Genomic DNA, 57,671 nt, shown 5'->3' on the forward strand with positions numbered 1-57,671 from the left:
AGTTACCTGTCTGATCTGCGCCTGGGCAACGGCAATCTGGGCCTTAACCTGGTGCTGCCAGTGATTACCCGGATGAAGGTCGACGACGGCCTGGACAATCTGGCGCTCAAGGGCCAGAGCGGGGTAGGTGACCTGCTGGTCGGGCCGTTCATTCAGTTCGATCCGATCATGGGCGACAACGGTCCGCGCTTCGTGCACCGCATCGAACTGCAGGTCAACCTGCCCACCGGCGAGTACGACCGCGACCGCGACATCAACCCCGGCAACAATGCCTGGTCGTTCAACCCCTACTGGGCCGCCACTTATTGGTTCACCCCCAAGTGGACCGCCTCGTTGCGGGCGCACTACCTGTACAACGGCAAGAACAGCGACCCGCTGCGTTCGCTGGGGGATATCGACGATGTCCAGGCCGGCCAGGCGCTGCACGCCAACTTCACTACCGAGTATGCGGTCACCGAGCACCTGCGCCTGGGCATCAACGGCTATTGGCTCAAGCAGATCAGCGACAGTCGTTTAGACGGCCACGACGTCTCCGGTCGGCGGGAGAAAGTCTGGGCCATCGGGCCGGGTGTGATGTACAGCTTTTCGCCCCATGACCATTTGTTCGCCAACGCCTATTTCGAGCAGGACGTGGAAAACCGCCCCGAGGGCAGCCGTCTGCAAGTGCGTTACGTGCACCACTTCTGACCGATCGGTCGTTATACCGCTCCCTTGGTTTGCCCGCCTTCGTGGCGGGCTTTTTTGTTCAGGCGAAGTACTGTGAGGAGCACCGTGATGAATACCGAACCCGCAGCAACGGCGCTGATCTGCCGCGTTGATCTTGCCGGCAATATCGTCCAGTGCAGCGATGACTTTGCCCAGGCCCATGGCCGCACGGCGGCGGACTTGCAGGGCCAGCCCTTGAGCCGGCTGCAGCATGCCGACATGCCCGCGCAGGTTGTCGCCAGCTTGTGGACGACGCTACGCCAGACGCGCCCGTGGATGGGCCTGGTGTGTAATCACGATGCGCGAGGTAAAGCGCTGTGGTTCAACCTGTATGTAAAACCGGTTTATGGTGCTGAGGCGGTACAGGCCTATGGCGCGGTATTCCTGCCGGCAACCGCCGCCCAGGCCGAACGTGCCGCCCGGCTCTATGGCCGCTGGCAGGTGGCGGGCAGACCGTTGGGCCTGTGCAGTCGGTTGCTGCGGTTTGCCAGGGCGCAGTGGCCGTTATTGTGTCTCGGCGCCGGGCTGGCACTGGCATTGCCTTGGGTCAACGCAGGCGGGTGGCAGGCGGCGCTGGTGCTGGGCGGCGTGCTCGGCGCGACCGTGATTGATCGCTGGCGCCAGCGGCAGGCGGTCGATGCACTGCTGGCCGCGCACCCCAAGACCTTCGCCCGGCTTGACCTGGCGCACGCCTATGCCGGTGCCGAGCACCTTGATCCGCGGCTGAACATGGCGCTGATCAGCAGTGAGGCAAGGCTGCAGACCGCGCTGTCGCGCATTGGCAGTGGCAGCCACAGCATCGAAGGGCATATGGCTGATCTGGTGGCCTTGATCGCCACCGAAGCCGGGCGTCTGGAGCGTCAGCGCAGTGAGTCGGACCAGTCGGTGGTGGCCCTTACCGAGATGGCCGCGACTATTCAGGAGGTGTCACGCAACCTGCATGACAGTGCCGCCGCGACGGCTGCGGCGGCAACGCTCTCTGCCCAGGGCCAGCAATTGTCGGCTCAGAGCCTGCAGTCGATGCAACACTTGGGCAGCTCAGTGGCGGATATCAGCGCGGCCGCCGGGCAGATGGCTGCGGCCACCGAGGCCATCGGGGCGATGACCGGGATCATCAGTTCGATCGCCGCGCAGACTAACCTGCTGGCGCTCAATGCTGCCATTGAGGCGGCAAGGGCCGGTGACGCCGGGCGCGGTTTCAGTGTGGTCGCCGATGAGGTCCGGCAACTGGCCAGTCGCACCCAGCGGGCCACTGAAGATATCCAGCCGCTGCTGCACAGCTTTCGGCAGAGCACCGAACTCAGCGTCCGTCTGACCCATGAGGGGCAACGGCTGGCCGGGCAGAGCACCGCTGCGGTGGGTTCGGTGAACGACAGCTTCAGCGGTGTCAACCACGCGCTGGAGCAGATCGCGGCGATGAGCGCGCAGATCGCCAGTGCCATAGAGCAGCAGGGCCAGGTGGCCGATGCTCTCAACCAACAGGTGATGAACGTGGCCGAACTGTCACGCCACAGCGCCGCCAAGGCCGTCGACGGTCAGCGGATCAGCCAACAGATCGGCCAACAGCTGCTGGCCCTGCGCAGTCTGGCCGAGCGCTTCGATCGCTGACCGGCTACTGACCCAGGCTGCAGGCGCCAGGGCCGGATTGGTGTCGTTGCGCCTGCCTAGCGAAACTTGCCCGGCGTCAGGCCGACAACCTTGCGAAAGGCCCGATTCATGTGGCTCTGGTCGCAGAACCCGCAGGCCGCTGAGGCCTGCGCCAGACTCAGGCCGGCCCGTAGCAGCGTCTGGACCCGGCCCACGCGCTTCTGGATCTGGTAACTGTGCGGCGATACGCCGGTGTGTTTTTTGAATACCCGAATCAGGTAGAGCGGATCGAGCCCGACCAGCGCAGCCAGATCCGCCAGGCTGATGTCCTGGGCAAAGTCGGCGTCAAGCTTGTGCCGGACCTGGCTGACCGCCCAGGGCTCGGCAGCGTTGGCGGCTGCTTGAACAGGCTGGACGCCGTTGCGTTCGAACAGCTGGCTGAGCAGGTCGAGCAGGGCTGTTTCGCGCTCCAGCGGGTTGTCTGACTGCTCCAGCAGGCGGTGCTGCTGGACGAAATGCCGGGCCAGTGCGGGCGCGTGTTGCATGGCGCTGGTGAACAGGTGAATGGCTTGGCCGGATCCGGCGTCATTCAACAGGTGCCGACTGACCCAGGCGGGGTCCAGATACAGCATCCGGTAGGCCCAGCCGCTATCGTGGCCCGGCAGCCCATCATGGATCTCGCCGGGGCTCAGGGTTACCACGCTACCGGGCCCGCCCAGTGCATAAGCGCCCCGGTAAAACAGCTTTTCCGCACCGCTGCTGATCACCCCGAATGCGTAATAGTCGTGTGAGTGCCGGCCAAAGGCCTGGCGGCTGAAACGGGCCGACAGCAATTCGCAGCCACCCTCGGGGAGGCGTTGGAAATGCATGAAATCCTTCGCGGCGCTCGGTTGCGCCTGAGCGCAGAGGTCATCCATCAACAGTCCAGTTTTGTCCAATACGCCTCAAGGCCAGCGCGATACGCTGGCCCGGCATTGATACGGACTTTTCGGCTTTTGATCAACATGAGGTTTCACATGTCCAGCACCCGCAACCGGGCCATTATCGAACTTGCCCTTGGCGGGCTGATGCTCAGCCTCTCGGCCCTGGCCGTCGCATTCGCCAATATCGGCGCCGGCGGGGCGGGCTTCTACCGCATGCTGATTGCCTCGGTACTGTTTTACATCCTGCTCAAATGGCGGCGCATGCCGGCCCGCCTGGCCAACCCCAGAGCGCGTCTGTATACCGCGCTGGCCGGGGTCTTTCTGGCCATCGACCTGGCCCTGTGGCACGAAAGTATCTACATCGTCGGCCCGGGCATTGGCTCGATCCTGACCAACTGCCAGGTATTTTTCATGACCCTGTTGGGGTTCTTGCTGTTGCGTGAAAAACCGTCGGGGTTGTTTGTGCTGTCGATGCTGCTGGCCTTCACTGGACTGTACCTGTTGTTGCTGCCGGAAATGGCCAGCGCTGCCGGTGTCAAAGGCGTGGTGTACGGCGTGCTCTCGGGCCTTGCCTATGCCGTATGCGTGTATTTCCTGAAAGTCAGCCGGGAGCTGGCCGACGGCGGCGGTGATTCAATCGCGCAGGTGCTCAATCTCAGTCTCTGGGCGGCCCTGGTGCTGTTGGCCTATGCGCTGGTCAACGGTGAAAGCCTGGCAATCGTCGATACCCAGACTCTGGTGATGCTGATCATCTATGGCGTGCTGGTGCAGTTCATCGGTTGGCTGCTGGTCAACCGCTCGATCGGTGCGCTGAGCCTGGGGCTGGCCGGGTTGATCCTGCTGCTGGAACCGGTGATCACCTACTTCATCGACATTACCCTGCTGGGCAAGGCAAGCACGCTGTTGCAGATCAGCGGCGCGCTGCTGACGGTGCTGGCGGTGTACATCGGCTCACTCAAGGCCCCGCAAACCAAACCAGCAGTGCCGGGCGATAACCACCGTGTTGCACCTTCAGGACCTGCGTTGTGACCGCATCGCGCTGAGCGGACGCTGCTGGTCGCGGCCAGGTCGCTGGCGATCAAGCCGATCTGGCCCGTCTTGTGCACTATCTTCGCTATTGAGTGTCTTAATGACACGTTTTGCCGTCTATATCGGCGGTGAGGGCGGGTACGTGCCACGAGGGGGGAGTTCACCATGCTGCGTCTGTGTGCAGTAATGCTGCTGTGTCTGCTCGATGGCCTCGTTGCGGTGCAGGTCAGGGCTGACAGCGACTGGAGTGTGGGCTTTCACGTGCTGACCATCGCTGACCCGCTCGACGAGCAGGCGATGCAGGCCATCGCGTTTTACCCCTCCAGTGCGGACGACCAGGTCAGCCCGGTGCGTGGCTACCAACTTCAGGCCAGCAAGGATGCGCCGGTCGCCATGGGGCGGTTTCCGCTGCTGATGCTGTCGCATGGCAATACCGGCACGCCACTGGCGATGCATGACCTGGCCACAGCGCTGGCGCGCCAGGGCTTTGTGGTGGTCGCGGTGGTGCACCCTGGCGACAACGACCGCGACCATAGCCGCCTGGGCAGCCTGAGCAATCTGTACGGTCGCCCGTTGCAGATTTCTGCGGCGATTACCGCCACCCTCGACGACCCGTTGCTGTCGCCTTATCTGAGCGCCGAGCAGGTTGGGGTGATTGGCTATTCTGCCGGTGGTGAAACCGCGCTGATTCTGGCCGGTGCCCGCCCGGACCCGCAACGCTTGCGCACCTATTGCCTCGAACGCCCGGATGATCAGGATGCCTGCCGCACCCAGGGCTGGCTGGTGGCGGACCGTGACGACCTGCAAGCCGAGGCCGATCCGCGGGTCGGTGCGTTGATGCTGATGGCGCCGTTGAGCCTGATGTTCGGCCGCCAGACCCTCAGCGACGTCCATGTGCCGGTGTTGATGTATGCCGGCGAAGAGGACCGCCTGTTGCCGCTGGACAAGAACGCTGAAGCGCTGGCGCGCAAGCTGCCCACTGCGCCGGATTACAAGCGCCTGGCCGGTGCCGGGCATTTCGTGTTCATGGCGCCGTGCACCGATGAGCAACGCGCGACCACGCCGGTGCTGTGCAACGACCCCGACGGGGTCGATCGCGAGGGTATCCATCGCACCCTGAGTGCCGAGGCCGGGAAGTTCTTCAGCGATGTACTGGGCGCGGCAAACAGTGACAGCTCCGGAATGCAGACCGCACGGCACCAATAATCATCAAATGCCCGTAGGAGCAGCTTTAGCTGCGAATTCGCCGCTTCGCAGCTGAAGCTGCTCCTACGCGGATGTTTCCAATGACCGCAGATAGTCGCCGAACCCGCCTTGGGCACGGGGATCGAGGCGGGCGCTGGTGGTCACTCTGGGGCGGCAGCTCCAGGCGATCCGGGCGCCGCTGAGCTCCAGTTCGCGGACCAGATGCACATCTTCATGGCAGGCCAGCGCGGGAAAGCCACCGGCCCGCTGATAGGCCTGCGCGCTGACTCCCAGATTGGCGCCGTGTACATGACGGTGACCTTCACGGTGCTGATAGCGGCGGTGGTACTCGATCCTGGCGGCTTCACAATAGCCTTCAGACCACTGACCCAGCGTCACCGTGCCGCAGACCGCATCGGCCTGTAACGCCAGTTGCTGGTAAAGCCAGTCCTCGGCGACATTGCTGTCGCCGTCGGTGCAGGCCAGCCAGCGCGAGCCCAGGCCGATCAGTTGCCGCGCACCGGCAGCGCGGGCCTGGCCGACATTACGGGCTTGCAATTCAAGGATCATCACCCCGCGGTCACGGGCGATCTGTGCCGAGCCATCGGTGCAGCTGTCGAGCACCACAATGATGCTCACCGGCTCATGTTCAAGCCCCGGATGGCGAGCCGCTTGCTGGATCGTTGCCAGGCACTGGTCCAGATGCTGCTCTTCATTGTGGACGGGAATCAGCACGCCGATCATGGTCAAACTCCTGTTGGGCAATTGAATCCTGCCGGCGAGCGAACACTTCCAGCACAAAATCCGTTTCGCGGTGCAGGCAAACGCGCTGCAACGGCAGTTGCTCAGCTACCAGGCGGTGGACTTGCTCAGCATCCAGCGGGCAGCCATCGATAACCGGGCGCCAGTGGCAGGCGAGCAAGTGGCCGTTGTCACTGAGCGAGTCGTCCATGCGCTTTATGCAGGTGCGCAAGTCGGCTTCATCAAGGTAGTAACCCACCTCGCTGAACACGATCAGATCGAATTTTTCTGATGGCCAGTCTTGCGGCAGGCGACCGTGCATGACAGTCGCATGCGGGCTGTCCTGCAGGCGCTGACGAGCCAGGGTTACCGCACGGGCCGACGTGTCGCAGGCCAGCAAGCGGTCACAGCGGGTCGCGAGCAGGGCGCTCAACTCGCCATTGGCGCAGCCGGGCTCGAAGATCGACCGGTAGTGCTGGAGCGGCAATGCGGCGAGAGTCAGGGCGCGCTTGCGTTGTTCGTACCAGCGTTGGCGAAATGCCCAAGGGTCGTCATTGCCTTCAAACAGGTGCTCAAAGTAGTCGTCGGTCACGCTCATATGAACACCAGTTCGAAAGGTTGCAGCAGCCGCTGCAAGGCCCAGTCCGGCAGGATGGGCGCAAGTCCCACGGCCGGATCGCCCTGCAGTTGACTGACGAACGCGCCGACAGCATCGCGTTTGCGTTGCAGGGTGGCCGGGTCGAGTAATACCTTGCGGGCCCGCTCCCAGGGCAGGCGCTGATCGTCCGGTTCAGCCCAGTGCCAGGCCCAGATCGGCACTTCAACCAAGCGGGCGCCACTTTGCAGGCAGGCGGCTGCGCAGGCGCGACCCACTGCCTCATGGTCGCCGTGACCGTCGCCACGCCAGGTGCTGAACACCACATCGGTGGTATGCAACCGATCGGTCAAAAACCTCGTCAGGTCGGCTTCTTGCTCGGCCACAGCGGTGTCGCTGATGCCCAGCCGCTGCCAGTCCAGATCGGCGGGCAAGTCCAGGCGAGCCAGGGCCTGGACGCTTTCCTGAGGGCGTTCAACGGCCAGGCGCTGGGCCGACCAGTTGGAGGAGCCGGGATGGCTGGCGGTGCCGTCGGTAACCGAGACCAGCAAAAGGTCACGCTGCAATTGATGCAACTGGCTCAACAGCCCGCCGCAGCCCAGCACCTCGTCATCCGGGTGGGGCGCGACGATCACGGCGCGATGGGCGAAGGGCACCAGCAGGTCGGCACTGATCGCCGCCACGGCGGCCAGTTTCTCCGAGGCTTGCCAGGCGTGCAGCGCAGTGCCACGGCCCTGGGCGTCATCGCTGACCACAAATCCGTCATTCATATCCGCCACCCGCGGTGCGCTCTGGTCTGTACAACCTGTTCACCCAGTGTTGCCAGATCACGTTCAGCATGGCTTTGGCGGATGAATACCGGCAAATCGGCGGCCATCCGGGCAAACCCGGCGTCCTTGCAGTAAGGGCCGGCACCCAGCGCCCGGCCCACATGCTGGATCACGGTCTCGACCGTGTTTTCCACACTGGCCCGGCTACGGCGGGCCAGCAGTTCGTAATTATTGACCGTTCGGTCGTCAAGCTGTTTGGCGGCGTCTTGCAGAACTAGGCTGGCACTGGACAATGCGGCATCTACCGCGCCCAGATGTGCCAACCCGTGGGGCTCGGGGCGCTTGCTCAACTGCGCTGGCAGCGACAACGCCAGCGCACTGGCCGCGCCATACCAACACGCGGCGATGCCAATCGCACCCTGCCAGAAACCGGGGCGTTGCAGATAATCACCCGGCCCGCCAACCGCCCAGCCGCTGGCCTGGTCGAAGCGCACCTCGACACTTGCTGTTGCCGCCATGCCGACCGCATGCCAGCCATCGTCAGTGACCTGCACGCCAGTTTGCGCCAGCGGCACGGCCACCAGTTGCTGGCGACCTTGTTCATCCCAGGCGGTCACCAGTGCATGGCTGAGCACCGCAGCGCCGCTGCACCAGGCTTTCAGGCCGTCGACCCGCAACCCGGCGCCGGCAGCGCTGACCCGCAAGCGGGCCTGCGGTGGTTCGGCCGCCCACATGCCCCAGGTGCTGCCGTTAGGCACCGCAGGGGCATCCAGCTCCTGGATGATTGCAAGCGCGTCGGTATGCCCTTCATACAGCTTGCACAGACCCAGGCTATGGCCCGCCACCTCGGCCAGTGCCTGCCAGCGAGCCAGCGTCTGGCCGCTGGCAGGCAAGGGCAGTTGATCCAGCCCTTGGCTGACCATCGCTCGCAGGCACTCGCCCAGCCCGGCACTGCCGGCTCGGGCGAGTGCCTGCTGGCTGAGCAAACGCTCCAGCGTGTCGATCATTCCTGATCTTCACGCTGCAGGCCGAACAGCAACAGCGACCGCGCGGCGACGCCATACTGCGTACCGAACTCCAGACGTTGTTTGCGCGGTGCATCGTCCTGGCGGGTATCGATCAGGCAGGTGTAGTGGGTGCCTTGCGGGACCTCGGGCAGGGTAAAGTCCACATCTTCGTGATGGGCGTTGACCACCAGCAGCAGGGTGTCGTCGGCGCCAGGGCGGCGGATACCGGTCTCTTGGGCACGACCGTCCATAAGCATGCCCAGGCAGCGACCATGGCGGTCATGCCACTGCTCGATGCTCATCTCACTGCCATCCGGTGCCAGCCAAGTGACGTCCTTGACCCCGATCTCCTCGTTGTAATCACCAACCAGGAACCGGCTACGACGCAGGATCGGATAGCTCTGGCGCAATTTGATCAGGCGCTTGACGAACTTGAGCAAGGCCTCGCCATCACTGTCGAGGTTCCAGTTTACCCAGCCGATTTCGCTGTCCTGGCAATAGGCATTGTTGTTGCCGTGCTGGGTACGGGCGAACTCGTCACCGGCGACCATCATCGGCGTGCCCTGGGCCAGCAGCAGGGTGGCAAAGAAGTTGCGCATCTGGCGCAGACGCAGGGTGTTGATGTCCTGATCGTCAGTCGGGCCTTCCACGCCATGGTTCCAGGACAGGTTGTTGTTGCTGCCGTCCTGATTGTTTTCGTCGTTGGCTTCGTTGTGTTTGTCGTTGTACGACACCAGGTCGTGCAAAGTGAAACCATCGTGGGCAGTGATAAAGTTTACCGACGCCTGTGGCCGCCGACCGCGCTGGTTGAACATGTTGCCCGATGCGGTCAGGCGTGCGGCGAAGTCTGCCAACTGGCCTTCATCGCCTTTCCAGAAGGCCCGTACCGTGTCGCGGAACTTGTCGTTCCATTCCATCCAGCCCGGCGGGAAACCACCGACCTGATAGCCGCCCGGCCCGCAGTCCCAAGGCTCGGCGATCAGTTTGACCTGGCGCAGCACCGGGTCCTGGCGGCAGGCGACCAGGAAGCTGTGACGCTCGTCGAAACCGTCGTGGTAACGGCCCAGAATGGTTGCCAGATCGAAGCGGAAGCCGTCGACATGCATGTCCGACGCCCAATAGCGCAGCGAGTCGGTAACCATTTGCAGCACGCAAGGGTGGCTGAGATCCAGGGTGTTACCGGTGCCGGAGTCGTTGATGTAGAAGCGCTTGTCGTCCGGCATCAGACGGTAGTACGAAGCGTTGTCGATGCCGCGCATCGACAGGGTCGGGCCAAGTTCGTTGCCTTCGGCGGTGTGGTTGTAGACCACGTCAAGAATCACTTCCAGGCCGGCTTTGTGATAGTGGGCGACCATTTCCTTGAACTCGGCAATCTTGCCGTGGGCCAGGTAGCGCGGGTCCGGGGCGAAAAAGGCGATGCTGTTGTAGCCCCAGTAGTTGGTCATGCCTTTTTGCAGCAGGTGCTGGTCGTTGACGAACGCATGGATGGGCAGCAACTCCACGGAGGTCACGCCCAGCTTGCGCACGTGATCGATGACCTCCGGGACCTTGAGGCCCAGGAAGGTGCCCTTGAGGTCGTCCGGGACCGCCGGGTGCAGTTTGGTGTAGCCGCGCACGTGGGTCTCATAGAGGATGGTCTTGTCCCACGGGGTGCTGACCCGCTGGTCGCGGCCCCAGGTGTAGGCCGGGTCGATGACCTTGCTCTTGGGCACGAACGGCGCGCTGTCGCGCTCGTCGAAGCTCAGGTCGCCATCGGGATGGCCGATGGTGTAGCCAAACAGTGATTCAGACCATTTCAGTTCGCCGACCAATTGCTTGGCGTAGGGGTCGATCAGCAGCTTGTTGTGGTTGAAACGATGACCGTTGCCTGGGTCATAAGGACCGTAGACCCGATAGCCATAGACCAGCCCGGGGTGCGCGTCGGGCAGGTAGCCGTGGTAGATCTCGTCGGTGTACTCGGGCAGTTCGATGCGTTCGAGTTCGACCTCGCCGCTGGAGTCGAACAGGCACAGCTCGACCTTGGTGGCGTTGGCCGAGAACAGGGCAAAGTTGACCCCCAGGCCGTCCCAGTTGGCGCCCAGAGGGAAGGGCAGGCCTTCGCGGATGCGTGGGCCCAGTGGTTTGTACTCGCTGCTGTCAGGGGCGGATTTATTCGACGACGTGCTCATGGTTGTTTCCTGAAAACGTTGATTTGCGGGCGATCAGTGCCGCTACCGCAACCAGAAGCTGCGATACGCGTGAAAATGTCGGGGTTATCGGGTGTAGCCGAGGCTGCGCAGGCGTCGAGCAACCGTGGTGGTGCTCGACGCTGCGCGCCATGGGCTTATGAAGCGGCCGGCTTGCGCGGCTTTTTCACGGCGGCGGGCTTGCTGGCAGGCTCGCTTTGCGGCGTCGCCGTAGTAGCGGCGGGTGCTGGCTTGGGTGCTGGTTTGGCTGCGGGCTTGGCAGCAGCGGGTTTGCCAGCCTTGGGCGCAGGTTTAGCAGCCGGCTTGCTCGCTGGCGTTGCTTTGCCCGACGCTTTGCCGGCCGGCTTGGCATCTGCCTTGGCATCCAGAGCACCGTCGATTTTGGGCAACCTCGGTTTGCTGGCACTGCGTGCAGCGGTTTTGTCAGGCGCCAAGGCTTCGGCTTCGGCCAGCTTGCGAGCCATTTCCCAATGGCGCTGGTCATTGCCGTTGGGCCGGCCCTCGGACTCCCAGATCTGATAGGCAAACTCGCGGATTCTTTTTTCGTCGGCACTCATTCTTCGACACTCCCGGCTTTTACTAATTTTGAACAAACAAATTTACGGAAAATTCCTTGAGCGCTGTACTGACTGGCAGTTGCTTGCCATCCAGTGTCAGGCTTTCGCCAAACAGGCCTTGCCAGGTCTGACCGGGCTCGGCAAACGGCAGGGTGATCCGCGTGTCGCTCCAATCACCGGCTTGTATGAATGGAGTTGGTGCGGTCCCCAATAGTTCAGAGAAGATGCGCGGCACGACGACAATCGCACGCACCCCGTCCAGTTCGCGAACAAAAGCCACCACCCGATCCGCCTGCTGGCCACTGACCGGCAAGGCTTGATAAGTCCCTCTGGCAAACAGTGCCGAGTGCTGGCGGCGAACCTCCAGCACCCTGGCGATCAGTGCCTGTTTGAGGCGACCGTCACGCCAGTTGAGCAGCAAATCACTGATGCCAGGCTGCTGCGTCAATGCCCGGCTTCGTGCAGCGTAGTCCACCGGACGACGGTTGTCGGGGTCGACCAGGCTGAAGTCCCAGAACTCGGCGCCCTGATACAAATCAGGCACACCTGGAACGCTCAGGCGCAGCAGCACTTGGGCAAGGCTGTTCAGCGCGCCGGCGGGGGCGATGCGCAGGGCAGTGGCACCCAGCGACTGGCGCAGCGGCTGCGCCTCGTCAGCCAGTAGCAGGCGTTCGAGGAAGCTCCGGCAGGCACTCTCATACGCCTGGTTGGGCGCGGCCCAGCTGCTTTGCAGTTTGGCTTCGCGCAGGGCTTTTTCCTGCCAGCGTTTCAGCCGTTCAAGGTACTGAGCGGTTGCCTCTTCGCCTTCCAGATCCAGCGGCCAACTGCCGAGCAGTGCCTGATAGAGCATCAACTCGTCGCCGCCACTGATCACGCTCTCGCCGTCCTTGAGCGGCTGCGCCAGTTGCCGCCAGCGCTCTACCTGTTCGGCGTACCAGCCGGAACACTCGCTCAGGACCGCCAGACGGGTCCGGCTGTCTTCACCGCGTTTGTGGTCGTGGGTGGCCGTGGCCAGCAGGTTGTCGGGGAAGAATTGGTGACGTTGCTGGCAGGCCTGGTGGAAGTCTTGCGGCGGCGCGCTGAAATGGCCCGGATGAAAGCCCACATCATTGCGCGACAGCAGCACTGCCGAGCGATAGAACGAGGTGTCCTCGACAGACTTGGCGGCCACCGGTGAGGTCAACTGCTGAAAGCGTACACAGGCATTGCGGTACAGCTTGCGCAGCTTGCCACGCGGTAGTGAACGCCACGCGGTGCCGCCCAGCCAGCGTTGCAGCCAGTCAAGCACCGGCCAGTCAGCTTCGTTCAGGCTGCTGCGTGCGCCTTGCATCGCTTGCTCGAAGAAGCGCTCGTCTTCAGCACTGCGCCCGCAAACGCTGATGTAGGTGCGGTACACCGGAAAGTGGCAGATGAGCGCCAGCAGCGCGCGGCGGATCGCGCCCAGGGTCAGGTCACGGCTCATCAGGTCGCTGCGGGCCAGTTGCAGCAGGCCTTGGGCGAGATTTTCAAAGTCGCCGGCCAGGCTGCCGTGCAGCACCAGGTCACGGGCTTGGCGCTCTTCGTCGGCAAATACCGCGCTACGTTCGCTGATCCGGCTCCAGAGCTCGGCCAGCGGCTGCGCGCCGGCAGGATCATGTTGCAGCAGTGACACCTGGTTCATGAACTCATAGCCGGTGGTGCCGTCGACGCTCCAGTCATGGCGCAGTTGCTCATCGGCCCCCAGGATCTTCTCGACAAAGATCGGCAGGTGTTCAAGGGGCGCATGGGCGGGCCGCTGCGCCAACAAGCCCTGTACCCGGCGGTGCAGCTTGCGGCAGTAGCCGCGTGGGTCGGCCAGGCCGTCGACGTGGTCGATACGCAGGCCGTCTACCAGCCCCTCGGCAATCAACTGGAAAATCTTGCCATGGGTGGCTTCGAACACCGCCGGGCGCTCAACACGCAGGCCGCCCAGTTCATTGATGTCGAAGAAGCGCCGCCAGTTGATGTCGTCACCGGCGGTGCGCCAACTGGCCAACCGGTAGTGCTGGTCTTCAAGCAGCGCGTGCAAACGCGCAAAACCATCAGGCTGAGTCGAGTCGAAGGCTTTCAGCGCCTTGTGGATGGTTTTGAGCAGGGACTGATCAGCCACCAGCTCAACCAGTTGCGCACGCAGTTGCCGGGCACGCTCGTAAGCCTGAGGGTACTGCGCAAGTTTGGCGAAGCGCTCGCTGAGTTCTTCCAGGCGCGGATCCTGGGCATGCTGCAAAATCGCGTCATAGCTGGTCGGGCAGATCGGGAAGTGGTGCTGGTAATGCTCGATATAGAAGCGCCCATCAGTTTCATCGAAGCGCAGTGGAATTTCCCCACCTTGCAGCGCTGGGCCGTAGTCATTGCCCAGAAATGGCAGCAACAGCTGGCCCTTGAGCAGCGGATCTGGCGAATGCCACTGGATATCGAAAAAAATCGCGTACGGGCTGCCGCGCCCCCATTCCAGCAGGTCCAGCCACCAGGGATTGTCGGCGCCGCCGACAGCCATGTGGTTGGAAACGATGTCGAGGATCAGGCCCATCTGGTGTTCACGTAACGTGGCAACCAGTCGCCGCAAGGCCGGTTCACCGCCCAGCTCGGGGTTGATGACAGTCGGGTCGACCACATCGTAACCGTGCATCGAGCCTGCCCGGGCCTTGAGCAGCGGTGATGCGTAGATATGGCTGATGCCCAGGCGGGCGAAATAGGGCACCAGGGCAATCGCGTCATCAAGGGTGAAATCTTTGTGGAACTGCAAGCGTTGGGTAGCACGCAGGGGAATCGGGTGGTTCATCGGTCACGCTCCGCAGCTTGCTGACGCGCCTGGGATAACAGTTCAAGGCGGCGTGCAGCGTCTTGCTGGTCCAGCAATTGATTACTGAGCGGCTCCAGCCGACGTCGCCAGTTGGGGTGGCTGTCGATGGTGCCAGGCAGGTTGGCCTGTTCGAGCACGCCCAGCGCGTCTTCCACAGGAAGCAGTACCAGTGGTGCGCGGGTATGGCCCAGGTAACGGATACTGGCGTCGATAATCAGGCCGCTGTCGTCAGTGTCTGGCGCAAAATTGTGATTGTTCTGGCTCAAGGCTTGGCGCAGACCGTCGTATTCGCGGCCACGCTCCTCGCGCCAGTGATGTTCTGCCTGCTCATCGACATGGCCCACGCGGCTGTGCCATTCGATATCCAGCTCGTTGATCCAGCCGGCCAGGGTCGGCAGGTCATGAGTGCTGGTGGTGGCCAGCGCGTCTGGCGACCAATCGAGAATTGGCTTGAATTGGCCGTTGTGCTGTTCGAACAACAGCACCCGCATGCCCAGAATGGCCCGCGCTGACAGCTTGTCGGACAGCCCCTCAGGGACAGTACCCAAGTCTTCACCGAGCACGATTGCCTGGTGCCGTACCGACTCCAGGCACAGCAGGCGCAGCAGGTCGTCTAGCGGGAAGTTGAGGTACGCACCTTCTTTGGGCGAGGCGCCGAGCGGGATGACCCACAGGCGTTGCAAGCCCATCACGTGGTCGATGCGCAGGCCGCCTGCGTGGGCAAAGTTGGCACGCAGCATTTCGATAAAGGCCCGAAAACCGTTGCGCTTGAGGCCCTCCGGCGAGAAGGCAGAAATGCCCCAGCTCTGGCCGGCACGGTTGAGAATGTCGGGTGGTGCGCCCACGGTCAGCGCCGACAGCAGTTCATCCTGACGGCTCCAGGCCTGGCTGCCCGCGCCATCGGCGCCGACCGCCAGGTCGGCAATCAGGCCGATGCGCATGCCTGCGCTTTTGGCCGCGACCTGGGCACGCTCCAGACCCCTTGCCACCAGCCACTGGGTGAACGCATGAAAGCTGATGTCATGGGCGTGGGCCGCGGCAAACAAGGCCACTGCCTGGCTGCGCGGCTGCTTGAAATCTTCTGGCCACTCGTGCCAGTTGGCGCTGATGCCCAGTTGCGCGGATGCTTCGCGGATCGCCTCGAAGCGGCAGTGATTCTCCAGCGCTTCACCGCCGGCATGGCGAAAACTGTTGAAGTCTTCCTGCAGCGGATGATCACCGGCACTGAAGCCTTCAAAGAGCTTGCGCAGCACCTGCCACTTGGCCTTCGCCGCCGCTGGCCAGTCGATCAGCGTGAGTTGCTCAAGCTGCTCCAGGGTTTCACGCTGGCCGCTGTCTTCAATGGCTTGGCGCCAGGCGCGCTCGCCCAACAGCAAGGCGGGAGAGGCATACAGGCTGTTGAAAAACAGCCGGCTGGACGGCGAGTAGGGGCTATAACGCTGCGGGTCATCGGCAAACATGGCGTGCAGCGGGCTGATCGCCAGCGCATCGGCGCCACGTTCGCCGGCGGTGCGGGCCAGGCCTTCCAGTGCCTGGGTGTCACCAAAACCGCCATCACCCTCGCGGCGCAGGCTGTACACCTGAGTGGTCAGCCCCCAAGCGCGCGGCACCTCATTCTGGCAGGCCATGGCCATGCTGTAGCAGGTCAACGGCGCAACCGCGATCGTCAGCTGTTGGCCGACGATATCGAGCTGCTGATAGCCCACCGGGGTAATGGCCGGCAGGTTGGCATCCGCATCCAGGCAGGACTGGATCGAGGTACCATCTTCCAGATGCAGGGTAAAAGGGGTCTCGGGCTCGAACCAGGCCGAGAGGTCCAGCGGCCTGTCGACATCAACCGTCAATAACGGCGGTGCCTGACGACCATGGTGTTCGGTCTGCACCCGCAGCAGGCTGGCATCAATGGCCTCGCGGCTATGCGCCGGGTAACCAAGGGCGTCGAGTACCTTGCGCAACACCTCGGGGCTGACGGTCTGTGGCCTGGCATTGGCGTCGACCCAATGCACCGACAGGCCGACTTCGGTTGCCAATTTTTCCAGTTGCTCATTGCTCATCCTGAATCTCCGCAACGTCATGGGCTGACAGGCTGACAATGGCTGTCCAGGGTTCGAGGCTGCCGTTATGCCAAGGTTCGATCGACGTTGGGGTGCTGGCGAAAATCAGCTCGGCAGGGCTGGCCGGTGGCAGCTCGACCGGCTGTTCAGCAAGGTTCAGGTCGATGCGCAGGATCTGACCGTCTGCCATTTTCCAGCGTGCACTGACCACCCCGTCGGCCAGCACTTCAGCGCCCAGAGCAAAGGCACCGGGCAGACGTGGCACGATCTCGCGGTGGCGGGTTTCCAGCAGTTGTTGATAGAAAGCCAGCCATTGGCGGTGTTCCAGCCCTTGCTCGGTGTCCAGCTCCAGGGCCGCCAGAGCCGGTCTGGAGGCCTCGAAGGTCTGCGCGTCGTTCGGGTCCGGAATCCGTTCGCGATGATGCGGGTCGGCAAACGCGGCAAAGTCAGCAAACTCGTTGCGTCGGCCTTCACGCACCGCATCGGCCAGCTCGCCATGATGGCTGGTGAAAAACAGGAACGGCTCGCGCGCGGCCCACTCATCCCCCATGAACAGCAGCGGAATCATCGGCGACAGCAACAACAGCACGGTGGCGGCGCGCAGCGCCGGGGCAGGGGCCAGGCGTGGCAGGCGCTCACCCAGGGCGCGGTTGCCGATCTGATCGTGGTTCTGCAAGAACAGCACGAAGGCGCTGGGCGGCAGGTGCGCGCTGGCTTCGCCGCGCGCGGCACCGTGCCGGTTGGTCTGGCCCTGATAGACAAAGCCCTCACTGAGCAGGCGTGCCAGTTTGTGGGTCGGCTGTTCGGCGAAATCCTGATAGTAGGCATCGGTCTCGCCGGTCAGCAGCACATGCAGGGTATTGTGCCCGTCGTCGTTCCATTGTGCATCAAAGCCCTGTTCAAGCAGGCTGGCCTGGTTGAACTCGTTTTCCAGATTCAGCCAGACATGCCGGCCCGGTTCGATACCGGCGCGCACCTGGCGAGCGAAGTCTTGAAGAAAGTCCGGGTCGTTGATGGCATGCACTGCATCCATGCGCAGGCCGTCGAAGCGGTACTCGTTAAGCCACATCAGTGCATTGTCGATGAAAAAGCTGCGCACCTCGGGACGACGAAAATCGATGGCCGCGCCCCACGGTGTGTGCACGTCCTCGCGGAAGAATGCTTTGGCGTATTGCCCCAGGTAATTACCGTCCGGGCCAAAGTGGTTGTACACCACGTCAAGGATGACCATCAGGCCGTAGCCGTGGGCGGCATCGATCAGCCGTTTGAGCTGTTCGGGCGTGCCGTAGGAGGCCTGCGGGGCATACGGCAGCACGCCGTCGTAGCCCCAGTTGCGATCACCGGGGAACTGCGCCAGCGGCATCAGTTCAATGGCGGTCACTCCCAGCTCTACCAGGCGTGGCAGGTGTTTTTCGACGCCGGCATAGCCACCGAGTGCACCCACGTGCAGTTCATAGATGACCGCCTCGTGCCACGGGCGGCCTTGCCAGCCGGCGTGTTGCCAATGATAGGCAGCCGGGTCGACGACCCGGCTGGAGGTGTGCACGTCACCGTTCTGGGCGCGCGATGCCGGGTCGGGCACCTGCAGTTGATTGTCGATCAGGTAGTGGTAACCGGTGCCGGCAGGACAGGCCGTCTCCAGTACGAACCAGCCATCGCCCTGCGCCGGCATTGCCAGCGCCTGAGCGTTGTCCAGCAGCAGGGAAACGTTTTGTGCATCCGGTGCCCAGAGGGCGAATCGTGTGTGTTGCCGGTCCTGCATAACGGCGCCGTGGCGCCAGGCAGGTTCTGTACGCAAAGGCATCCGCGACCTCATTTCTCAGTAGTGCAGGGCAACGCCCAGATTTTTCTTCAACAGGTCCTGATAAAGCTCAGCATAGGGTTCGACCGCCTGCTGCCAGTTGAACGGCGCGGCCATGGCGCGGCAGCGCATCGCGTTGAGCAGGGTGGTGTTTTCAAAGACTTTGAAGGCCCGGGTCAGGGCTTCGGTGTAGCTTTCAACCGTGGATTCGTTGAACAGAAAACCCGTTACGCCGTCTTCGATGGTGTCAGCCAGGCCGCCGGTGTTGCGCGCCACCGGCAGCGAACCGAAGCGTTGCGCGTACATCTGGCTCAGGCCGCAAGGTTCGTACCGCGACGGCATCAGCAAGAAATCGCTGCCGGCAAACATGCGCCGGGCATCGGTCTCGTTAAAGCCCACCCGGACACTGACCCGGCCGGGGAAGCGTGCCGCCAGATCACGCATGGCCTGTTCTTCTTCCGGCTCGCCACGGCCGATGATTGCGATCTGCCCGCCGTTGGCGACGATGTGTTCGGCCACACCAATGGTCAGGTCCAGACCCTTCTGGTAAACCAGCCGGGAGACCACGGCAAACAGCGGGCCTTTGGAGGGTTCCAGCTCAAACAGCTCGCGCACGTAGTCGGCGTTGATTTCCTTGCGCAGCCATTCATTGGGTGCGAAGTGGCAGATCAGGTGTTTGTCGGTGGCGGCATCCCAGCTCGAATCGATCCCGTTCGGGATGCCGCTGAGCTTGCCCTGTTCAGCCTTGCTCTGCAGGAAACCTTCCAGCCCGCAACCGAAGTCGGCCGTGGTGATCTCTTTGGCATAGGTGGCGCTGACCGTGGTGATGTGGCTGGCATAAGCCATACCGGCCTTGATGAACGACAGCTTCCCGTAGAACTCCATGCCTTCGGGGGTCAGTGCCTGTTCGGGCAAACCCAGCTCGCGTGCCGTGGTCGGGCTGACCGTGCCCTGGTAGGCCAGATTATGGATGGTGAAAATGCTTGGCGTGGTTTGTCCGCGCCAGCGCATGTAGGCCGGCGCCAGGCCTGCCGGCCAGTCGTGGGCATGCACCAGTTCCGGGCACCATTGGGTCTTGACCGAGCCGGCCGCAAAATCGGCGGCTGCCAGGCCCAGGCGGGCAAAGCGGATGTGGTTATCGGACCAGTCGCGGCCGTTGACGTCGCCGTAGGGCGTGCCTTCGCGCTCGTACAGTTCGGGGCAGATCAACACATAGATGACCAAGCCATCTTTCATGTCCATGCGCCCGACCTTGCAAGGCGGCAGTGCCGCATAGCCGCCCAGTTCACTGATGATATGGATCGGGTTGCCGCTATTGATCACTTGCGGATAGCCGGGAATCAGCACACGGACATCGTGCAGGTGACGCATGGCCCTCGGCAGTGCCGCTGAAACATCGCCCAGGCCGCCGGTCTTGACCAGATCAGCCAGTTCCGAGGTGACAAACAGCACCTTGCGGCGGTTGACCTGGGAAATGGTGTGCTGAGGCAATGCTGGCGTGGTCGGCAAATGCAGTACCGGCATCTGCGACCGGCTCAGAACCGGATGATTCAGCTCGCTGGCCGGCTGACCAAAACTCTCTCCCTGCTGGGTTTTTACAGCGGCGCTTATCATCGTGTTCTCCCAATTAATACAGTATCGGTGCAGTTCTGAAGTTGCTCCGGACCATGTCCTGCGGCCGGACGCACAAGTTCACGCAAGATCAGTACCCATTTACTGTCTGACGCAGCTTCAAGGACAGGGTGATGACGCCGTTTATGAGGTCATTGCTCAGCATAGGCGGGTCTTATCAGATGACCCGGCCGTTTTTCAGAAGTTTCGACTTTTTTACCGGGAAATGTCTGGACCGAGGCTGCGGCGCATTCAGATTGACGACATCTTTGGCATTGAGAGGGGAAAAACTGATTGGCCAGACGCCCGGATGTTGAGAAACAGAGGCTTGTTACCGGTCGTCGGATAGTTGCTGGCGCACCGCGCGCTGCCTGCTAACAGGGCGTTTTCGGACCCTGTTTGCACCGTCAGGAACCCGAATGCCAAATGAGGGTGCGCTGTTTAATTCACTTTGGTGCAGTTGAACAGGCGTGCTGTTGAAGTCCTGTTGCTGGAGGCACATCTGGCGCCGAAATCGGCCTGCGAGAACATTGTCTGAAAATTCCTGCATACCGATTGAACGACTTTCATCTACGAAGCGGTAGAATCCCCGGCTACGTCTGTCAGACGCGAACGATTGTTTTAACGAGGATGCCAATGCAAACCCCAGAGGTCCTGGTCCTGCAAGCAAGCTATACCAATCCGGTTCATGCCGAAGCGCTCGGCACGCTGCTTAATCACTACGCCGAAGATGTCATGGGCGGTGGTGAATCCTTGTCTCTCGACACCCGTCAGCAACTGGCCAGTGAACTGGCCAAGCGTCCCCATGCCTTCAGTGTGTTGGCGTTCATTGCCGGTGAGCCGGTAGGGCTGGTCAATTGCTTCGAGGGTTTCTCCACCTTCGTCTGCCGCCCGCTGGTGAACATTCATGATGTGGTGGTGCTGTCTTCACATCGTGGCCTGGGCATCAGCCAGAAAATGCTTGCCAAGGTCGAGGAGATTGCCCGGCAGCGCGGCTGCTGCAAGCTGACGCTCGAAGTGCTGGAAGGCAATGAGGTGGCGAAGGCCGCTTACCAGAAGCAGGGTTTTGACGGGTATCAGCTCGATCCGCAGATGGGGCGTGCGATGTTCTGGCAAAAGGTGCTGTAACGGATGTCTTTCGGGTTGCCAGGCTGTCTGCAAACCCGGAGACTTGCGCGCCTTGCTGGCAGGGCTGGGTGAGGCAGAGGCGGGCAGTGCTTCAGTGGCAGATCAACGCAGGGGATCTGCCACCGCGACAGCGGGTCAGCGATCAGGCGATCTGCTTGCCCTGGCCGCCAAACTGGGCCTGCTCCAGCAAACGGGTCATTTGCGCCAGCTTGTGCTGCAATTGGGCGCGTTCTTCTTTCAGGGCGCGAAGCTCGTCGCGACGGATAGTGACGTACAGGGTTTGTGGTGCAAGTGTTTGAAGTACAGTGCCCATTGCTCACCTCGCAAATGGCGGATTCAACGTCAGAAAGGCTTGTGGCAATGACTGTCGAACTCCCTGATCCGCCCTTGCCTGACACCTTTGTCGGCCGGGATTCTGATTTCTTTTGCGTGTGATTGGAACTTTTTTATTTTTGATTGTCGCGTGACTTTTACCGCTATTGGCACCAACCCCAATGACTACGCCGCTAAGCCCGGCTTTTTGATTGGCGGGAACCGATACATCAGCCTGTAACACTAAGTTGCATGCCTCGAAGCTTCGTATAACGTGAAGCATTCTTACTTTGAATTTGTATCAGGAGCAGCACCTCATGCAACTCGGGATCGTGGGTTTGGGCCGCATGGGCGGCAATATCGCCAGACGTTTGATGAAAAATGGCCACAGCACCGTGGTCTACGACCGTGACGAGGCCTCGCGCGTGACCCTGGCCGCCGAAGGCGCCAGCGCAGCGGCCGACCTGGCCGGCCTGGTGGCGGGCTTGCAGGCACCACGTGCGGTCTGGGTCATGCTGCCAGCCGGTGACGCTACGGAGCAGACCATTGAAGCCCTGAGCCAGTTGCTCGAACCCGATGATGTGATCATTGATGGCGGCAACACGTTCTATAAAGACGACATTCGTCGCGCCGCCAGCCTGGCCCTCAAGGACCTGCACTACGTGGACGTCGGTACCTCCGGCGGCGTATGGGGGCTGGAGCGTGGTTACTGCATGATGATCGGCGGCGAGAAAGCCATCGTCGACCGGCTCGACCCGCTGTTCGCCACCCTGGCACCGGGTATTGGCGATATCCCGCGCACCCGCGACCGCAAGGCTGAGGACCATCGCGCCGAGCAAGGCTATATCCATGCCGGGCCGGCCGGTTCCGGGCACTTTGTGAAGATGATTCACAACGGTATCGAATACGGAATGATGCAGGCCTTTGCCGAAGGCTTCGATATCCTCAAGCAGAAGAACTCCGAGCAACTGCCTGAAGAGCAGCGCTTTGACCTTAACGTGGCTGACATTGCCGAAGTCTGGCGGCGCGGCAGCGTGGTTTCGTCCTGGCTGCTGGACCTGACGGCCGACGCATTGGCCAGTGATCCGAACCTGGACGCCTACTCAGGCTCGGTCGCTGACAGCGGTGAAGGGCGCTGGACCATTGAGGCCGCCATTGAGCAGGCGGTACCGGCCCCGGTACTGACCAGCGCCTTGTTCGCGCGCTTCCGTTCGCGTCAGCAAGCCACTTATGGCGACAAGATGCTGTCTGCCATGCGCTTTGGTTTTGGTGGTCACAAGGAGGTCAAGTAAATGGGTTTGACGCAGCGTTCCGAGGCCGAGAAGACTCCGCAAGTCGCACCGCCAACCACGCTGTTTCTGTTTGGTGCCCATGGTGACCTGGTCAAGCGCCTGCTGATGCCGGCGCTGTATAACCTGACCCGTGACGGGCTGGTGGATGACAACCTGCACATCGTCGGCGTTGACCACAACGCCGCGACCGATCAGCAGTACACCGCCAAGCTCGAAGCCTTCATCCGTGAAGAAGGCGCGAAAAAAAATGCCGAGGGCGGCGAGGTCCTTGACCCGCAACTGTGGGGGCGGCTTGCCGGGCGCATCAGTTACATTCAGGGTGACTTCCTGGACGACGCCACCTACCGCGATATCGCCAGCAAGATCGAGAGTACCGGGACCGGCAACGCGGCGTTCTACCTGGCGACGGCGCCGCGCTTTTTCAGCGAGGTGGCGCAGCGCCTTGGCGCAGCCGGGCTGCTTGACGAGCGTGAAGGCGCGTTTCGCCGGGTGGTGATCGAAAAGCCCTTTGGCTCGGATCTGGCCAGCGCCGTGGCGCTGAACGAATGCCTGCTCAAGGTCATGGGCGAAAAGCAGATCTACCGCATCGACCATTACCTGGGCAAGGAAACCGTCCAGAACATCCTGGTCAGTCGGTTTTCCAACGGCCTGTTCGAATCGTTCTGGAACAACCATTACATCGACCACGTGCAGATCACCGCCGCTGAAACGGTCGGGGTCGGCACCCGGGCCGGCTTCTACGAGAACACCGGCGCACTGCGCGACATGGTGCCCAATCACCTGTTTCAGCTACTGGCGATGGTGGCCATGGAGCCGCCGGCCGCGTTCGGCGCCGATGCGGTGCGTGGTGAAAAGGCCAAAGTGGTCGGCGCTATCCGGCCCTGGAGCGAGATGGAGGCATTGGCCAACTCGGTGCGCGGTCAGTACACCGCCAACAAGAGTGCTGACCTGGTCGGTTACCGCGAAGAAGAGCGTATCGAGCCGGACAGCAACACCGAAACCTACGTTGCCCTCAAGGTGATGATCGACAACTGGCGCTGGGTGGGCGTGCCGTTTTACCTGCGTACCGGCAAGCGTTTGAGCACCCGCAGCACCGAGATCGCGATCTGCTTCAAGCCGGCGCCTTACGCGCAGTTCCGCGACACCGACGTCGACCGCCTGCGGCCCAATTTCCTGCGGATTCAGATCCAGCCCAACGAGGGCATGTGGTTTGACCTGTTCGCCAAGCGTCCCGGGCCGACGCTGGACATGGAAGACATCGCGTTGGGCTTTGCCTACAAGGATTTCTTCGAGATGCACCCGTCCACTGGCTACGAGACGCTGATCTACGACTGCCTGACCGGTGACCAGACCCTGTTCCAGCGTGCTGACAACATTGAAAACGGCTGGCGTGCGGTGCAGCCGTTCCTTGATGCCTGGAACAAGCACCCGGAAGTGCAGCCTTACATTGCCGGCGGCAGCGGGCCTGAAGCGGCGGATGAGCTGCTGCGCAACGATGGTCGTGAATGGCGGCAGATCGATGGCTGAAGACCTTCAGCCAGCAATCCGCCTGCTGCTCAGTGACCTGGATGGCACCTTGTTGCAGCCTGACCACCGCCCGAGTGCCGCGACCATCGCGGCGATCGTACGTCTGCGCCAGGCTGAGATTGCCTTTAGTGTGGCCAGCAGCCGTCCGCCACGGGCCATGCGCGAGATCGTCGAGATGCTCGGCATCGACGTGCCTTATGCCGGCTTCAATGGCGGCACCCTGATCGATACGGACGGTCGCGTGCTTGCCGCGCATCATATTGACCCTGATGCGGTACGCACTTGCTTGCAGGTATTTGCCGGGGCCTGCGTGGATGTCTGGGTGTTTGCTGACGACCAATGGCTGCTGCGCGACCTCAACGGCAGCTATGTCGGGCACGAGCGCAGCGCATTGGGCTATGACCCGGTCCCGGTCGACAGCTTCGAGCCCTTCCTGCCTCGCATCGACAAAATGGTCGCTTCAAGCGCTGATTTCGAGCTGCTCAAGGCTCTTGAACACCAGCTTGGCGAATTGTTGCAAGGCCAGGCGTTGGCCGCGCGGTCACAGGACTACTACCTCGATATCACGGCCATACAGGCCAATAAGGGTCAGGCCTTGCAGAGCCTGGCTGCGCACATTGGGGTGAACATCGAGCAAACCGCAGCGATTGGCGATGGTCATAACGATGTGGCCATGTTTCGTGTGGCCGGTTTGTCGATTGCGATGGGCCAGGCGCGAGAGGATGTCCGTATTCAGGCTGACCGGGTCACCGGCAGTAATACAGAAGAGGGCGTGGTGCAGGCGATTGATCGCTATCTGCTGCCAGGCCGCTGACAGGAGTGCTCCGGCTGTGGAGCCTCCGGTCAGCAAGACGGGGGAAAACCATGGCTGCGCTGATCGAAGACTACGCCTTGTTGGGCAACTGCAAGACGGCGGCATTGGTGTCGCGGGATGGTTCACTGGACTGGTTGTGTTTTCCGCGTTTCGACGCCGGTGCCTGCTTCGCCGCGTTGCTGGGCGACAGCGACAACGGTTGCTGGAAAATTGCGCCGGTTGAAGCGGTGTCAGGCGTCGAGCGGCGTTACCAGGACGGTACTTTGATCCTGGAGACCGAGTTCCGCACCGCCAGCGGCCGCGCCAAGCTGGTCGATTTCATGCCTATGGACACCACCGGCCATGTGGTGCGCAGTGTGGTGGGGCTCGAAGGAACGCTGGAGTTTGTCATGGATCTGGCGATCCGCTTCGACTATGGCAGTACCGTGCCGTGGGTTGAAAAGCGTGAGCCGCATACGCTGACCGCGGTTGCCGGCCCGGAAATGCTGGTGCTGCGCAGCCCGGTCGATCTGCACCCCAGGGATCATCACACCGGCAGCCGGTTTGCCGTCACTGAGGGAGAGGTCCTGACCTTTTGCCTGGGCTGGCAGCCCTCTAACGAAAGCCTGTACCCGGCGCTCGATACCCAGCAGGCTCTGGAGGCCACCACACGCTTCTGGCGTGATTTTTCCGGGCACTGCCCTGACGTTGGTCCATGGAGTGAACAGGTCAAGCGCTCGCTGATCACTCTTAAAGCCATGACTTACGCACCTACCGGCGGCATCGTTGCGGCGGTTACCACCTCGCTGCCCGAAGAACTGGGCGGTGAACGTAACTGGGACTACCGCTACTGCTGGTTGCGTGATGCGACCATGACCCTGCTGGCCTTTATCAACCTCGGTTACCTTGAAGAAGCCACCGCCTGGCGTGACTGGCTATTGCGCTCGATTGCCGGTAACCCGGAGCAGATCCAGATCATGTACGGTCTGGGCGGTGAGCGGCGTCTTCAGGAGTATGAGTTGCCCTGGCTGGCAGGTTATGAAGGTTCGCGGCCGGTGCGGGTCGGAAATGGTGCGGCCACTCAAATGCAGCTCGACGTCTACGGCGAGGTGGCCGACGCCATGACCCAGGCGGCGGCCAGCGGCATGGCGCAACACCCGCGTGGTGTCGGTATTTCCAGGCTGGTGATGCCGTACCTGGAAAAGATCTGGCGCCAGCCTGATGCCGGTATTTGGGAAATCCGTTGCGAGCCACGCCACTTCACCCATTCCAAAGTCATGGCCTGGGTGGCGTTCGACCGTAACGCCCGGCAATTGGCCGACACCGCGACCAGCGAACGCGACCGCCGGCTGGCGACCCGCTGCCGGGAAGTCGCTGATCAAATCCATGCCGATGTCTGCAGCAATGGCTTTGATAAGCAACTCAACAGCTTTGTGCAGTCATACGGTGCCAAGGAGGTCGACGCCAGCTTGTTGCAGATCGCCCTGACCGGCTTTTTGCCTGCTGACGACCCGCGCGTTATAGGCACCGTGCGCGAGATCGAGAACAAGCTGCTGCAAGACGGCTTATTGTTGCGCTACGACAGTGAGCGGGCGGCCGATGGGGTCAAGGGCGGCGAGGGCACCTTCCTGGTCTGCTCGTTCTGGCTGGCCGATGTGTATGTGTTGCAAGGCCGGGTTGATGAGGCCAGGGTATTGTTCGAGCGGCTGTGTGGGTTGTGCAATGACGTCGGCCTGCTGGCTGAGCAATACGACGTCAAAGACCGGCGCATGCTGGGTAATTTCCCGCAGGCGTTCAGCCATATCGGCATCATCAACACCGCATTGAATTTGCACCGTGCTGCCAGCCGTTGCCCGATCAAGGCGCGTAGCTGTGCGCAGGTGGTGTAGCTGTAAAGCTGGCTCCCACCGGTCCAACTGAACAGTCTTGGTGTCAGCCCGCCTTGCGAAACGTCAGGTTTATCCGCTGCGCGCCCAGCAGCGGATGTTCGCCCTCGGCAATCGGCAGGATGCCATGAAAGCGCAGGCGGTCTGCACCGCCCCAGACCAGCACGTCGCCATGAAAGAGCGGCACGCGCAGGGGCTTGTCACTGCGCTTCAGGCCACCGAACTGGAACACTGCGGGTAACCCCAGCGAGACCGAAACCACCGGCCAGCGGTGGTCGCGCTCATCTTTGTCCTGATGCAGCGACATTTTCGCCCCGGGCACATAGCGATTGATCAGGCAGGCATCCGGCTCGAAACCGGCAAAGCCTGCCTGTGCGGCGGCTTCACGGGCCAGAATGCGCCAGGCGTCGGGCATCGTCGGCCAGGCTTGACCGGTCAACGGGTCGACCGCGGTGTAGCGATAGCCATGCTGATCGGTCACCCAGCCCAGTGTACCGCAGCAAGTCATCGCCGCTGACATCCGGTAGCCGCCAGGGGTGGACATGTGCCGAAGCGGGGCGGCAGCCTGAAGTTGCTTCAGCAGTGCCAGGCAGCTCTGCACTTCAGGCAAAGCGAAGCCGCGCAACACCACGGCGGACGGGCCGATGGTTTCGCGGCCCTTGGGTGTGTCGTCGGCAAACAGATCGAAATTCATCGCAGGATCCTGGCGCCAGCGCCGGGCGGCATGGCCGCTGATCTTTGCAGGTTCGCGGCCGGTCTGGCATCCGCCAGACTGACCTGGTGCACGCTGGCTTTGATGCCGGTCAGAGCGCCTTGCTGACCTTGACGTCGCTGATTACGTCGCCGCTCTGGTCGTGCATTTTTTCCAGTGCCGCACGGGCTTCGTCCACGCAGGCAGACTGTAGATAGGCGAATTCAAAGCGGCGCTCGCCATTGAGTTTGTAGCTGATGGCGAACTTGATGGTCGGGGCAGGGCTGGTCACGGTGACTCCTGGGCGGATCTGGGTTCAGCGCAGCTGTGAAGGCGAGCGGCGCACAATCTTGATCGAGTGGCTAAATGTCGGCTTGTGGCCCGGGTCTTTGTCGGGTTTGCGCCCGACGGTGTCGATGGTGATGTTCCAGAAGCCGCTGCTCGGTACGGTAATCTTGGCCGGGAACCGGTCGAAGGCGCCGCCATGATAGGTGTGCCGACCGCCATTCTTGAAGCTGCGAAAGTTCGCATCGTTCATCAGGCGGATGTTGCAGGTACGCGAACATTCAATGACGACCAGATCGTCTTCATTGAGGTGTTCACGCTGGTGTACGAACTTCATGGGTGTCTCCGGAACAGGCGGCATCGCAAAAGCGAGACGATAACACGACCCGGCAAAGGTTTTGAGCAGTGGCGCACAGTTATTTGCCTATGATGGCAAAAAGTTTTCGTGCTCGGGATCTTATTCGCTCCGTGCTGGTCATAGCGGCTTTATTTTGGAGAAAAAAGCATGAAACTGGCCGTGGTAATCCTGGCCCTGGCGACATTGGCCGGGTGCGCAACAGTCGAGGATATCGAGCATTCACCCGCGACCCTGAGCGTTATTTCCGGCAAAAAGCCTGACCAATACGCCGATTGCTTTATCGACAAGCTGGGTGACAGCCGTCAGCCGCCGATGAAAGAAGCCCGTAACGACGGTGTGCGCCTGATCGTTGCACAAAAGCTCAGCGATGCGCCGGCGGCGATTGTCGACATTGACGAACGTTCCAGCGGCAGCTCGATCAAGGTTCATGAACACCTCAACAACCTGCCGATCCGTGGCGGTGTCGTGCAAAAGGCCGCTGAGGCGTGCATCTCCGGTTAAGGCAATACTTGTATCTCTGTGGGAGCGAGCTCTGCTCGCGAAGAGGCCAATAAATACGCTACATCTGCTGCGGATGTACCGCCCTCTTCGCGACCAAGGTCGCTCCTACTTGCAGACCACCAGCACGCTGCGGTGCTTGAAGTTACCCACGTCCATGCCCAAGGTCTTTTCTTCAGCGTCAAGCTGTGGAGTGCCGTCGGTGCCGACGATTTCGTAACCGGTGCCAGCGCAAGAGTCCTCGGCTTTTTCATAGCACTTGGCCCACGACATCGCTTCGCCGGAACAGTCGATGCTTAGCCCCTGTTGGCCGTTTTTCATGTAGGTCGGGGAGGCAGTGGCGCACGCGGTAAGGCCCAGTACAGCGATAAGGGGCAGCAGTCTGATCATGATGGTCGCTTCGGCTATTGGCTCTGGAAGGAGTGGTTTCAGTTGCGGCGCCTTGCCTCGAATGCGCAGTGCTTGAGGTCTGGGGCGCGCTAAAAACCGGATAATGCACTTGGACTGAGGTGCGGTGCCATCGTTCCGCCATAAATTACCGGGTTGTCGGCGGTCACAGGGCTGTCTTGTGCCCGTCACGATGCTGCAACCGGCTGACGGTGCAATTGTCGCAAATCTTGTCAGGAGACACGACTATGCGACTCTGCATCATCGGTGCCGGCTATGTCGGGCTGGTCAGCGCGGCCTGTTTTGCCGAAATGGGCAACCATGTGATCTGCGTCGAGCATCAGCCGGCTCGTTTGGCGGCCTTGCAACGCGGAGAATGCCCGATTCACGAGCCAGGCCTGCAAGTGATGCTCAAAGAGCACGCTGGCAGTGGTCAGTTGAGTTTCACTGGCAGTCTCGTCGAGGGCGTGCGCCAGGCAGACATCGTGTTCATTGCCGTCGGTACGCCCAGCCAGGAAGATGGTTCGGCCGATCTGCGCCATGTGCTGGCAGTGGCCGATCAGTTGGGGCAGTGCCTTGCTCGTCCATGCCTGGTGGTCAACAAGTCCACGGTGCCGGTGGGCACCTGTGAAAAAATTGCCCAGCGTATCAATCAGCGCTTGGTCCGGCGCGGCATGAAGCTGCGCATCCCGGTGGCGAGCAACCCGGAGTTTCTCAAGGAGGGGGCGGCCATCGACGACTTCATGAGACCGGACAGAGTGATCGTTGGTGCAGCCGAGATGCAGTCGGCCGAGTTGTTGCAACGGCTGTACAGCCCGTTCTTGCGCAACCGCGAGCGTGTCCTGGTGATGGGCTTGCGCGCCGCAGAGTTCAGCAAGTACGCGGCCAACGCCTTCCTGGCCACCAAGATTTCGTTCATCAACGAAATGGCCGGGCTGTGCGCCGCGCTGGACGTGGATATCGAGCAGGTTCGACGCGCGATTGGCAGTGATCAGCGGATCGGTACGCATTTTATTTATGCCGGTTGCGGCTACGGTGGCTCCTGTTTCCCCAAGGATGTGCGGGCGTTGATCAAGACCGCCGAGCAGCAAGGCTTCGAGGCGCAGATTCTCAAAGCCGTGCAGGCGCGCAATGCGACCCAGAAAACCCTGTTGTTCAGCGCCTTGCGTCAGCATTTCGGTGGCTACCTGCAAGGCCGGGTGGTCGGCGTCTGGGGGCTGGCCTTCAAACCGGGCACCGACGATATTCGCGAGGCCCCCAGCCTGGTGTTGATCGACGCGCTGTTGGCTGCCGGTGTCCAGGTCCAGGCCACTGATCCTGCCGCGATGGTTGCGGTGGCCGAGCGTTATGTCGATGCAATCGGCCGCGGTCAGCTACGCTTGTGCGAGTCGCTTTACGGCTGTGCGCAGGGCGCCGATGCGGTGGTGCTGGTCACCGAATGGAAGCAGTTTCGCCAGCCCGATTTCCTGCGAATTCGCGCATCGATGCGCATGCCGGTGTTGTTCGATGGTCGCAATATCTACGACAGCGCGGAACTATCTGCCCAAGGATTCCTCTACCATGGCATCGGAAGGCCAGTGGTGGGGCATTGTAAGGTGACCGCCGCCTGATTAGACTGCGCCGACAATGCCCCAGCCCTTAACTAAGGACTTATATGATCAAGAAATGCTTGTTCCCTGCAGCCGGTTACGGCACTCGCTTTTTGCCAGCGACCAAAGCCATGCCCAAAGAGATGCTGCCAGTGGTCAACAAGCCACTGATTCAATACGGTGTGGAAGAAGCACTTGAAGCGGGCTTGAACCAGATCTCCATCGTCACCGGTCGCGGCAAGCGCGCGCTGGAAGATCACTTCGACATCAGCTACGAGCTGGAGCACCAGATCAAAGGCACCGACAAGGAAAAATACCTGGTCGGCATCCGCCGCCTGATCGACGAGTGCAGCTTCTCGTACACCCGTCAGACTGAAATGAAAGGCCTGGGCCACGCAATCCTCAGCGGTCGCCCGTTGATCGGCAACGAGCCGTTCGCCGTGGTGCTGGCCGACGACCTGTGCGTCAACCTCGAAGGCGACGGCGTGCTGCAACAGATGGTCAAGCTGTTCAAACTGTATCGCTGCTCGATCGTTGCCATTCAGGAAGTCGATCCGCAGGAAACCAACAAGTACGGTGTGATTGCCGGTGAGGAAATCAAGCCGGGTCTGTTCCGTGTCAACGACATGGTCGAGAAGCCGAAGCCTGAAGACGCACCGTCGAACCTGGCCATCATCGGTCGTTACATCCTGACGCCGGACATTTTCGAGCTGATCGAACAGACCGAGCCAGGCAAAGGCGGCGAGATCCAGATCACTGACGCATTGATGAAGCAGGCTGCCCAAGGCAACGTGCTGGCTTACAAGTTCAAAGGCCAGCGTTTCGACTGCGGCGGCGCCGAGGGTTACATCGACGCGACCAACTTCTGCTTCGAAAACTTCTACAAGACCGGCAAAGCGTTCTGACTTCACCTGCCTGTCCACCCAAAGCCATCCCGGTGTTCGCACCGGGGTGGCTTTTTCATTTCTGCGGGGTTCGCATAGCCGTTATGCTGAGCACCTATTCATGGAGGCAGTAATGGCTTACGACTTCGATCTTTTTGTCATCGGCGCCGGTTCCGGTGGTGTACGGGCAGCGCGCTTTGCTGCGGGTTTCGGGGCGCGGGTTGCGGTTGTGGAAAGCCGTTATCTGGGCGGTACGTGTGTCAACGTGGGCTGTGTGCCGAAAAAACTGCTGGTGTACGGTGCGCACTTTGCCGATGACTTCGACAATGCCAAAGGCTTTGGCTGGAATGTAGGGCAGCCCGAGTTCAACTGGGCCACCCTGATCGGCAACAAAGACAAGGAGATCCAGCGTCTTAACGGTATTTACCGCAAGCTGCTGGTCGACAGTGGCGTGACCCTGCTCGAAGGGCATGGGCGGATCACCGGCCCGCATACTGTGCAGGTCGATGGCACGTCATACACCGCCGAACGCATCCTGATCGCCACCGGTGGCTGGCCACAAGTGCCCGATGTACCGGGGCGTGAGAATGCGATCACCTCTAACGAGGCTTTCCATCTGGCCGAGTTGCCCAAACGCATCATCGTGGTGGGCGGCGGCTACATTGCGGTCGAGTTCGCTTCGATCTTCAACGGCCTGGGTGCGCAGACCACCCTGGCGTACCGTGGCGAGCTGTTCCTGCGCGGCTTTGACGGCGGGGTGCGCAAGCACTTGCATGAAGAATTGCTCAAGCATGGCATGGATGTGCGTTTCAATTGCGATATCTCAAGGATCGACAAGCAGCCAGACGGTAGTCTGAAGGTCAGTCTCAAGGATGGCGGCACGCTGGACACCGATTGCGTGTTCTATGCCACTGGCCGGCGACCGATGCTCGACAATTTGGGGCTGGAGACTGTCGACGTCAAACTCGACAAGCAGGGCTATATCCAGGTCGATGAGCATTATCAGAGCAGCGAGCCGTCGATTCTTGCGTTGGGCGATGTCATTGGTGGTGTTCAACTGACGCCTGTGGCGCTGGCAGAAGGCATGGCGGTGGCCCGTCGTCTGTTCAAGCCCGAGCAGTTTCGCCCGGTAGACTACAATCACATCCCGACAGCCGTTTTCAGTCTGCCGAACATTGGCACCGTGGGCCTTACCGAAGAGCAAGCCATTGAAGAGGGCTACTCGGTACAGGTGTTCGAAAGCCGTTTCAGGCCAATGAAACTGACCCTGACCGATGATCAGGAGCGGACTTTCATGAAGCTGATCGTCGACAGCGCCAGTGACCGGGTGCTCGGTTGCCATATGGTCGGCCCGGATGCCGGTGAGATCGTGCAAAGCCTGGCGGTCGCGCTCAAGGCCGGTGCGACCAAGCAGGTGTTCGACGATACCCTGGGCGTGCATCCGACGGCGGCGGAGGAGTTCGTCACCATGCGCAGTCCGGTGGCGCGCTAACGGTTGTTACCATGCCCGGTATTCAGGATGAGAACCGGGCAAAATCCGCATTCAAGGATGGAGTCCTGTGTTGAGCAAGCAGACCCCGACGCCGGTCATGCCACTGAGTTGCATGCCGCCCGACAATAACGCCCTGCGGCAGATCGATGCGCTGCGTGAAAGCGAGCGACAGTTTCGCACGCTGGCCGACAACATGAGTCAGCTGGCCTGGACGGCTGACCCCGAGGGCTGTATCCGCTGGTACAACGAGCGCTGGTATGACTATACCGGCGCGTCGCTGGAGTCGATGCAGGCGTTGGGTTGGCGAGCGGTGCATCATCAGGATCATTATCAGCGGGTCACTGCGCGACTCAAACATTGCTTCTCCACGGGCTCGGTCTGGGAAGACACCTTTCCGCTGCGCAGCAAGGACGGCACATTCAATTGGTTTTTGTGTCGGGCATTGCCGATTCGTGATGATCAGGGCCATATCACCCACTGGCTTGGTACTCACACCGACATCACCGCACAGGTCAATGCCGAAGAGGCGTTGCGCGAACTCAATGACAGTCTGGAGTTGCGGGTGGCCGAGCGTACCCGCGAGCTGGCCGAAGCCAATCAGCGCCTGCAGGTGGAGATCGCCGAGCGCGCCCAGGCCGAAGAAGCACTGCGCCACGCGCAGAAGATGGACGCCATTGGCCAATTGACCGGAGGCATTGCCCACGACTTCAACAACATGCTGACCGGTGTGCTCGGGGCGCTGGACCTTACGCGGCGGCGGATTGCCGCCGGGCGTGTGGCTGAGGTTGACAAGTACATTGATGCAGCCACGACCGCAGCCAATCGCGCTGCGGCCCTGACTCAGCGCTTATTGACGTTTGCCCGGCGTCAGTCGTTGAGCAACAGCATCATGCCCGTCAATCCGATGGTGCTGTCCATGGAGGAGCTGTTGCGTCGCACGATTGGCGAGAGCATTCAGTTGCAGATCGAGCTTGAAGAGCATGACAGGGTCATTTGTACGGATGAGCACCAGTTGGAAAATGCGTTACTCAATCTGGTGATCAATGCGCGGGACGCCATGCCTGAAGGGGGGCGTTTGCGGGTGCGCAGCCAGGTCACGACCATCGACACCCTGCATCAGGACCTGGCGCCAGGCGAGTATGTGCAGTTGAGCGTCGAGGACAGTGGTTGCGGTATTCCTGCCCATGTCATTGAAAAGGTCTTCGACCCATTTTTCACCACCAAACCAGTAGGTCAGGGTACGGGTTTGGGATTGTCGATGGTCTACGGCTTCATGAAGCAGACCGGCGGCCATGTGCGGGTCGATAGTCGTGAGGGCGAGGGCACCTGCATCCGGCTGTATCTGCCTTGTGTGGCTCAGGTCAGCCAGCGGGTGGCCGATGTCAGTGATGCCCGGCAGGCGCCTCGCGCTGTTGCGGGGGAGTGCGTGCTGGTGGTTGAGGATGAAAGCGCGGTGCGGATGCTGGTGGTCGATGCGTTGCGCGATCTTGGTTACTCAACCCTGGAGTCCGGCGATGCTGCAGGCGCTATCAAACGTCTGCAGGGCTCGGCTCGTATCGACTTGCTGATTACCGATGTCGGCCTGCCGGGCCTCAATGGTCGTCAGCTGGCCGGGATTGCCCGTCAGTTCCGGCCGGCGCTCAACGTGCTGTTCATGACGGGCTATGCCGGCAGTCCTCAGATCGACGAGGTGTCACAGGCGGTCGAAAAAGACGTGCTGACCAAGCCGTTCAATGTCGATGAGCTGGCGGCGCGGGTGCGCTGGATGCTTGAAAGGGCCGCTTGAATACTGTTGTTGTGTAGGGCTGATACAGATCAGTCAGGTCGGTTAGGTGAGAGCTGGCTTGCCAGCGAAGACGGCGGCACATTCGCAGCAGATGCAGTGACTTTGCCGGCCTCTTCGCGACCAAGGTCGCTCCCACCGAGGGCATACAGTACCTAAATGAACAGTATTGCGGCTAAAGCCGCTCCTGCGGGGTGGGCGAGTCGTGTTCGGCAATTTGCGCCTGCAGGGTTTCCAGGGCGGCTTCCTTTCTGCTCAGCAGTAATTCGAGCATGCGGTTTTGTTGCGTGGCTTCGCTCAGGCTGTGCTTGAGTGCAGCGCTTTGCTGCTGGGTGGTTTGCAGGCGTACTTCCAGTTGGGCGCTGCGATTGATGGCTTTGTGTTGTTCGGCGCTGGCTTTTTCAGCCTGCTTGGTGGTTTTGTCCAGTTGCGTCTGGCAAGCATGCAGTTCTCGGGCGGTGCCGCGTTGCTCAGCCAGCAAGCGCTCGTTATCGCGGTTGAGCAGGGTGATCGATTCCTGGTGCAAGGCCAGGGTTTGCCGCGACTGCCGCAGCTCCATTTGCAACTGTTGGAGTTGCCCCTCGTAGCGCTGCTGGTCCTGGTCGCGCTGTTCTTTCACCGAGTTGCGGTAGTGCTCCAGGGCGTCGCGGGCGTGGCGATGCTTTTCTTCCAGCGATTCGAGATGCCGGTCGCGATCTTGCAGGCGTGATTGCAGGTCTTGGTTGGCCTGATTCAGCCGAGTGTTCTCGGTTTTGGCCTGCTGCAGAGCGTCTTTGGTTTGCTCCAGCGCCTGGGTTTCTTTGCTCAACACTTCTTTTTGCAAATCAAAGCGGGTTTGCCATTGCTCCAGTTGCTGCTGCACGCCTGCGAGTTCTGCGCGCATAGCCTGGCACTGCTGACTTGCGTGTTGCTCGGCTTCATCAATGCGCTCCTGAGCCTGGCCTTGCAGTCGCTCAGCCAACACCGCGACCAGTTCGGCCAGCTCTTCATTAAGGCTTGGGGCAGGGCTGTCGTGCCCCTCCAGCTCTTTGAGATAGCGATGAATGGTGGTTTTAGAGCCGGTATTGCCCATTTCAACGCGTACTGCGTCGATGCTCGGGTTGTCGCCGCGCGCCAGCAGCGCCTGTCTGGCTTTGTGCACCAGGGCCTTATTGATTCCGCCGCGCGCCATGGCTGCTCCTACGATTTCGTACTGTGGTATGTATCCTGTAATTACATACTAAATAGTACGATCTTCATAGGGTAAATATCATCTTATTTAACACGGGATATTGGCGTATTATCCCGTGTCAGTCGTTGTCAGGCGGCTTTTTACGGTTCAGTACGGTATGAAACCCTCATGAGCGAGATTGATCGTTACATCGCTGCCGCCACGCGCTACAACACACGGCGCAGCTACCGGGCGGCCATCGAACATTTCGAAGTGACGTTTGGCGGTTTTCTGCCGGCCACCAGCGACAGCGTGGCGCGCTACCTGGCCAGTTACGCTGGCGTGCTGTCGATCAATACGCTGAAGCTGCGCCTTTCGGCATTAGCGCAGTGGCACACCAGCCAGGGCTTCGTCGATCCGACCAAGGCGCCGGTGGTGCGTCAGGTGCTCAAGGGCATTCGCGCTGTGCACCCGGCCCAGGAAAAGCAGGCCGAGCCTTTGCAGCTGGGAGACTTGCAACAGGTGGTCGACAGCCTCGACCAGCAGGCGCGTCAGGCCGCCCAGGTGCAGGATCATGGGCAGGTGATGCGTTGTCGGCGTGACGCGGCGTTGATCCTGCTGGGTTTCTGGCGCGGCTTTCGCAGTGACGAGCTGTGCCGCCTGCAGGTTGAGCATGTCAAGGCCGTGAGCGGAGTCGGGATTACCCTGTACCTGCCGCGCAGCAAAAGTGATCGGGATTTCACCGGGCGCAGTTTCCAGACGCCGGCGCTGCTGCGTTTGTGCCCAGTGCAGGCGTACCTTGACTGGATTGACTGCGCCGCACTGGAGCACGGGCCGGTGTTTCGCAGTATTGACCGCTGGGGCAATCTGGGCGAGGAGGGGTTGCACGCCAACAGCATCATCACCTTGCTACGCCAGGCGTTCGAGCGCGCCGCAATCAAGGCGGATGCCTACAGCAGCCACTCGCTGCGGCGCGGCTTCGCCACCTGGGCGCAGCACAATGGCTGGGATCTGAAGTCGCTGATGAGTTATGTCGGCTGGAAGGACATGAAGTCAGCCATGCGCTACATTGAAACCTCACCGTTCGGCAAGGCAGCAGTGCCTGTCACCGAATTGAAGATTTCTTCTATTAATAATGATCCGCCATAGTCAAAAGCAATCAGCAGCATCGACTTTACCAATGAGCCTGGTGCGCCGATTGTGGGTAAGCTTCTTTCCATCGAATCCAAACTCATTCGATTCACTCACCATGGAGATTCATCGATGCCTATCATCAACAGCCAAGTCAAACCGTTCAAAGCGACTGCCTACAAAGAAGGCAAATTCGTTGACGTCTCGGACGCCGACCTGAAAGGCAAGTGGTCTGTGGTGTTCTTCTACCCAGCCGACTTCACCTTCGTCTGCCCGACCGAACTGGAAGACCTGGCTGACAACTACGCAGAATTCCAGAAGCTGGGCGTAGAAATCTACAGCGTTTCGACCGACACCCATTTCGCCCACGCTGCCTGGCACAACACCTCGCCAGCCATCGGCAAGATCAAATACACCATGATCGGCGACCCAACCCTGACCATCTCGCGCAACTTCGACGTGCTGATCGAAGAAGCCGGTCTGGCTGACCGTGGCACTTTCGTAATCAACCCGGAAGGCCAGATCAAGATCGTTGAGCTCAACGACGGCGGCGTAGGCCGTGACGCCTCCGAGCTGCTGCGCAAGATCAAGGCCGCTCAGTACGTTGCTGCTCACCCAGGCGAAGTCTGCCCAGCCAAATGGCAGGAAGGCGAGGCCACTCTGGCTCCGTCCCTGGACCTGGTCGGCAAGATCTGATCCGCATGCCGCAAACGATCGGGGCGCCGCACGCGTAAGTCTGTAAACCGCATCGCCCCATCAAACGCCCGGGCGGTCATCGCCTGGGCGTTTTTATTTCAAGGTTTTGTACGAAAGGTGGCCCAGGTTGCCGACTTTTCATACAAATCCTGTTACCTGAAAAAAGGAAAGCCAAACCATGTTGGACGCCAATCTTAAAGCCCAGTTGAAATCCTATCTGGAGCGGGCCACTCGCCCCATCGAGATCCAGGCCTCCCTCGACGACGGCGCCAAGTCTCAGGAAATGCTCGCGCTGCTGCAAGATGTAGTCAGCGTCGGCAAAGACATTACCCTGGCCACTGACGGTAACGATGCGCGCAGGCCGTCGTTCACCCTCAATAGCCCAGGCCAGGACATCAGCTTGCGGTTTGCCGGTATCCCGATGGGGCACGAATTCACCTCGCTGGTTCTGGCGCTGCTGCAAGCAGGCGGCTACCCGCCCAAAGTCAGTGATGAGGTCATCGAACAAGTGCGCGCCCTGCAAGGCGAGTTCAGTTTCGAAACCTATTTTTCCCAGTCCTGCCAGAACTGCCCGGACGTGGTCCAGGCACTGAACCTGATGGCTGTGCTCAACCCGAACATCAAGCACGTCGCCATCGACGGCGCACTGTTCCAGGATGAAGTCACCGAGCGCAAAGTCATGTCGGTGCCGAGCATTTACCTCAACGGTGAGCTGTTTGGTCAGGGCCGTATGGGCCTGGAAGAGATTCTCGCCAAAATCGACACCGGTGCCGGTGCGCGCCAGGCCGAGAAGCTCAACGCCAAACAAGCCTTCGACGTGCTGGTGATTGGTGGTGGCCCGGCTGGCTCCGCCGCAGCGGTCTACTCGGCACGTAAAGGCATTCGTACCGGCGTTGCCGCCGAGCGTTTCGGCGGTCAGGTGCTCGACACCATGGCGATCGAAAACTTTATCTCGGTCCAGCACACCGAAGGCCCGAAGCTGGCGGTTGCCCTCGAAGAGCACGTCAAGCAGTACGAAGTCGACATCATGAACCTGCAACGCGCTGACCAGCTGATTCCAGGCAAGGACGGCGCGCTGCACGAGGTGAAGTTTGCCAGTGGTGCGAGCCTCAAAGCCAAGACCCTGATCCTGGCGACCGGTGCGCGCTGGCGGGAAATGAACGTCCCCGGCGAGAAGGAGTATCGCAACAAGGGCGTGGCGTACTGCCCGCACTGTGACGGTCCACTGTTCAAGGGCAAGCGTGTGGCAGTGATCGGTGGGGGCAACTCCGGTGTGGAAGCGGCCATCGACCTGGCCGGTATCGTCTCCCACGTAACGCTGTTGGAGTTTGACAGCCAGCTGCGAGCTGACGCGGTGCTGCAACGCAAGCTCAATAGTTTGCCCAACGTCACCGTGCTGACCAGTGCACAGACCACTGAAGTGACCGGCGACGGCGAGAAGGTCAATGGCCTGCGCTACAAGGACCGGGTCAGCGGCGAAGAGCGTGCGGTGGAACTGGAAGGGATCTTTGTACAGATCGGTCTGCTGCCTAACAGCGAGTGGCTCAAAGGCGTGATCGAGCTGTCGCCACGCGGCGAGATCGTGGTCGATGCCCGCGGTGAAACCTCGGTGCCGGGTATTTTTGCGGCCGGTGACGTCACTGTCACGCCGTACAAGCAGATCATCATCGCCCTGGGCGAAGGTGCCAAAGCGTCGCTGAGTGCTTTCGATCACCTGATCCGCACCAGCGCGCCAGCCTGATTCGCAGCACCAACAAAAAGCCCCGGCTGCTCACGCAGTCGGGGCTTTTTTGCGGGCTTGAGCCGCGAATCTGCGCGCTTACAGCGGTGTTGGCTGGATGATCTCTACCCAGTAGCCATCCGGGTCCTTGACGAACGCCAGGTGGTTCATGCGGCCGTCTTGCAGGCGCTTCTGGAACGGCACATTCAGTTGCTCAAAACGGGCGCAGGCAGCGACCACGTCAGGCACCGACACACAGATATGGCCGAAGCCGCGCGGATCAGTGTTGCCGTTGTGGTAAGAGAACCCGGCGTCGTTCTCGGTGCCGTGGTTGTGGGTCAGTTCCAGCACGCCAGGGATGGACTTCATCCACTGATGGCGAGCAGCGTCGTCTTGCGGAATCTGCGCCTTGTCGACCAGGGCCAGGAAATACAGGCTGAACTCGGCTTCAGGAAAATCACGCTTGTCGACCAGATGAAAGCCCAGGACGCGGGTGTAGAAATCCAGCGAGGCGGTGATGTCCTTGACGCGCAGCATGGTGTGGTTGAACACAAAACCCTGGGTGGCGGCGTCAGGTTCGGCAGTCACGCCCGGGAAAGTGTTGAGTTCGTGCAGGCTCATGAAAGTCTCCGGCTTGAATGGGCAAAGACGGTCAATGATACGGGGCAGGGCGGTCGATGCAACCCGGCATTTGCCTATTGTTGCCAGAAAGCCGCAGACTCATGTTCTGGATCTTTATTCTCTGCTGCGGTGCTCATGCCGATGATTCGCTATCCCTTGCTCCCTGTTGCTGCTTTGCTGCTGACCGCCGCTACTGCACAGGCCGACGACACCATGATCCTCTGGCCCCCCGGCTGGGAGGTGCAGTCATTGCCGACGGTTGAAGGCGCATCAGGGCAGCCTTCGGTGCAACTGCGCCAGCGCGCCATCAAGAACGATGCCGCAGGCGAGCCAAGCATGGTGGTGGAGTTGACCCGCTCCCAACTGGTTGCCGGTCATGAAGTCAATGTGCAAGGTGTGCTGATGGCGATGCGCAAAGCCGTGCAGGTCAATTTCGCGCGCAGCGGCCTGCAAAGCGCATGCACTCATGTGCGAGAAGTCAGTCTGGGTGGTGTGCCGGGCATGGAGAGCACCTGCACGGTGACCCAGAACGGCGTGCATGTCATGACCCAGACCCTGGTGGCGGCGGCCAATGCCCGGCAGGCCTGGTCGCTTTCGTATGCGGGCTCGGCAGAAGGCTATGCAGCCAACAGGCAGCAGGTGCAGCAGATTCGTGACGGGCTGAAGCTCGACACGGCGCCCTGAGCTTTCCTGTGGGCAAAATAAAGCCCGCGTGTGCGGGCATGGGGTGCTAGTCCTTTAGCTGTGTGTAGCTTGAAACATCCTGCGTGAAAAAAATGTGAAGCCCAGCGGCTTTTTTTCGTCGTGCTTTCGGGTCGTGCGGGCACTGCCGGTGAGCAAAATTCGGAAACAGCCTACAGGCGACGACTAATTATCTGACTGTAATTTTTCAGAATAATAAGCTGGGACTTGCTGAAGTATGGGGTCATGTATCCCGATAGTGGCAATGTGATTTTATTGGCGTCAGTATTCTTACGCTGTCAGATCTGTGACGGGTTCGACATTCTTGCCGGATGTAGTTGTATATCGACGAACGGAGTTGCAGGCCAACCGGCACCTCTAAGAACTCCTTGCATTGCCATCGTCGGGTTGAAACAGACTGGAAGCCAGCCGGGTCAAAATGGTCAGTTACAAGCTGTAAATCCAAGCGCGATTGCGAACGTTTTTCGCCTTGTGCGGACGGCCTCGTTTAGCTGTTTACAGGTTGCTGACTATACTTTCGGGCGGCAATAAAAAAGCCCTGCAGAGCAGGGCTTTTGTGAACTGTCACGTCTCAGGCACGAACCCAGGATTCGACGGTGTCTGCACCGTACTGTTCTTTCCAGGCTTTCAGGCCACGGTGATTGCCACCTTTGGTCTCGATCAGTTCACCGGTGTGCGGGTTCTGGTAAACCTTGACGACACGGGCGCGGCGGCGCTTTGGACCCGCAGGCGCAGCAACCAGGGTGGTTGCGCTGTTAGGGTCGAGGATGGCGATGACATCACGCAGGCTCTTGCCATAGCTAGCCATCAGCTCCTTGAGCTTCTGCTCGAATTCGATCTCTTTCTGAAGGCCTGCGTCTTTCTTCAAGGCTTCCAGCTGAGCCAGTTGTTCTTGAAGGGCTTTTTCTGCGGCGCGAAACTCAGCAAGTCTGGACAAAAAACATACTCCGACAGTGTATTGGCTGTTACCAGCCGAACAAAGCGACAAGACAAAAAACTTTGACCGATTCGCTCATTCCGTTTTCTGCTCGATGATGCGATGGGGAATTAACCGTTTCAGCCATCACTACCTGATCAGCGAGCAGTTTTAAATCGGTAGCGGATTAATAATGCCCGTTTTTTTTCAATTAGAAAACCATCTTGTGCAATTGTTTAATGTGCGCTGCACTTGGTGAGGGTCGGCAGAGTGTTATTGGTGTATGGATTTTTAAAGTTGCGAGTAACGCGCTGACGTATCCGCCGACGCCGTCTTACAGTAGCTGAGGGCGAGTATCAGAGACCTTGTTGCAGGGCCGGATCGTCCGGATTCTGTTGTTCAAGTTGCGCCAGCAAGACCTGAACATTCTGTAGTTGACCACTTTCGCGGGCGTACTGAATCAACAGCACTCTGGCCCGTCGGTTGGCCGGTTGGTTCTGCAGAATCTGCTGCAGTTGCTTCTGTGCCGGCTCCAGTTGTTCCAGCGTGTGCAGCGTCACGGCCAGGTCATACCGATAGTCATTGTTATCCGCCGCCAGTTCCGCCGCACGGGCCAGGCTGAGCAGGGCGAACTCGGCCTGGCCGTGATCGCGCAACCAGATGCCCAGAGCATGCTGCAGCAGGGCGGAGTCGGGGTGTTTTTCGAGCAACTGCCGCATGAGTTGTCGGGCCTGGTCTGCCTGCTGGTTATCATCAAGCTGCTCTATACGCGCCAGGGCGGCCAGCAAGTTGTCCGGCGCCAGCTTCACGGCTTCTTGCAGCGCATTGAGCGCCAAGGCGTTATCGCCGGTCTGGCGATAGAGCCTGCCCAGTTGCATGCGGTTCTGAACACTGGGAGGCTGTTGCGCCAGGTCGTGCTGAAACGCTTCGGCGCTGTGTTGCAGGGCTGCGAAATACAGCCCCAGTTCATCCGGTGACAAACGGGTCAGGGCCAAGGTCGCGTTGAGGCGTAACGCCGGTTCATCGGCATTGAGCAAGGGGCCGAGCACCACGGCCAGATGATGACCGGGCAGCAGCCGTACCGCACTTTCAACCGCCGCCAGGCTGACCGCCGGCGACTCATGGTCAAGTTGAGCCTTGAGCAGTTTCAGCGCTTGCGGGCTAGGGTAGTTGGGCAGTTCGGCCAGCAACGCAATGCGCCGCTCGTCGGCCAGGTCGTCACGGGCCAACTGTTGATACAGCAGGCGCGCGGCACCCGGCTTGCCGTCGCGGGCCAGTTCCAGTGTTTGCGAGTAGCTCTGGCTGGGACGTACCGGTGCGGCGGGGCGGCTGGTTTCGCTGCGCCAGGCCCATAAAGCCAGGACCAGAACGCCGACCAGCGAACCGATGATCAGGGCCTGGCGCCCGCGGCGGGTGGGCTGAGGTGAGTCGTTGGGCATTACGGTATCCAGTGCTTGACGCCATGCAGCTTCGAAGAGACTGAGGCGTCTGTCAAATCTGCCATCATCGTTGTCAGCGCTCGCGCAACGCCTCCCGGGCCCGGTTCAATGGTTTGAGCAGGTAGTCCAGTACGGTTTTCTCACCGGTACGGATATCCACGCTGGCCACCATGCCCGGCACAATGGCAAAGGCTTTGCCGGCCTTGTTGTACAGGGCGTCGGCATCGGTGCGGATGTACACGCGGTAGTAGAACACCTCCGGTTTTACTTCATCCTGAATGGTGTCCGGTGAGATGGTTACGACCTGGCCGTCGAGGCTGCCATAGACCGAATAGTCGTAGGCGGTGATTTTGACCTTGGCGGCCTGCTCGGGATGAATGAAGGCGATGTCTCGAGGCGAGATGCGGGTTTCGATCAGCAACTGCTCATCCATCGGCACGATCTGCATCAATTGCCCATTGGGCGGGATCACGCCGCCGATGGTGGTGACTTCGATGTCTTTGACGATGCCGCGCACCGGGGAGCGTAGCGTCAGCCGTGACAGTGAGTCGGCACGGCCGCGCACCACTTCGGCCAGCGAGTCGGCTTCGGCGCTGGCCTTGGCCAGTTCCTGACGGGCCTGGACCATGTACTCTGAGCGCGCTTCGGTGGCCTTGAGCTCCAGTTCGGCGCGTTGCCGGTTGAGGCGGATGACCTCGACACGGCTGGACGCGCCGGCACGGGCCAGATTCTCGGTGATGGTCAGTTCGCTGCGAACCAGCCTGAGCGAGCGCTCAATACCAGTGAGCGTGTCTTGAAGACCTTTTTTACGGGTTTCGTACAGCGCGGTTTCAGCGCGCACCAGCTCCGGCGACTGATCAAGGGCTGCGTCGAACTGCAAGGGTTGGCCGCTGACCTCTGCTTGCAGGCGGCTGACGCTGGCCAGCGCGGCGCGGTACTTGGCCTCGCTTTCACCGACGTTGGACTGGGTCTTGATCGGGTCGAGCCGGGCGAGCACGTCGCCACGTTCGACCCGCGAGCCTTCGCTGACATTCATCTGGGTGATGATCCCGCCTTCGAGCGACTGGATCACCTGTTCCCGCGAGCTGGGCACCACCTTGCCGGTGCCGTTGGAGACTTCGACCACCTCGAAACACGCTGCCCACAGCAGAAAGCAGCCAACCATCAAGGCGCAGATCCAGACCACTCGCGAGGCCCGTACCACCTCTGTCTCGTCGGCACCGTCCAGGTAGGAAGCCGGTGCAGAGGGCATACCAATGGCGACATTCTGACTCATGACGGTGCTCCATCGGCGGGCAGCGCACCGGGCGGCGTAGCGGCCGCTGGCTGGCGTAGCTGGGCCAGGGCGATCTCACGGGGGGCATCAATCACTATCCGGCCGTTGTCCAGCACGATAATGCGCTGCATGCGTTGCAGCACACTGAGGCGATGGGTGGCCATCACCAAGGTGCGGCCTTCGCACCAGCGCAGCAGCTCCTCGAGCAGGCGTTTTTCGGTGACGTCATCCAGCGCTGCGGTGGGCTCGTCAAGCAACAGGACCTGCGGTTGACGCAGCAGCAGGCGCGCCAGCAACAGGCTTTGCCGCTGGCCGCCGGACAGCCCCAGACCGCCTTCGAGAATCAGATGGTCGAGGCCTTTTGGCAGGCGCCGGACGAATTCCAGTGCACCACTGATCGACAGTGCCGCGAGCAGTTCCTGATCGCTGGCGCGCCCGGCCCCCAGCACCATGTTGTCGCGCAAGGTGCCGTGAAACAGCCGCGCGTGTTGCTGCAACAGCCCGACATCGCGGCGCAGGTCGGCCGGGTCTATATGGCTCAAGGCAACACCATCCAGGCTCAGTTCGCCGGTAGCCAGGTCCATGCTGCCGGCCAGTGCCTGGAGCAGGGTCGACTTGCCTGCGCCGTTGCGGCCCAGAATCGCAATGTGCTCACCGGGTTGAATGCGCAGCTCGCTGAGGGTCAGCACCGGCGACGCTTCAGCGCTGTAGCGGAAACTGGCGTCCCTGAAATGAAAGTCGCCGCCGATGGCCGGCAGATGCACACGCTTGCTGCCCTCGGGGTGATCCACCGGTTGCTGCATCAGGGTATTGAGGCCTTTGAGGGCCACTTTGGCCTGTTGCCAGCGAGTCAGCACATGATTGAGCTGGGCCATCGGCGCCATCATCCGTGAGGCCAGCATGGAGGCCGCGACCAGCGTACCGGTGGTCAGGTCGCCAGCAATGACCATGGGCGCGCCGAACACGATGACCACGGCAAACACGGCGGTCTGGACGGTCTGGGTCCAGGTCACCAGGCCGTTGGTCAGCGTGCGCAGACGCAGGCTGGTGTCGGCAGTGCTGGCATTGTAGCGGTTCCATTGTTCCTGGAAGCGCAGTTCGGCCTGCAGCGCCTTGATGTCATCCAGGCCCTGAATGCTTTCGACCAGCATCGCATTGCGCAGTGCTGATTCACGCATGTTGGCATTGGCCAGCACCGCCAGTTTGCGCTGGTACAACAGCCCCGGCAGGAGCATGACCACCAGCGCGACCAGCGGGATGGCCACCAGCGGCCCGCCGATCAACCAGAACACCAGCAGGAACAGCAAGAAAAACGGCAGGTCGGCCAGCGCAGTCGCGGTACTGGAGGTCACTAGGTCGCGGACCTGTTCCAGCTCGCGCAGTTGCGAGATGAACGAACCGGTGGACTTGGGGCGTACCGAGCTGCGCAGGCGCAAGGCATGGCCGTAGACCAGATCGGAAACCCGCAGGTCGGCGCGTTTGCCCAGCAGGTCGGTGATGCGCAAACGCATGATGCGCAGGGTGAAGTCGAACAGCACCGCCAGCAGCACGCCACCGAACAGCACGTACAGGGTCGGCAGCGACTCGGCGGGGATGACCCGGTCGTAGACCTGCATGGAGAACAGCACCCCGGCCATTGCCAGCAGGTTGGCAACCAGTGACGCGAGCATGACATGGCTGTAGGGCCGCAGGTCGCGCAGCACGATGCGCCGGAACCAGTGTTCGTCATAGGGCTGCACATAGTCGTCAGTGCGCACGTCTGATAATGGCCGCGCCGGGCGCAGAATCACGGTGCGGCGCAGGCGTTTATCCAGTTCGGCCAACGGCAAGCGATGTTGCAGCCCCTGGTCACCGGACAGGGCGACACCGAGTTGTTCGCCATTGACGCTTTGCACCACGCCGACCTGACCGTCCTCCAGCTCAACCACCAAAGGGGTCCGCCAGTGGTTCAGCTCCGCCACCGAACAGCCGCCGAACTTGATGGTCAGCCCGGCCTGGCGGGCCATCTGCCGCACCACGTCTTCGACGTCGCGGTCCGGACGATCGCCGGCCAGCCGGATGGTCTGTTCGGACACTTCCAGGTGGTAGTGCCGGGCCACCAGTAAAATGGCCTGCATCCATTGGCTGTAGTCCGGTGGCGGCGCGCTCTGGTCAGCCTGGGGCGGGGTAACGGTTACGGCGTCGTTCATGGCAGCACCCTCACGCCCTGCAGTGCACGGTCTTCGAGGCCGAAGGCGTGACGCAACTGGCCGCTGTTGTACAGGCAGTCGATTTGCAGGCGCTGCAGGTCGGCACGGGTGCCGGCCAGCTCGAAGCGCGACTGATGGATTTCCTGCTCGGCATTGAGCAGGTCGAGCAGTGGCCGGGTACCCAGGTCCAGATACTGGCGGCCGTACAGTTCACGCGCTTCACTGATGCTGCCCTGGCGCCGCTCCAGCGAGCGTTGGCGCAGATTGAGGCTGGTGGTCTGCACCCGCGCCTCGGCCAGCGCCTGGGTCGCTTGCAGGCGCGCCGTGTCTTCGGCGGCGTCGGCTGCACTCAGCGCGTGGCCGGCAGCCCGGCTGCGGGCGCTGATCGCGCCGCCCTGATAGATCGGCACCTCGACATTCAGGTAAATCCCGGCCTGGGTGCGGTCCATGGCCGGATTGGTGTCTCGGTAACCGCTGTCCAGATAGTGATTGACGGTGGGTTGCAGTGACAGGGTCGGATAGGCCTCGGCCCTTGAGCGGGCCAGCTCTGCCTGCGCCTCGCTGCGCTGGGCCAGCGCCATCAGCACTGCTGGCAAGGCGTCGGTCGCGGTGTCGGAGCGCTCGCAGGCGCCGCCAGAGGAGGGCGTAACGTCATCGCTCACATCAGTGCCCTGGCTACGCCCCGTCAAATGGCTGAGCGCCGCCTGCCAGCGTGCGTATTGCGCCTTGTAGTCCTGCAGCGTGGCCATTGCACCTTCGGCACGCGACTGGGCCTGGACCAGGTCAGAGCGGGTGCTGGCGCCCAGGTCGCTGCGCTGGCGGGCCAGTTCGACAATGCTGCCCACACCGCTGATTTGCTGACGGGCAATGTCTATCAGGTTGCGGTAGCGCTGCACCTCGATCCAGGCATTGGCGGTGTCGCGGCCGATACGGTCGATCACCAGCAGGATTTCGGCCTGGCTGCGGGCGACTCTGGCTCGGGCGGCCTGCACGCTGTTGTCGACCTTGCCGAAGTCGTAAAGCATTTGCTTGACCGAAAGGCTCAAGGCGCGGCTGGCATTGTCGCGACCATAGCCGGTCTCGAAGCCACCACGAATGCCAGCACTGACTTGCGGATAGTAGCCAGCCTCGGCGACGTTGACGCCTTCACCTTGCTGATACAGCGTCGACACCGCCTGAGCGATGTCCGGGTGCCAGGCCACCGCCTGACGCACCGCCTCATCGAGGCTCAGGCGAGCGGCACTGGCCGAAGACCGCCCTGCGTGAGGGCTGCGAGGCTGGCGCGGCGGTTGCTGTTGCAACTGACTGGGGCTGAGCTGGCCAAGACCGGCGGCGCCTGGCGCTTGATCAGCACTGACCGCCGTGGGGAGCAACACCGCCGCTGCTGCCGCCAGGACGACAGCGACGGAGCGGGTGACGCAGACATCAACTTGTTTCACAGGTATCCCTTACCGTTATTGCTATCCAGACGTCAAACCACCTGTATGCCGTTCTGCACCCAAAGATGATGGGTCGGGTCCTCCTGAGGGGTGTATTGATTGAATTCAAGACCATCAGCGAGCAGTCTGCCATCCATAACCCAGTCGCCGCTCATGTGCACGCTGTCCTGCTCGCCACCTTTGATCTGCAGTGTGCTGGTGTCGCTGACTGCCACCAGGTCGGCCAGATCAAGGGTCAGGTGCACACTGCTGCGGTCGGCGCCATTCAGGTCGATGATGTCGATGTTGCTCAAGCGGCCCTGGACATTGCCCAGATCGATGGAGGCATCGCCGCCGGCCCAGAGCAACGTGTCAGTGCCGCTGCCGCCGTCCACCGCGGCGAAGTTCAGGTCGCTGATGACCAAGGTGTCGTCACCCGCACCGCCATGCAGGCTGACTGCACCGCCTTGCGAGCCATCGAGGGTGTCGTGTCCGTCTGTGCCGGTCTGCACCTGCGCCGTAGCCGCCAGCGCCAGGGCGTTGCTGGCCTGGTCACTGTCGTCGCTGGCCAGTGCCATCCGCGCACCGGCGGCCTGATTGAGGTTGATGGTCAGGGTCGCCGTATCACTGCTGCCGTTGGGGTGGGTCAGCTTGTAGGTGAACTGGTCGGCATTGCCGATGGCGCTGGAGGTCAGGCCGGACTTGAGCGTATAGGTGTAGCTGCCATCGGGCCGTACCAACAGATTGCCGTAGGTGCCGGTCAGGGTTGTGCCGTTGTAGCCCGGCTGCACGAAGCTATTGGCCGCCGTCATTACACTGAGCACGGTGAGCGCCGAGCCGAGCACGTCAGCGCCGCCACCGGCGGTGTCGGTCAGCAGGTTGCCGACCACCGGTGTGGAGCCAGTGACCACCTGCTGGTTGGTGGCCGTTGCGCTGTTGACCAGGCTCACGGTTACGGTGTTGAGCAGGCCGACGCCGGTGATGCGCAGGTTGACCCGGTAACTGCCAGGCGTCTGGTCGTCCAGGGTCAGGCCGTACTGACCACCGCCCAGATTGAGCACGCTGCTGCCCGATACGGTCTTGACCAGTGCGTACTGGTTGGTGCTGGTGTTGAGTTTGTAGACCTCCAGCGTGGTGTTGCCCAGCAGCGCCAGCAAGTTGGTTGAGCTCAGCAGCACGGTCAGGTCGCTGACTGTGTTGTTCGCGACACTGAAAGTGTAGGCGCCGTTGATGCCTCCCAGCAGGGTCGAGGCAGAGCCCAGCGTGGTGGTTTCGGTGGTGACCAGGTTACCCAGGCTCAGGCTGCTGCTGGCGACATCATTGGTGGCGTCGAGCAGCAATGCCGGGGCCGCCAGGTTGGTACTGCTCCAGACCTCGGTGGCCTGCGGGCTGTCGATACGTACATACAGCACCGCCGGATCACTCAGCCCGTTAGGGTGCATCAGTTGATAGTTGAACACATCGACCTTGCCGACACTGCTGGCGGTGCCGTTGGCACGGTAGCTGTAGTTACCCTGGGCATCGATGGTCAGGTTGCCGTACAAGCCCTGCACCACAGTACCGGTGCCGGCATTCACATAACCGGCGCCGCCGTTCTGGATACGCACCACCGCGCCGTTGTCGGGACCGGTGGTGTCGACACTGCCGTCCGGGCCGGGGTCGGTCACCACGTTGCCGGTCACGGCAGCGCCTGCCGTGCCGGTGAACTGGGTCAGGCTGTTGATATCCAGTTGCAGATTGCTGTTGATGGTGGTCAACACCGTGAGGCTGTTGCTTTGTAAAGTCAGGCGGTACTCGCCGGCCGACAGGCTCGGGCCTTGCAACCGCACCCCGCTGCTGGCCAGTACATCGAGGTTGATCAACGCGCCGCTGCCGGCCGTGCCGAGGGTCACCCAGGCACCACTGGCATCTTTGACTTGCAAGGTGAAGACCGCACGGGTACCCAGCGACAGCAGGCCGCCGTCGATCAGGGTCAGGGTCGGCGCTGCGGTGGTACCGTTGGCCACGTTGAAGTTGAACGTGTGGCTAAAGCCAAGGCCCAGTACCGACGGAAAACTGTCCGTGGCATTGGTGCGGGTCGCCACGGCGGCCAGATTGACGGTGGCGGTGGCCAGGTTGTCGTTGGCAATCACTGGCCGGTCCACGTCGATATCCGCAGCGGTGAGGGTCACGCTTGGCGACAGGTTGCCAGCCCGGTCGGTGACGCTGATGCTCAGCACCTCGCCGTTGATCTGCGCCGCATTGAGCGGCACGCTGAAGCTGCCATCGCTCTGCACGGTGGCCGTACCCAGGGTCACACCCGCAGCACTTTTTACCGTGATTGTGGCACCGGCCTCGGCGCTGCCGCTGAGGGTCAGGCCGTTAGTGGCAAGTGTCAGGCCGGTGGCCGCCCCAGGCGGGGTGAGGTCCGGGGCGGTCACCGGCAGGGCCGAAGACACGTTGCCCGCCAGGTCAAGCTGGGTAACCTGCAAGAGCTGGCTGTTGATTTGCGGCGGATTGAGCACCACCGACCAGGCGCCATTGACGCCCACCACGGCGGTGCCTACCTGAGTGCCTGCCGGGTCACGTACCACGATGCGCTCACCGATGATCCCGGTGCCGGTCATCAGGGTGCCGCTGGCGTTGATCATCGCCGTCGCCGGGGCGATGGGGGGGGTAAGATCGGGGGCAGTGACGGTCGCGACGTCGGAAGTGTTGTTGCGGCCATCAGTGAGGCGCACGCTCAGCAGCTCGCCGTCGATCTGCGCCGGAGCGATCGACACGCTGAACTGGCCGTTGTTGCCTACCACGCCGCTGCCCACAATCTGATTGGCGGCATTGCGCACCGTGACGGCTGCACCCACCTCGCCGAAGCCGCTCAGGCTGGCGCCGCCAGCCGCCACGCTCAGGCCGCTGGCAATGGCCGGGGCGGTGATGTCGGGCGCGTTGACCGTGGCGACCCCTGAAGCATTACCGGCCGGGTCAGTCTGGCTGACCCGCAGCGCCTCGAAATTCAGCTGGGCACTGGATAACTGCACGGTAAAACTGCCGTTGGCAGCGACCAGTGCGTTGCCCAGCGCCACGCCGGTCGGGCTGCTGACATAGACCCTGGCACCGGCCTCACCAAGACCGGTCAGCACCAGGCCTGCGGTATTGACGGCCAGGTTGGTGGGTGCCAGCGGCGCAGTGCTGTCCGGCGCCGCGACACTGGCGGGTAACGAGACATTGAGGGCTGTGTCGCGCAAGGTGACGGTTAGGGCCTGGCCGTTGAGCTGAGCGCTGCTCAAAGTAACGTTGAAGGTGCCATTGCTGGCGACCACGGCGGTGCCCAGCTCAGTGCCGGCCGCGTTGCTGACACGCACCTGGGCACCCGCTTCACCGGTGCCACTGACGATTGTGCCGCCCGCATTGACCTGCAGGTTGCCGGCTGCCAGCGGCGCGGTAATGTCGCGGGCGCTTAGCGCCACAGCCTCGGAGGCATTACCGGAAGCATCGGTCTGCACTGCACTGAGCGTCTGCCCATTGAGTTGCGGGCTGCTCAGGGTAATGCTGAATACACCGCCGGCTGACACCACGCCACTGCCCAGTTCCACGCCTGTGCTGTTGGTGATCGAAACCCTGGCACCGGCTTCACCCGTGCCGGTGACCAGCACGCCCTCGCTATTGAGCAGCAGATTGGCCAGTGGCGCGGGAGCGGTACTGTCGTCAGCGGTCAGGTAGACCGCAATTGAAGGGCTGGCCGGTGGCAGGCTGGCGCTCACCGAGAGCACTTCGCCATTGGTCTGGGCGCTGCCCAGTGCCACGCTGAAGGTGCCGTCGGACAATACCTGGGCGGTGCCCAGCGAGTCACCGTTCAGCGCCCTGACGGTAATGGTCGCGTTGACCGGCCCTTGGCCGCTCAGCGTTGTACCGCCGGCTGAAAGGTCCAGATTGGTGGGCGCTTCGGTGGGCGGCTGGGCCGGCACGTCAATGCTGGCCACCGGCGAGTCGTTACCCGCCGCATCGGTCTGGATCAGGTCCAGATCATCACCGGCACTGACCGGTCCGCTCAGAAGCACGCTGAATGTGCCATTGGCGGCGACCAGCGCTGAACCCAAGGGGCTGCCGCCCAGGCTGACCTGCACGGTCGCGCCGGGTTCACCGACGCCAGACAGCACGGTGAGCGCGCTGTTGAAGGTCAGGGTGGCAGGGTCGATGGGCGCTGGCGGGGTGCTGTCCAGCCCGGCGATGGTCAGGGCCGGCGAGGCATTGCCGGCCGCATCACTGGCCACCACGCTCAAGGGCGCGCCGCTGGTCTGGTCGGCATTGAGCGTGACGCTGTAGTCGCCCCCTGTTGCGGTTTGTGCGGTTCCCAGCAGCGTGCCGTCGGCAGCCCGCACAGTGATAGTGCTGCCAGGTTCGGCCGTGCCGGTCAGAAGGCGCGGGTCGACCATCGGGTTGGCAGTTGGCTGTGCTGGCGCGATCAGGTCCGGCGCTGTCAGGTTGGACGGCGCAGATGGAATATTGGACTGATCGGTCTGCACCACGCTCAGCACTTCGCCGTTCAACTGCGCATCGCTGAGCGGCACAGAGAAACTGCCATCGGCGTTGACGGTGGTGCTACCTGATAAAACACCGCCAACCCGGACCTGAACCTCGGCCCCGGCCTGACCTTTGCCGGTCAACAGCAGACCGTTGGTACTGAGAGCCAAATCGCTGACCGGCGCCGCAGGCGTTACATCATCAGCCTCAAAAGGCTCATCGGCCGAGGCCACACCGGCCGGGCTGGTCTGGCGCACGGTCAGGATTTCACCGTTGAGCTGTGCGGTATCGAGGGTCACGCGAAAGCTGCCATCCGGATCCACAGTGGCCGAGCCGAGCAGGCTGGCGCTGGCGCTGAAGACCTGCACGGTGGCGCCGGCCAGGCCGGTGCCGGTCAAGACCAGGCCGTCGGTATCCAGCAGCAGATTGGCGGGCACTGCGGGCACACTCAGGTCCGGCGCAACCAGTGTCTGGGCTGATGACTGATTGCCGGCGGCGTCGGTCTGAATCACGCTGAAGGTCTGGCCTTCGAGCTCCAGCGCACTCACGTCAATCGTGAAGCGGCCATCGGCCTGCACCTGAGCAGTGCCCACCGGCGTGCCACCGACGCTTACTTGTACAGTGGCGCCGACCTCACCGGACCCGCTCAGCAAGCCGCTGAGCGGATCGAGTTGCAGATTGGTAACCGCTGACGGCGCAACCCGATCGACAGTGGCCAGGTCGACCGCTGGCGACATATTGGCCGCCGGGTCGATGAGCATCACCGTCAGGCTGCTGCCATCGGATGAGCCCGCCGCCAGGCTGACGCTGAAGCTGCCATCAGGGTTGACCGTGGCGCTGCCGGCCAGGGTGCCGTCGGCACGGTTGACGCGCACCTCGGTATTGGCTTCCCCGCGACCGGTCAGCAGGTCACCGCTGGCATTGATTTGCAGATTGGTCGGTGCTGCCGGCGGGGTCAGGTCCGGGGCAGTGACCGGGCGGGCCGGGCCGATATTGCCGGCGGCATCGGTCTGGCGGACGCTGAGCACTTCAAGGTTGATCTGGGCACTGCTCAGGTTGACGCTGAAGCTGCCATCGGCCAGCACTTGTGCACTGCCCAGCGGCGTACCGCCTGCGCTGCTGACCGTGACTGTGGCACCCGGTTCGCCGCTACCGGTGACCAGGGTGCCGAGGCTGTTGATCTGCACAGTGGCGAGGAGCGCCGGTGGGGTGGCATCGGGGGCCGTGAGGGTGCCTGCCGGGGAGACATTCCCGGCCAGGTCGGTCTGGGTAAGGGTCAGCCGTTGCGAGTCGATCTGCGGCGTGCTCAGGGTCAGGCTGAAGCTGCCGGTCGGCCCTATGACCACCGAACCCAACGGATTGCCCTGGTTGTCCAATACCCTGACCGTAGCATTGGCTTCGCCGCGCCCGGTAATGGTCAGGCCATTGCCGGCAATCGCCAGCTCGGTCAGCGGCAGCGGGGCGGTGGTGTCAGTGGTGGGCAGGGACGCTGGCGGCGACACGTTGCCTGCGCCATCCCTGAGATTGACCGCCAGCAATTGCCCGTCGAGCTGGGCACTGGACAGCAGCACCTGGAAGCTGCCGTCAGCCATCACCACATCGCTGCCCAGCACGGTTCCGGCGGCATTGGTCACTGTGACCGTGCTACCGGCTTCGCCTTTACCGGACAAGACCGTGCCGGTGTCGTTGATCGCAAGGTCAGTTGCCGCCAGCGGTGCCACCCGGTCTGGAGCGGTCAAGGTCACCGCGAGCGACGGGTTGCCGGCCGCGTCGGTCTGGATCAGGCTCAATGGCTGGCCGGCGGTCTGCGCCGTACCGAGTTGAGTGCTGAAGGTGCCGTCGGGGTTGACCAGCGCACTGCCCAGCAGGGTGCCATCCTCCGCGCGGACCTGCACCGTGGCACCGGCTTCGCCGCGCCCGGTCAGGGTCAGGCCGTCGGCGGCCAGGCGGTAATCGGTGAGTGCAGCCGGCGCGGTGACGTCATCAGCGGTCAGGACCGCAGCGGCGGAGTTCAAGCCATTGCTCTGGGCGCTGATACTCAAGGTCTGGCCATTGAGCTGGGCACTGCTCAAGGTCACGCTAAAGCTGCCGTCGCCGTTGACCGCCGCGGTACCCAATACATTCCCCCCCGGCCCGCGTACGGTCACCGTAGAGCCCACACTGCCGGTGCCGGCCAGGCTCAGGCCATCTGTGCCGAGCAGCAGATTGGCCGGTACATCCGGCGCCAGGTTGCCAGGTGCCGTGACGCTGGCCGTTGGCGACAGGTTGCCTGCGGCATCGGCCTGCGCCACGCTGAGTACATTACCGGCAGTGGCGGCCGGGCTCAGGCCTACGCTGAATGTACTGTCAGCATTGACCGTGGTACTGCCCAGCAAGGTGCCGCTGGCGTTGCGTACTTCTACGCGGGCGCCGACTTCACCGATACCGCTCAGGCTGGTGCCGTCACTGCTGACACTCAAGGCCGTGACCTGCGCCGGTGGGGTACGGTCGCTGGCGGTCAGCAGCGTGGCAGTCGAAACGTTACCGGCCCCGTCGCGGGCAGTGACGCTCAGCGCCTGGCCGTCGAGTTGCGGGGCATCCAGATTGAGCAGGAAGCTGCCATCGGCGGCGGCCACGCCGCTGCCGACCACTTGACCGGCGGCATTGCTTACCGTCACGGTGCTGCCGGCCTCGGCATTGCCGCTCAGTTGAATGCCGCTGACATTCAGTGCCAGAGCCGTGGGCGCCAGCGGGGCTGTGAGGTCCGGTGCGGTAATGTCCACCGACGGACCCTCGTTGCCGGGCGGGTCCTCCTGATTGACCGTGAGGGTCTGCGCGTTGATCTGCGCGGTATCGAGGCTCACGCTGAACGCGCCGTTAGCGGCCACCAGTGCACTGCCCAGCACGCTGCCGTCCGCTGCCCGCACATACACGGTGGCGCCGGGTTCACCGTTGCCGGTGACGGTCTGGCCGTCGCGGTTGATCACCACGTTGCTCAGCGGGTCCGGCGCACTGATATCACCGGCGGCGACCGTCACTGCCGGTGAGGTATTACCCGCCGCATCGACCTGTACCACCGCCAGGGCCTGACCATTATTGGGCGCTGGATTGAGAATCACGCTGAACAGGCCGTTGTCGGCCACCAGGCCGCTGCCCAGTAGCGTGCCATCCGGGCCGCGCACCTGGACCGTGGCGCCGGCCTCGCCCTGGCCGGTCAGTTGCGAACCGTCCGGGCTGAGCCCGGTGGCGCTGACCGGGGCGGGCGGGGTGCGGTCCAGGGTCGCCAGATTGACCGCCGGTGAGGCGTTATTGGCGCTGTCGAGCAATTGCACCTGCAAGGGCGCACCGCTGAGTTGCGCCTGAGGCAGACTGACCTGGAAGGTGCCTGCCGGTAACACGGTGCTGAATGCCAGCAGCGCACCTTGCGCATCGAGAACCTGGACGATGCTGCCCGGTTCTCCTTTGCCGCTGACCACGGTGCCTGCGGCGTTTATCACCACCTCAAGCGGTGCGGCAGGCGGCAGCAGGTCTGGCGCGTTGACGGTCGCGGCTTGCGAGGTGTTGCCGGCTGCATCGGTCGCGGTCACCGACAGACGTTGGTCGTCACGCTGTGGAGTATCGAGGGCGACGCTGAACAGCCCGGCACTGTTGACCGTGGCAAAGCCGATTTCCACCCCGTTACTGTCCTTGACCGAGATCCTTGCACCGGCTTCAGCGCGCCCGCTGACTGCGCTGCCATCGCCACTGACCAGCACCTGAACGGGCGTGCCGGGCGCTGTGGTGTCAGCGGCGGTCAAGGTGCCGGGCACCGACTCTGCGCCGCCGCTGTCGACGGCGACCACATGCAGGGTCTGGCCGTTGTTCTGCACAGGATTCAGTTGCACGCTGAAGCTGCCGTCGGCACCGACGACTGCCGAGCTGCCCAGGTTCTGCCCGGCGTCATTGCTGACCCTTACCGTGCTGCCCGGTGTGGCCAGGCCACTGACCTCACTGCCATCGGCCGACAGCACCAGGCTGGCAGGGGGCGCGATGGTGCTGGGGTCGGGGCCGGCAAGAGCAGCACTCGCGGAGACCTCGCTGCCTTTGGCGGCGACCAATGCCAGGGTGTCGCTGCTCAGCGCCGCAGTATTCAACTGGACGACGAATACGCCGTCAGCGCCTGCCACCGCGCTACCCAGCTCGGTTCCATTGCGGCTGACCGTGACCGTGCTGCCGGTTTCTGCGATCCCGGACACCAGCAGACCGTCAGGGCTGATCAGCAGATTGGTCGGGGCGGGCAGAGGCAAGGTATCGGGCACGTTATAAGCCAGTGGCGGCGAGCTGCGACCATCGTTGCCAATCACCACCAGTTCGAGAAGCTCGCCATTGAGCAGCGGCGCGCCCAGGTTGGCGCTGAAGGTGCCATCGGGGTTTACCTGCGCTGAATCGAGCAAGCTGCCGTCGGCTGACCTGACTTCAACGCTGGCACCGCCTGGCGCGTTACCGGTAAGCACCTGCCCGGTGGCATCGACGGCCAGCCCGGTGGGTTGCCCCAGCGCGCTGAGGTCCGGGGCGCGGGTATCCAGGGCATCGGCGGCATTGCCGCTGGCATCGGTCTGCACCACGCTGAGCAATTGCCCATTGACCTGCGCCGGGCTGAGATTGACGGTGAAGCTGCCATCGGTAGCCACCACGGCAGTGCCGAGCACGCTGTTGTCGGCCGCCGTGACCCTGACGGTGCTGCCGGCTTCACCGGTCCCGGTGAGGCGGGTGCCGTTGCTGTTGACCTGCAGATTGTCCACCGGGTCCGGAGCGGTGCTGTCCGGTGCGGTCAGCAAGGCCGGCGCCGAGGTCAGGTTCGGGCCGACCTGTACCACCTGCAAACGCTCGCCATTGAGCTGCGGACTGTCCAGCTCGAAGCTGAAGCGGCCATCGGGCGCGACGATGCCTTGGCCAACCTGCAGCCCCGCAGCATCGCGCACGCTGATCTGCGCCCCGGCAGTGCCATTACCGCTCAGGGCCAGGCCATCGTCGCCCAGGCTGACATCCGTGGGCGCCGGCAGTGGCTGGATATCGGGCGCGGTAATGTTGAAGGCTGGCGAAGGATTACCGGCGGCATCGGTCTGTACCACGGTCAAGGCCTGGCCGTTGACCTGTGCCGTGTTCAGGTTGAACTCAAAGCGGCCGTTGGCGGCGACCTCACCGCTGCCCACCACGGCATTCTGCGCATTGCGCACGGTCACGGTGGCACCGGGCTCGCCATTGCCGCTTAACTGGCTGCCGTTGGCCGAGAGCACTACGTTGGTCAATGCGTCCGGCGGGGTATTGTCCTGCGCGCCAGTGGTCAACGGTGGCGAGACATTGCCGGCCGGGTCGGCCTGCACCACTGCCAGGGTCTGACTGGCATCAGGCACTGGCGCCAGCGTCACGCTGAAACTGCCGTCCGGGTTGACCGGCGCGCTACCCAGCACTACGGCA

General features: G+C 62.2%; 41 protein-coding genes and 2 pseudogenes (2 of these 43 cut by a window edge). 19 read left to right on the top strand and 24 right to left on the bottom strand.

What is annotated here, in order from left to right; translation table 11 throughout:
- Positions 1–687, top strand: partial view of a SphA family protein gene (locus tag NJC40_RS19835; RefSeq protein ID WP_253140858.1) — the 3' portion only. 255 nt of this gene lie to the left of the window's left edge; 687 of the gene's 942 nt are visible here — the last part of the coding sequence; its start codon lies beyond the left edge, outside the window; it ends in the stop codon at positions 685–687.
- An 87-nt stretch (positions 688–774) separates the two neighbouring features.
- Entirely contained in the window at positions 775–2,313 is a 1,539-nt protein-coding gene (locus NJC40_RS19840; protein WP_253140857.1) for a methyl-accepting chemotaxis protein, read from the top strand.
- 56 nt (positions 2,314–2,369) lie between these two features.
- On the opposite strand, the gene NJC40_RS19845 is transcribed toward NJC40_RS19840, so the two are convergent.
- Complete coding sequence (locus tag NJC40_RS19845; protein WP_492180401.1) at positions 2,370–3,209, bottom strand: helix-turn-helix domain-containing protein; 840 nt, start codon at positions 3,207–3,209, stop codon at positions 2,370–2,372.
- 99 nt (positions 3,210–3,308) lie between these two features.
- On the opposite strand from NJC40_RS19845, the gene NJC40_RS19850 reads away from it, so the two are divergent.
- Together NJC40_RS19850 and NJC40_RS19855 are read left to right on the top strand one after the other, a co-directional pair.
- Entirely contained in the window at positions 3,309–4,244 is a 936-nt protein-coding gene (locus tag NJC40_RS19850; protein ID WP_253140855.1) for a DMT family transporter, read from the top strand.
- A 165-nt stretch (positions 4,245–4,409) separates the two neighbouring features.
- Entirely contained in the window at positions 4,410–5,450 is a 1,041-nt protein-coding gene (locus NJC40_RS19855; protein WP_253140854.1) for an alpha/beta hydrolase family protein, read from the top strand.
- Between the two features lie 63 nt (positions 5,451–5,513).
- Here the strand turns inward: NJC40_RS19855 and NJC40_RS19860 are convergent, their stop codons facing one another.
- The 10 genes from NJC40_RS19860 to glgA all read right to left on the bottom strand — a co-directional run bounded on the left by NJC40_RS19860 (position 5,514) and on the right by glgA (position 19,575).
- On the bottom strand, positions 5,514–6,173 hold the full coding sequence (locus tag NJC40_RS19860; protein WP_045491020.1) for a glycosyltransferase family 2 protein: 660 nt from the start codon (positions 6,171–6,173) through the stop codon (positions 5,514–5,516).
- Entirely contained in the window at positions 6,142–6,768 is a 627-nt protein-coding gene (locus NJC40_RS19865; protein WP_253140853.1) for a class I SAM-dependent DNA methyltransferase, read from the bottom strand. The genes NJC40_RS19860 and NJC40_RS19865 overlap by 32 nt, the downstream gene beginning before the upstream one ends.
- On the bottom strand, positions 6,765–7,535 hold the full coding sequence (locus NJC40_RS19870; RefSeq protein WP_253140852.1) for a PIG-L deacetylase family protein: 771 nt from the start codon (positions 7,533–7,535) through the stop codon (positions 6,765–6,767). Before NJC40_RS19870 ends, NJC40_RS19865 begins: the two co-directional genes overlap by 4 nt.
- Positions 7,532–8,542, bottom strand: coding sequence for an acyl-CoA dehydrogenase family protein (locus tag NJC40_RS19875; RefSeq protein ID WP_253140851.1), 1,011 nt, complete (start codon positions 8,540–8,542; stop codon positions 7,532–7,534). The genes NJC40_RS19870 and NJC40_RS19875 overlap by 4 nt, the downstream gene beginning before the upstream one ends.
- Positions 8,539–10,710, bottom strand: coding sequence for a glycogen debranching protein GlgX (glgX, locus tag NJC40_RS19880; protein ID WP_045491030.1), 2,172 nt, complete (start codon positions 10,708–10,710; stop codon positions 8,539–8,541). Before glgX ends, NJC40_RS19875 begins: the two co-directional genes overlap by 4 nt.
- Positions 10,711–10,865: 155 nt before the next feature.
- Positions 10,866–11,285, bottom strand: a complete 420-nt coding sequence (locus NJC40_RS19885; RefSeq protein ID WP_253140849.1) for a DUF2934 domain-containing protein — start codon at positions 11,283–11,285, stop codon at positions 10,866–10,868.
- A 22-nt stretch (positions 11,286–11,307) separates the two neighbouring features.
- Positions 11,308–14,085 carry a malto-oligosyltrehalose synthase gene (locus tag NJC40_RS19890; RefSeq protein ID WP_253140847.1) on the bottom strand — a complete coding sequence of 926 codons (2,778 nt, stop codon included), beginning with the start codon at positions 14,083–14,085 and terminating at the stop codon, positions 11,308–11,310.
- Complete coding sequence (gene malQ / locus NJC40_RS19895; protein WP_045491039.1) at positions 14,082–16,160, bottom strand: 4-alpha-glucanotransferase; 2,079 nt, start codon at positions 16,158–16,160, stop codon at positions 14,082–14,084. The genes NJC40_RS19890 and malQ overlap by 4 nt, the downstream gene beginning before the upstream one ends.
- Complete coding sequence (treZ, locus tag NJC40_RS19900) at positions 16,150–17,964, bottom strand: malto-oligosyltrehalose trehalohydrolase (protein WP_253140845.1); 1,815 nt, start codon at positions 17,962–17,964, stop codon at positions 16,150–16,152. The genes malQ and treZ overlap by 11 nt, the downstream gene beginning before the upstream one ends.
- 15 nt (positions 17,965–17,979) lie before the next feature.
- On the bottom strand, positions 17,980–19,575 hold the full coding sequence (glgA, locus tag NJC40_RS19905; RefSeq protein WP_253140844.1) for a glycogen synthase GlgA: 1,596 nt from the start codon (positions 19,573–19,575) through the stop codon (positions 17,980–17,982).
- A gap of 633 nt (positions 19,576–20,208) precedes the next feature.
- On the opposite strand from glgA, the gene NJC40_RS19910 reads away from it, so the two are divergent.
- Positions 20,209–20,700, top strand: a complete 492-nt coding sequence (locus NJC40_RS19910) for a GNAT family N-acetyltransferase (protein ID WP_045491051.1) — start codon at positions 20,209–20,211, stop codon at positions 20,698–20,700.
- A 142-nt stretch (positions 20,701–20,842) separates the two neighbouring features.
- On the opposite strand, the gene NJC40_RS19915 is transcribed toward NJC40_RS19910, so the two are convergent.
- Positions 20,843–21,013, bottom strand: coding sequence for a DUF6026 family protein (locus NJC40_RS19915; protein WP_144403304.1), 171 nt, complete (start codon positions 21,011–21,013; stop codon positions 20,843–20,845).
- A 316-nt stretch (positions 21,014–21,329) separates the two neighbouring features.
- Between NJC40_RS19915 and gnd the strand changes: the two genes are divergently transcribed.
- From gnd to NJC40_RS19935, 4 genes are read left to right on the top strand one after another with little or no spacing between them, the layout of a single operon-like run.
- Positions 21,330–22,304, top strand: coding sequence for a phosphogluconate dehydrogenase (NAD(+)-dependent, decarboxylating) (gene gnd, locus NJC40_RS19920; protein ID WP_253140842.1), 975 nt, complete (start codon positions 21,330–21,332; stop codon positions 22,302–22,304).
- Complete coding sequence (gene zwf / locus NJC40_RS19925; protein ID WP_045491057.1) at positions 22,305–23,831, top strand: glucose-6-phosphate dehydrogenase; 1,527 nt, start codon at positions 22,305–22,307, stop codon at positions 23,829–23,831.
- On the top strand, positions 23,824–24,645 hold the full coding sequence (locus tag NJC40_RS19930) for an HAD family hydrolase (protein WP_253140841.1): 822 nt from the start codon (positions 23,824–23,826) through the stop codon (positions 24,643–24,645). Before zwf ends, NJC40_RS19930 begins: the two co-directional genes overlap by 8 nt.
- Before the next feature lie 50 nt (positions 24,646–24,695).
- Positions 24,696–26,513, top strand: a complete 1,818-nt coding sequence (locus NJC40_RS19935) for a glycoside hydrolase family 15 protein (protein WP_253140839.1) — start codon at positions 24,696–24,698, stop codon at positions 26,511–26,513.
- 43 nt (positions 26,514–26,556) lie between these two features.
- Here NJC40_RS19935 and alkB read toward each other — a convergent pair whose 3' ends face one another.
- From alkB to NJC40_RS19950, 3 genes are all read right to left on the bottom strand, one after another.
- A complete protein-coding gene (gene alkB, locus NJC40_RS19940; protein ID WP_253140838.1) occupies positions 26,557–27,204 on the bottom strand; it encodes a DNA oxidative demethylase AlkB in 648 nt (215 codons plus the stop codon).
- Positions 27,205–27,313: 109 nt separating this feature from the next.
- Positions 27,314–27,493 (bottom strand): hypothetical protein, encoded by a 180-nt coding sequence (locus NJC40_RS19945; RefSeq protein ID WP_045491068.1) that lies wholly within the window; start codon positions 27,491–27,493, stop codon positions 27,314–27,316.
- A 24-nt stretch (positions 27,494–27,517) separates the two neighbouring features.
- Entirely contained in the window at positions 27,518–27,823 is a 306-nt protein-coding gene (locus tag NJC40_RS19950) for a DUF1883 domain-containing protein (protein WP_045491071.1), read from the bottom strand.
- A gap of 168 nt (positions 27,824–27,991) precedes the next feature.
- Here NJC40_RS19950 and NJC40_RS19955 point away from each other — a divergent pair, with 168 nt between their 5' ends.
- Positions 27,992–28,345, top strand: a complete 354-nt coding sequence (locus NJC40_RS19955) for a hypothetical protein (protein ID WP_253140837.1) — start codon at positions 27,992–27,994, stop codon at positions 28,343–28,345.
- 105 nt (positions 28,346–28,450) lie between these two features.
- Here the strand turns inward: NJC40_RS19955 and NJC40_RS19960 are convergent, their stop codons facing one another.
- The gene (locus NJC40_RS19960) at positions 28,451–28,732 is read right to left on the bottom strand and encodes a hypothetical protein (RefSeq protein WP_045491076.1); all 282 of its coding nucleotides are present in this window, start codon (positions 28,730–28,732) and stop codon (positions 28,451–28,453) included.
- 245 nt (positions 28,733–28,977) lie between these two features.
- On the opposite strand from NJC40_RS19960, the gene NJC40_RS19965 reads away from it, so the two are divergent.
- The 5 genes and pseudogenes from NJC40_RS19965 to NJC40_RS19985 all read left to right on the top strand — a co-directional run.
- Entirely contained in the window at positions 28,978–30,339 is a 1,362-nt protein-coding gene (locus NJC40_RS19965; protein ID WP_253140836.1) for a UDP-glucose dehydrogenase family protein, read from the top strand.
- 44 nt (positions 30,340–30,383) lie between these two features.
- Positions 30,384–31,223, top strand: a complete 840-nt coding sequence (galU, locus tag NJC40_RS19970) for a UTP--glucose-1-phosphate uridylyltransferase GalU (protein ID WP_045491081.1) — start codon at positions 30,384–30,386, stop codon at positions 31,221–31,223.
- Positions 31,224–31,335: 112 nt separating this feature from the next.
- Positions 31,336–32,694 carry a glutathione-disulfide reductase gene (gorA, locus tag NJC40_RS19975; protein WP_253140835.1) on the top strand — a complete coding sequence of 453 codons (1,359 nt, stop codon included), beginning with the start codon at positions 31,336–31,338 and terminating at the stop codon, positions 32,692–32,694.
- A gap of 70 nt (positions 32,695–32,764) precedes the next feature.
- Positions 32,765–34,051: pseudogene (locus NJC40_RS19980) on the top strand (hybrid sensor histidine kinase/response regulator); the annotation flags it as partial.
- 129 nt (positions 34,052–34,180) lie between these two features.
- Positions 34,181–34,480: pseudogene (locus NJC40_RS19985) on the top strand (response regulator); the annotation flags it as partial.
- A gap of 172 nt (positions 34,481–34,652) precedes the next feature.
- On the opposite strand, the gene NJC40_RS19990 reads toward NJC40_RS19985, so the two are convergent.
- Positions 34,653–35,648: a DNA-binding protein gene (locus NJC40_RS19990; protein WP_253140834.1), complete on the bottom strand. Its 996-nt coding sequence runs from the start codon at positions 35,646–35,648 to the stop codon at positions 34,653–34,655.
- A gap of 168 nt (positions 35,649–35,816) precedes the next feature.
- Here NJC40_RS19990 and NJC40_RS19995 point away from each other — a divergent pair, with 168 nt between their 5' ends.
- From NJC40_RS19995 to ahpF, 3 genes are all read left to right on the top strand, one after another.
- A complete protein-coding gene (locus NJC40_RS19995; protein WP_253140833.1) occupies positions 35,817–36,776 on the top strand; it encodes a site-specific integrase in 960 nt (319 codons plus the stop codon).
- 114 nt (positions 36,777–36,890) lie between these two features.
- Positions 36,891–37,454 carry an alkyl hydroperoxide reductase subunit C gene (ahpC, locus tag NJC40_RS20000; protein ID WP_045491089.1) on the top strand — a complete coding sequence of 188 codons (564 nt, stop codon included), beginning with the start codon at positions 36,891–36,893 and terminating at the stop codon, positions 37,452–37,454.
- Between the two features lie 178 nt (positions 37,455–37,632).
- Entirely contained in the window at positions 37,633–39,195 is a 1,563-nt protein-coding gene (gene ahpF, locus NJC40_RS20005; RefSeq protein WP_253140832.1) for an alkyl hydroperoxide reductase subunit F, read from the top strand.
- 78 nt (positions 39,196–39,273) lie between these two features.
- Here the strand turns inward: ahpF and gloA are convergent, their stop codons facing one another.
- Positions 39,274–39,795: a lactoylglutathione lyase gene (gene gloA / locus NJC40_RS20010; RefSeq protein WP_045491092.1), complete on the bottom strand. Its 522-nt coding sequence runs from the start codon at positions 39,793–39,795 to the stop codon at positions 39,274–39,276.
- A gap of 135 nt (positions 39,796–39,930) precedes the next feature.
- On the opposite strand from gloA, the gene NJC40_RS20015 reads away from it, so the two are divergent.
- Positions 39,931–40,479, top strand: coding sequence for a DUF4946 domain-containing protein (locus tag NJC40_RS20015; protein ID WP_045491094.1), 549 nt, complete (start codon positions 39,931–39,933; stop codon positions 40,477–40,479).
- Positions 40,480–41,068: 589 nt separating this feature from the next.
- Here NJC40_RS20015 and NJC40_RS20020 read toward each other — a convergent pair.
- From NJC40_RS20020 to NJC40_RS20045, 6 genes are all read right to left on the bottom strand, one after another.
- Positions 41,069–41,434 (bottom strand): histone-like nucleoid-structuring protein, MvaT/MvaU family, encoded by a 366-nt coding sequence (locus NJC40_RS20020; protein WP_253112380.1) that lies wholly within the window; start codon positions 41,432–41,434, stop codon positions 41,069–41,071.
- Positions 41,435–41,769: 335 nt separating this feature from the next.
- The gene (locus tag NJC40_RS20025) at positions 41,770–42,852 is read right to left on the bottom strand and encodes a tetratricopeptide repeat protein (protein WP_253140830.1); all 1,083 of its coding nucleotides are present in this window, start codon (positions 42,850–42,852) and stop codon (positions 41,770–41,772) included.
- A gap of 73 nt (positions 42,853–42,925) precedes the next feature.
- The gene (locus tag NJC40_RS20030; protein ID WP_084710067.1) at positions 42,926–44,128 is read right to left on the bottom strand and encodes an HlyD family type I secretion periplasmic adaptor subunit; all 1,203 of its coding nucleotides are present in this window, start codon (positions 44,126–44,128) and stop codon (positions 42,926–42,928) included.
- A complete protein-coding gene (locus tag NJC40_RS20035) occupies positions 44,125–46,317 on the bottom strand; it encodes a type I secretion system permease/ATPase (RefSeq protein ID WP_253140828.1) in 2,193 nt (730 codons plus the stop codon). Before NJC40_RS20035 ends, NJC40_RS20030 begins: the two co-directional genes overlap by 4 nt.
- Positions 46,314–47,693 (bottom strand): TolC family outer membrane protein, encoded by a 1,380-nt coding sequence (locus NJC40_RS20040; protein ID WP_492180576.1) that lies wholly within the window; start codon positions 47,691–47,693, stop codon positions 46,314–46,316. The genes NJC40_RS20035 and NJC40_RS20040 overlap by 4 nt, the downstream gene beginning before the upstream one ends.
- 95 nt (positions 47,694–47,788) lie before the next feature.
- Positions 47,789–57,671, bottom strand: partial view of a BapA/Bap/LapF family large adhesin gene (locus NJC40_RS20045; RefSeq protein WP_253140826.1) — the 3' portion only. Its footprint extends 3,629 nt past the window's final position; the window shows 9,883 of its 13,512 coding nt (coding positions 3,630–13,512); the start codon falls outside the window, past its right edge; its stop codon occupies positions 47,789–47,791.

The organism is Pseudomonas sp. 21LCFQ02 (genome assembly GCF_024129895.2).
GTDB lineage: Bacteria > Pseudomonadota > Gammaproteobacteria > Pseudomonadales > Pseudomonadaceae > Aquipseudomonas.

What these genes read in the sequence shown, in the direction of transcription:
- NJC40_RS19840 (WP_253140857.1), top strand. Translation starts at nt 775, where the DNA reads ATGAATACCGAACCCGCAGCAACGGCGCTGATCTGCCGCGTTGATCTT.
- NJC40_RS19845 (WP_492180401.1), bottom strand. Translation starts at nt 3,209, where the DNA reads ATGGATGACCTCTGCGCTCAGGCGCAACCGAGCGCCGCGAAGGATTTC.
- NJC40_RS19850 (WP_253140855.1), top strand. Translation starts at nt 3,309, where the DNA reads ATGTCCAGCACCCGCAACCGGGCCATTATCGAACTTGCCCTTGGCGGG.
- NJC40_RS19855 (WP_253140854.1), top strand. Translation starts at nt 4,410, where the DNA reads ATGCTGCGTCTGTGTGCAGTAATGCTGCTGTGTCTGCTCGATGGCCTC.
- NJC40_RS19860 (WP_045491020.1), bottom strand. Translation starts at nt 6,173, where the DNA reads ATGATCGGCGTGCTGATTCCCGTCCACAATGAAGAGCAGCATCTGGAC.
- NJC40_RS19865 (WP_253140853.1), bottom strand. Translation starts at nt 6,768, where the DNA reads ATGAGCGTGACCGACGACTACTTTGAGCACCTGTTTGAAGGCAATGAC.
- NJC40_RS19870 (WP_253140852.1), bottom strand. Translation starts at nt 7,535, where the DNA reads ATGAATGACGGATTTGTGGTCAGCGATGACGCCCAGGGCCGTGGCACT.
- NJC40_RS19875 (WP_253140851.1), bottom strand. Translation starts at nt 8,542, where the DNA reads ATGATCGACACGCTGGAGCGTTTGCTCAGCCAGCAGGCACTCGCCCGA.
- glgX (WP_045491030.1), bottom strand. Translation starts at nt 10,710, where the DNA reads ATGAGCACGTCGTCGAATAAATCCGCCCCTGACAGCAGCGAGTACAAA.
- NJC40_RS19885 (WP_253140849.1), bottom strand. Translation starts at nt 11,285, where the DNA reads ATGAGTGCCGACGAAAAAAGAATCCGCGAGTTTGCCTATCAGATCTGG.
- NJC40_RS19890 (WP_253140847.1), bottom strand. Translation starts at nt 14,085, where the DNA reads ATGAACCACCCGATTCCCCTGCGTGCTACCCAACGCTTGCAGTTCCAC.
- malQ (WP_045491039.1), bottom strand. Translation starts at nt 16,160, where the DNA reads ATGAGCAATGAGCAACTGGAAAAATTGGCAACCGAAGTCGGCCTGTCG.
- treZ (WP_253140845.1), bottom strand. Translation starts at nt 17,964, where the DNA reads ATGCCTTTGCGTACAGAACCTGCCTGGCGCCACGGCGCCGTTATGCAG.
- glgA (WP_253140844.1), bottom strand. Translation starts at nt 19,575, where the DNA reads ATGATAAGCGCCGCTGTAAAAACCCAGCAGGGAGAGAGTTTTGGTCAG.
- NJC40_RS19910 (WP_045491051.1), top strand. Translation starts at nt 20,209, where the DNA reads ATGCAAACCCCAGAGGTCCTGGTCCTGCAAGCAAGCTATACCAATCCG.
- NJC40_RS19915 (WP_144403304.1), bottom strand. Translation starts at nt 21,013, where the DNA reads ATGGGCACTGTACTTCAAACACTTGCACCACAAACCCTGTACGTCACT.
- gnd (WP_253140842.1), top strand. Translation starts at nt 21,330, where the DNA reads ATGCAACTCGGGATCGTGGGTTTGGGCCGCATGGGCGGCAATATCGCC.
- zwf (WP_045491057.1), top strand. Translation starts at nt 22,305, where the DNA reads ATGGGTTTGACGCAGCGTTCCGAGGCCGAGAAGACTCCGCAAGTCGCA.
- NJC40_RS19930 (WP_253140841.1), top strand. Translation starts at nt 23,824, where the DNA reads ATGGCTGAAGACCTTCAGCCAGCAATCCGCCTGCTGCTCAGTGACCTG.
- NJC40_RS19935 (WP_253140839.1), top strand. Translation starts at nt 24,696, where the DNA reads ATGGCTGCGCTGATCGAAGACTACGCCTTGTTGGGCAACTGCAAGACG.
- alkB (WP_253140838.1), bottom strand. Translation starts at nt 27,204, where the DNA reads ATGAATTTCGATCTGTTTGCCGACGACACACCCAAGGGCCGCGAAACC.
- NJC40_RS19950 (WP_045491071.1), bottom strand. Translation starts at nt 27,823, where the DNA reads ATGAAGTTCGTACACCAGCGTGAACACCTCAATGAAGACGATCTGGTC.
- NJC40_RS19955 (WP_253140837.1), top strand. Translation starts at nt 27,992, where the DNA reads ATGAAACTGGCCGTGGTAATCCTGGCCCTGGCGACATTGGCCGGGTGC.
- NJC40_RS19960 (WP_045491076.1), bottom strand. Translation starts at nt 28,732, where the DNA reads ATGATCAGACTGCTGCCCCTTATCGCTGTACTGGGCCTTACCGCGTGC.
- NJC40_RS19965 (WP_253140836.1), top strand. Translation starts at nt 28,978, where the DNA reads ATGCGACTCTGCATCATCGGTGCCGGCTATGTCGGGCTGGTCAGCGCG.
- galU (WP_045491081.1), top strand. Translation starts at nt 30,384, where the DNA reads ATGATCAAGAAATGCTTGTTCCCTGCAGCCGGTTACGGCACTCGCTTT.
- gorA (WP_253140835.1), top strand. Translation starts at nt 31,336, where the DNA reads ATGGCTTACGACTTCGATCTTTTTGTCATCGGCGCCGGTTCCGGTGGT.
- NJC40_RS19990 (WP_253140834.1), bottom strand. Translation starts at nt 35,648, where the DNA reads ATGGCGCGCGGCGGAATCAATAAGGCCCTGGTGCACAAAGCCAGACAG.
- NJC40_RS19995 (WP_253140833.1), top strand. Translation starts at nt 35,817, where the DNA reads ATGAGCGAGATTGATCGTTACATCGCTGCCGCCACGCGCTACAACACA.
- ahpC (WP_045491089.1), top strand. Translation starts at nt 36,891, where the DNA reads ATGCCTATCATCAACAGCCAAGTCAAACCGTTCAAAGCGACTGCCTAC.
- ahpF (WP_253140832.1), top strand. Translation starts at nt 37,633, where the DNA reads ATGTTGGACGCCAATCTTAAAGCCCAGTTGAAATCCTATCTGGAGCGG.
- gloA (WP_045491092.1), bottom strand. Translation starts at nt 39,795, where the DNA reads ATGAGCCTGCACGAACTCAACACTTTCCCGGGCGTGACTGCCGAACCT.
- NJC40_RS20015 (WP_045491094.1), top strand. Translation starts at nt 39,931, where the DNA reads ATGCCGATGATTCGCTATCCCTTGCTCCCTGTTGCTGCTTTGCTGCTG.
- NJC40_RS20025 (WP_253140830.1), bottom strand. Translation starts at nt 42,852, where the DNA reads ATGCCCAACGACTCACCTCAGCCCACCCGCCGCGGGCGCCAGGCCCTG.
- NJC40_RS20030 (WP_084710067.1), bottom strand. Translation starts at nt 44,128, where the DNA reads ATGAGTCAGAATGTCGCCATTGGTATGCCCTCTGCACCGGCTTCCTAC.
- NJC40_RS20035 (WP_253140828.1), bottom strand. Translation starts at nt 46,317, where the DNA reads ATGAACGACGCCGTAACCGTTACCCCGCCCCAGGCTGACCAGAGCGCG.